At 48.8% G+C, this 57,671-nt stretch carries 45 protein-coding genes and 3 tRNA genes (1 of these 48 running past the window's edge); 26 read left to right on the top strand and 22 right to left on the bottom strand.

The annotated features are described in order from the left end of the window. Positions 1 to 639: the 5' end (the start) of a TonB-dependent receptor gene (locus IY568_RS14340; RefSeq protein ID WP_194867943.1), read on the bottom strand. It extends 1,689 nt beyond the left edge of the window; 639 of the gene's 2,328 nt are visible here — the first part of the coding sequence; it begins with the start codon at positions 637 to 639; its stop codon lies beyond the left edge, outside the window. A 206-nt stretch (positions 640 to 845) separates the two neighbouring features. On the opposite strand from IY568_RS14340, the gene IY568_RS14335 reads away from it, so the two are divergent. The 6 genes from IY568_RS14335 to IY568_RS14310 all read left to right on the top strand — a co-directional run bounded on the left by IY568_RS14335 (position 846) and on the right by IY568_RS14310 (position 8,955). After that, positions 846 to 1,487, top strand: coding sequence for a LysE family translocator (locus tag IY568_RS14335; RefSeq protein WP_194867942.1), 642 nt, complete (start codon positions 846 to 848; stop codon positions 1,485 to 1,487). Between the two features lie 407 nt (positions 1,488 to 1,894). Next, the gene (locus tag IY568_RS14330) at positions 1,895 to 5,194 is read left to right on the top strand and encodes a VPS10 domain-containing protein (RefSeq protein WP_194867941.1); all 3,300 of its coding nucleotides are present in this window, start codon (positions 1,895 to 1,897) and stop codon (positions 5,192 to 5,194) included. Positions 5,195 to 5,396: 202 nt separating this feature from the next. Beyond that, positions 5,397 to 5,852, top strand: a complete 456-nt coding sequence (locus IY568_RS14325; RefSeq protein ID WP_125562804.1) for a GNAT family N-acetyltransferase — start codon at positions 5,397 to 5,399, stop codon at positions 5,850 to 5,852. A 114-nt stretch (positions 5,853 to 5,966) separates the two neighbouring features. Beyond that, the gene (locus IY568_RS14320) at positions 5,967 to 6,614 is read left to right on the top strand and encodes a GNAT family N-acetyltransferase (RefSeq protein WP_228553354.1); all 648 of its coding nucleotides are present in this window, start codon (positions 5,967 to 5,969) and stop codon (positions 6,612 to 6,614) included. A 62-nt stretch (positions 6,615 to 6,676) separates the two neighbouring features. Then, positions 6,677 to 7,054, top strand: a complete 378-nt coding sequence (locus tag IY568_RS14315; protein ID WP_125562802.1) for an MmcQ/YjbR family DNA-binding protein — start codon at positions 6,677 to 6,679, stop codon at positions 7,052 to 7,054. A 62-nt stretch (positions 7,055 to 7,116) separates the two neighbouring features. Next, the gene (locus IY568_RS14310) at positions 7,117 to 8,955 is read left to right on the top strand and encodes a winged helix-turn-helix domain-containing protein (RefSeq protein WP_194867940.1); all 1,839 of its coding nucleotides are present in this window, start codon (positions 7,117 to 7,119) and stop codon (positions 8,953 to 8,955) included. A gap of 222 nt (positions 8,956 to 9,177) precedes the next feature. Here the strand turns inward: IY568_RS14310 and IY568_RS14305 are convergent, their stop codons facing one another. Both IY568_RS14305 and IY568_RS14300 read right to left on the bottom strand, forming a co-directional pair. Further along, positions 9,178 to 9,921 (bottom strand): DUF1295 domain-containing protein, encoded by a 744-nt coding sequence (locus IY568_RS14305; RefSeq protein ID WP_138538610.1) that lies wholly within the window; start codon positions 9,919 to 9,921, stop codon positions 9,178 to 9,180. A 44-nt stretch (positions 9,922 to 9,965) separates the two neighbouring features. Continuing rightward, a complete protein-coding gene (locus IY568_RS14300) occupies positions 9,966 to 11,234 on the bottom strand; it encodes a sterol desaturase family protein (RefSeq protein ID WP_194867939.1) in 1,269 nt (422 codons plus the stop codon). 387 nt (positions 11,235 to 11,621) lie between these two features. Between IY568_RS14300 and IY568_RS14295 the strand changes: the two genes are divergently transcribed. Beyond that, positions 11,622 to 13,157 carry a hypothetical protein gene (locus IY568_RS14295; RefSeq protein WP_194867938.1) on the top strand — a complete coding sequence of 512 codons (1,536 nt, stop codon included), beginning with the start codon at positions 11,622 to 11,624 and terminating at the stop codon, positions 13,155 to 13,157. Between the two features lie 95 nt (positions 13,158 to 13,252). Here IY568_RS14295 and IY568_RS14290 read toward each other — a convergent pair whose 3' ends face one another. The 4 genes from IY568_RS14290 to IY568_RS14275 all read right to left on the bottom strand — a co-directional run bounded on the left by IY568_RS14290 (position 13,253) and on the right by IY568_RS14275 (position 18,295). Next, a complete protein-coding gene (locus IY568_RS14290; RefSeq protein WP_194867937.1) occupies positions 13,253 to 13,624 on the bottom strand; it encodes a hypothetical protein in 372 nt (123 codons plus the stop codon). A 329-nt stretch (positions 13,625 to 13,953) separates the two neighbouring features. After that, positions 13,954 to 15,612 carry an SUMF1/EgtB/PvdO family nonheme iron enzyme gene (locus IY568_RS14285; RefSeq protein ID WP_228553353.1) on the bottom strand — a complete coding sequence of 553 codons (1,659 nt, stop codon included), beginning with the start codon at positions 15,610 to 15,612 and terminating at the stop codon, positions 13,954 to 13,956. Between the two features lie 264 nt (positions 15,613 to 15,876). Continuing rightward, positions 15,877 to 17,469: an ABC-F family ATPase gene (locus tag IY568_RS14280; protein WP_010386910.1), complete on the bottom strand. Its 1,593-nt coding sequence runs from the start codon at positions 17,467 to 17,469 to the stop codon at positions 15,877 to 15,879. A 73-nt stretch (positions 17,470 to 17,542) separates the two neighbouring features. Then, positions 17,543 to 18,295: an HAD-IIB family hydrolase gene (locus IY568_RS14275; protein WP_194867936.1), complete on the bottom strand. Its 753-nt coding sequence runs from the start codon at positions 18,293 to 18,295 to the stop codon at positions 17,543 to 17,545. A 95-nt stretch (positions 18,296 to 18,390) separates the two neighbouring features. Here IY568_RS14275 and IY568_RS14270 point away from each other — a divergent pair, with 95 nt between their 5' ends. Beyond that, entirely contained in the window at positions 18,391 to 19,230 is an 840-nt protein-coding gene (locus IY568_RS14270; RefSeq protein ID WP_194867935.1) for an AraC family transcriptional regulator, read from the top strand. Here the strand turns inward: IY568_RS14270 and IY568_RS14265 are convergent. The 6 genes from IY568_RS14265 to IY568_RS14240 form a co-directional block, all read right to left on the bottom strand. Further along, positions 19,227 to 21,716, bottom strand: a complete 2,490-nt coding sequence (locus IY568_RS14265) for a hypothetical protein (protein ID WP_194867934.1) — start codon at positions 21,714 to 21,716, stop codon at positions 19,227 to 19,229. The two genes, IY568_RS14270 and IY568_RS14265, sit on opposite strands and share 4 nt — an antisense overlap. Before the next feature lie 45 nt (positions 21,717 to 21,761). After that, positions 21,762 to 22,262, bottom strand: coding sequence for a DUF4402 domain-containing protein (locus IY568_RS14260; protein ID WP_194867933.1), 501 nt, complete (start codon positions 22,260 to 22,262; stop codon positions 21,762 to 21,764). Between the two features lie 18 nt (positions 22,263 to 22,280). Further along, positions 22,281 to 22,781: a hypothetical protein gene (locus tag IY568_RS14255; RefSeq protein ID WP_125562784.1), complete on the bottom strand. Its 501-nt coding sequence runs from the start codon at positions 22,779 to 22,781 to the stop codon at positions 22,281 to 22,283. Beyond that, entirely contained in the window at positions 22,781 to 23,545 is a 765-nt protein-coding gene (locus IY568_RS14250) for a hypothetical protein (RefSeq protein ID WP_125562782.1), read from the bottom strand. The genes IY568_RS14255 and IY568_RS14250 overlap by 1 nt, the downstream gene beginning before the upstream one ends. A gap of 135 nt (positions 23,546 to 23,680) precedes the next feature. Further along, positions 23,681 to 25,120: a hypothetical protein gene (locus tag IY568_RS14245; protein ID WP_194867932.1), complete on the bottom strand. Its 1,440-nt coding sequence runs from the start codon at positions 25,118 to 25,120 to the stop codon at positions 23,681 to 23,683. Between the two features lie 223 nt (positions 25,121 to 25,343). Beyond that, positions 25,344 to 25,838 (bottom strand): DUF1993 family protein, encoded by a 495-nt coding sequence (locus IY568_RS14240; protein ID WP_125562778.1) that lies wholly within the window; start codon positions 25,836 to 25,838, stop codon positions 25,344 to 25,346. A gap of 379 nt (positions 25,839 to 26,217) precedes the next feature. Here IY568_RS14240 and IY568_RS14235 point away from each other — a divergent pair, with 379 nt between their 5' ends. The 6 genes from IY568_RS14235 (at position 26,218) to IY568_RS14210 (ending at position 32,696) form a co-directional block, all read left to right on the top strand. Further along, entirely contained in the window at positions 26,218 to 26,907 is a 690-nt protein-coding gene (locus IY568_RS14235; protein ID WP_010386899.1) for an ABC transporter ATP-binding protein, read from the top strand. A gap of 8 nt (positions 26,908 to 26,915) precedes the next feature. Further along, positions 26,916 to 28,247, top strand: a complete 1,332-nt coding sequence (locus IY568_RS14230) for an ABC transporter permease (RefSeq protein ID WP_194867931.1) — start codon at positions 26,916 to 26,918, stop codon at positions 28,245 to 28,247. A 9-nt stretch (positions 28,248 to 28,256) separates the two neighbouring features. Continuing rightward, positions 28,257 to 29,462, top strand: coding sequence for an ABC transporter permease (locus IY568_RS14225; RefSeq protein ID WP_194867930.1), 1,206 nt, complete (start codon positions 28,257 to 28,259; stop codon positions 29,460 to 29,462). Between the two features lie 142 nt (positions 29,463 to 29,604). After that, positions 29,605 to 30,939 carry an ABC transporter permease gene (locus IY568_RS14220; RefSeq protein WP_194867929.1) on the top strand — a complete coding sequence of 445 codons (1,335 nt, stop codon included), beginning with the start codon at positions 29,605 to 29,607 and terminating at the stop codon, positions 30,937 to 30,939. A gap of 10 nt (positions 30,940 to 30,949) precedes the next feature. Continuing rightward, entirely contained in the window at positions 30,950 to 32,158 is a 1,209-nt protein-coding gene (locus IY568_RS14215) for an ABC transporter permease (RefSeq protein WP_194867928.1), read from the top strand. A gap of 163 nt (positions 32,159 to 32,321) precedes the next feature. Next, positions 32,322 to 32,696 (top strand): hypothetical protein, encoded by a 375-nt coding sequence (locus IY568_RS14210; protein WP_010386894.1) that lies wholly within the window; start codon positions 32,322 to 32,324, stop codon positions 32,694 to 32,696. 13 nt (positions 32,697 to 32,709) lie between these two features. Here the strand turns inward: IY568_RS14210 and pbpC are convergent, their stop codons facing one another. After that, entirely contained in the window at positions 32,710 to 34,902 is a 2,193-nt protein-coding gene (gene pbpC / locus IY568_RS14205; RefSeq protein ID WP_323744749.1) for a penicillin-binding protein 1C, read from the bottom strand. Positions 34,903 to 34,922: 20 nt separating this feature from the next. Continuing rightward, positions 34,923 to 39,428 (bottom strand): alpha-2-macroglobulin family protein, encoded by a 4,506-nt coding sequence (locus IY568_RS14200; RefSeq protein ID WP_194867927.1) that lies wholly within the window; start codon positions 39,426 to 39,428, stop codon positions 34,923 to 34,925. Between the two features lie 254 nt (positions 39,429 to 39,682). Here IY568_RS14200 and IY568_RS14195 point away from each other — a divergent pair, with 254 nt between their 5' ends. Both IY568_RS14195 and IY568_RS14190 read left to right on the top strand, forming a co-directional pair. Continuing rightward, entirely contained in the window at positions 39,683 to 41,119 is a 1,437-nt protein-coding gene (locus IY568_RS14195; RefSeq protein WP_194867926.1) for a mannose-1-phosphate guanylyltransferase/mannose-6-phosphate isomerase, read from the top strand. Further along, a complete protein-coding gene (locus IY568_RS14190) occupies positions 41,106 to 42,557 on the top strand; it encodes a phosphomannomutase (RefSeq protein ID WP_194867925.1) in 1,452 nt (483 codons plus the stop codon). Before IY568_RS14195 ends, IY568_RS14190 begins: the two co-directional genes overlap by 14 nt. Here IY568_RS14190 and IY568_RS14185 read toward each other — a convergent pair. Further along, positions 42,535 to 43,410: an AraC family transcriptional regulator gene (locus tag IY568_RS14185; protein WP_138538625.1), complete on the bottom strand. Its 876-nt coding sequence runs from the start codon at positions 43,408 to 43,410 to the stop codon at positions 42,535 to 42,537. The two genes, IY568_RS14190 and IY568_RS14185, sit on opposite strands and share 23 nt — an antisense overlap. Positions 43,411 to 43,609: 199 nt before the next feature. Here IY568_RS14185 and IY568_RS14180 point away from each other — a divergent pair, with 199 nt between their 5' ends. Then, the gene (locus tag IY568_RS14180; protein ID WP_194867924.1) at positions 43,610 to 44,164 is read left to right on the top strand and encodes a zf-TFIIB domain-containing protein; all 555 of its coding nucleotides are present in this window, start codon (positions 43,610 to 43,612) and stop codon (positions 44,162 to 44,164) included. A gap of 23 nt (positions 44,165 to 44,187) precedes the next feature. On the opposite strand, the gene IY568_RS14175 is transcribed toward IY568_RS14180, so the two are convergent. From IY568_RS14175 to IY568_RS14160, 4 genes are all read right to left on the bottom strand, one after another. Continuing rightward, positions 44,188 to 45,258, bottom strand: coding sequence for an acyltransferase family protein (locus IY568_RS14175; RefSeq protein ID WP_194867923.1), 1,071 nt, complete (start codon positions 45,256 to 45,258; stop codon positions 44,188 to 44,190). A 283-nt stretch (positions 45,259 to 45,541) separates the two neighbouring features. Next, positions 45,542 to 46,648: an MBL fold metallo-hydrolase gene (locus IY568_RS14170; RefSeq protein WP_416365168.1), complete on the bottom strand. Its 1,107-nt coding sequence runs from the start codon at positions 46,646 to 46,648 to the stop codon at positions 45,542 to 45,544. Positions 46,649 to 46,755: 107 nt separating this feature from the next. Further along, entirely contained in the window at positions 46,756 to 47,571 is an 816-nt protein-coding gene (locus IY568_RS14165) for a sterol desaturase family protein (protein WP_194867922.1), read from the bottom strand. Continuing rightward, positions 47,558 to 47,992 carry an SRPBCC family protein gene (locus IY568_RS14160; RefSeq protein ID WP_125562753.1) on the bottom strand — a complete coding sequence of 145 codons (435 nt, stop codon included), beginning with the start codon at positions 47,990 to 47,992 and terminating at the stop codon, positions 47,558 to 47,560. The genes IY568_RS14165 and IY568_RS14160 overlap by 14 nt, the downstream gene beginning before the upstream one ends. A gap of 90 nt (positions 47,993 to 48,082) precedes the next feature. Here IY568_RS14160 and IY568_RS14155 point away from each other — a divergent pair, with 90 nt between their 5' ends. Beyond that, the gene (locus tag IY568_RS14155; protein ID WP_194867921.1) at positions 48,083 to 49,081 is read left to right on the top strand and encodes an AraC family transcriptional regulator; all 999 of its coding nucleotides are present in this window, start codon (positions 48,083 to 48,085) and stop codon (positions 49,079 to 49,081) included. Positions 49,082 to 49,144: 63 nt separating this feature from the next. Here the strand turns inward: IY568_RS14155 and IY568_RS14150 are convergent, their stop codons facing one another. Beyond that, the gene (locus IY568_RS14150) at positions 49,145 to 49,318 is read right to left on the bottom strand and encodes a hypothetical protein (RefSeq protein ID WP_156202181.1); all 174 of its coding nucleotides are present in this window, start codon (positions 49,316 to 49,318) and stop codon (positions 49,145 to 49,147) included. A 184-nt stretch (positions 49,319 to 49,502) separates the two neighbouring features. Next, positions 49,503 to 50,024, bottom strand: coding sequence for a flavodoxin FldB (gene fldB / locus IY568_RS14145; RefSeq protein ID WP_125562749.1), 522 nt, complete (start codon positions 50,022 to 50,024; stop codon positions 49,503 to 49,505). A gap of 108 nt (positions 50,025 to 50,132) precedes the next feature. Between fldB and xerD the strand changes: the two genes are divergently transcribed. The 8 genes from xerD to IY568_RS14105 all read left to right on the top strand — a co-directional run bounded on the left by xerD (position 50,133) and on the right by IY568_RS14105 (position 57,432). Beyond that, positions 50,133 to 51,029, top strand: a complete 897-nt coding sequence (gene xerD / locus IY568_RS14140; protein ID WP_125562980.1) for a site-specific tyrosine recombinase XerD — start codon at positions 50,133 to 50,135, stop codon at positions 51,027 to 51,029. Positions 51,030 to 51,090: 61 nt separating this feature from the next. Continuing rightward, on the top strand, positions 51,091 to 51,822 hold the full coding sequence (gene dsbC, locus IY568_RS14135; RefSeq protein WP_125562747.1) for a bifunctional protein-disulfide isomerase/oxidoreductase DsbC: 732 nt from the start codon (positions 51,091 to 51,093) through the stop codon (positions 51,820 to 51,822). A gap of 130 nt (positions 51,823 to 51,952) precedes the next feature. Beyond that, positions 51,953 to 53,677, top strand: a complete 1,725-nt coding sequence (gene recJ, locus IY568_RS14130; RefSeq protein ID WP_194867920.1) for a single-stranded-DNA-specific exonuclease RecJ — start codon at positions 51,953 to 51,955, stop codon at positions 53,675 to 53,677. Positions 53,678 to 53,864: 187 nt separating this feature from the next. Next, a protein-coding gene (gene prfB / locus IY568_RS14125; protein WP_125562743.1) for a peptide chain release factor 2 occupies positions 53,865 to 54,963 on the top strand; the annotation gives its coding sequence in 2 pieces (ribosomal slippage) (positions 53,865 to 53,939 and positions 53,941 to 54,963; 1,098 coding nt in all). Between the two features lie 27 nt (positions 54,964 to 54,990). Continuing rightward, the gene (gene lysS, locus IY568_RS14120) at positions 54,991 to 56,532 is read left to right on the top strand and encodes a lysine--tRNA ligase (RefSeq protein WP_010386862.1); all 1,542 of its coding nucleotides are present in this window, start codon (positions 54,991 to 54,993) and stop codon (positions 56,530 to 56,532) included. 559 nt (positions 56,533 to 57,091) lie between these two features. After that, positions 57,092 to 57,184: transfer RNA gene (locus IY568_RS14115), tRNA-Ser, on the top strand. A gap of 30 nt (positions 57,185 to 57,214) precedes the next feature. Further along, positions 57,215 to 57,291 (top strand) — tRNA-Arg (locus IY568_RS14110). 64 nt (positions 57,292 to 57,355) lie between these two features. After that, a tRNA-Arg gene (locus IY568_RS14105) sits at positions 57,356 to 57,432 on the top strand. Positions 57,433 to 57,671 lie beyond the last annotated feature (239 nt).

Below are 57,671 nucleotides of genomic sequence, written 5' to 3'. Positions count from 1 at the left end.
CCGGGTGATGTTGTCTATGTCACCATCGGTTTGCTTGTCTTCGTAGCTTACTCTGAACGCCAGCATGTCTTCTACCAGACCCATGCCCCCGGCAAAGGCATACTCTTGCTGGCCATGTTGACCCACCGTTGCTTTTAGCTTTGCACTTGGTTCATAAGTTGGGTCTTGTGAGCGCATCATGATAGCACCCGCCAGCGCGTTGCGCCCTTGTAGGGTTGATTGTGGACCACGGAATACTTCAACCTGTGCCAGATCCCACACAGACAAACCGCCGCTTTTTACCATGCGAAACGGCAGTGGTGCACCATCCAGGTACATACTGGTCAAAAAGCTGTTACCCCCACCGGACACTGAGAATGAATCGACGCCACGGATACTGAAACCCTGGTTAAAGTCACCGGCGACATTTGGCATCATTGCAAATACATCATTGATATTCTGCAAGTTATTCTTTTCCATATCTTTGCTGGTAACAACCGCAACACTACTTGGGGTTTCCTGCAAAGTACGGTCAATCTTCTGACCTTGTACTACGATAACATCCAGTTCTTTTGCTTCGTCTGCAATGGCTGAAGTTGATGCCGTGGCGGCAGAGATCAGCGCCAATCCGACAGATTTAGCCAAAATATTCAGTTTCATACGTCACGTTTCCAGAGAGTAAGAGAGTTATAAATAATTTTTCCCGGGAATAATACTGGATTATTCTAAAAATACAAATGATATCCAATATCATTTGCGTATATGGACCCAAATAGGCTTTTTCTTTCTCTGGTTGATATGTAATCGATTGACGCGATGTCCCGATAAGATATAGGCTCAGTAAACACCCACGATAAGGAGCTTGTATGTTTCCTCTTGATGTTATCCTGACCTACACCCTGGCATGCCTGCTATTAGTGATCTCACCGGGACCAGACAATTTATTGGCGATAGCGCGCGGTTTGAGTCAGGGGCGGCTGGCGGCCATTGTGTCCGGGCTATCGTCAGGTGCCGGGATCTTGTTTCATGTTCTGGCTGCAACCTTTGGCCTGACTTTGCTGATCCAAACCTCGGAGATAGCCTTTTATGCGGTCAAGCTGGTTGGCGCGGCTTACCTTATTTGGCTGGGTGTGAAGGTGCTCCGGACCCGCCAGTTGTTTTCGCTGCACGATGCGCCAGCTCAGCCATTACTACGAATTTTCTCATTGGGTTTTTTATCTGCCGCACTAAACCCTAAGCCGGGGATTTTTGTGCTGGCGTTTGTGCCGCAGTTTGTGAACCCTGAATTGGGTTCAGTAACAACTCAGATGCTCGGCTACGGTGTCTGGTTCGCCTTGCTGACAGCGGCTGGGTTTGCACTGATGGGGATTTTTTCATCGCATTTATCGGTGTGGTTACAACAGAAACCTCGTTTTGTGTTGGGCCTGAACGTGGGAGCCGGTGCGACATTTATCGCCTCTGGTCTGGCTGTAGCCTTGATGAAACAAAAGCAGCCAGCTGGTGTTTAGAGTGTGTCCCTACTAATACCTGTATTTGTTCGGGTATGTGGAGTTCAACCATTCAGGCGCTGCTGAGCCATTGCTCGGACTAATTAACAGTAATTTACAAAATCGGTCGCGCCAGGCATTACCGAATCTGAGAGGGGCAGCAAGAAGCTGCTAAGATAGACTTGGCCCAACATAATGCGCACTTTCCCTATAAAAGTTACTTTTCTAGTTAAATCATGCCTATAAATACCATTTTGTTGTATAGAACTAACCTTTAGGTTTCTTGCCTCGGGCTTTTATCGCGTTTTATTTGAGCGCCAACGCACACTTATTGCACCAATCAAGGAAGTAACATACGGTTAATAAGTTTCTCAAAGTGTTATGTTGTAACACTCTGGGTAATCCAAAAATAAAAATAGGGAAAATGTATGCATCAACTAAAACTTGGCCGCACTATGCGTATCGCATTGTTCGGTGCAGCCACTGCGCTCTGTAGCTTACCTGGGCTAGCTGCCAAAGGAGACGAAGGGGTACTCTCTGCAGCCACTTTTAAAGGGTTAGAGCTGAGAAATATTGGCCCTGGCTTTATGTCAGGTCGTATTGCTGATATCGCCATTGATCCCCAAGATACCAGTGTCTGGTATGTAGGGGTTGGCTCCGGCGGAGTATGGAAAACGCATAATGCAGGCGTGACCTGGCAACCCGTTTTTGATGATCAGCCCGTTTACTCAATCGGTGCAGTAGTGTTGGACCCAAATAATAGTAATACCGTTTGGGTAGGCACGGGTGAAAACGTCGGCGGTCGCCATGTCAGCTTTGGTGATGGTATCTATGTTAGCCATGATGGTGGCGCAAACTGGACCAATATGGGGCTGAAAAACTCCGGTCATATTTCTGAGATCATTGTACATCCAACGGACTCAAATACACTCTGGGTTGCTGCACAGGGCCCACTGTGGAGCAAAGGTGGTCAACGTGGTCTGTACAAAACCACCGATGGCGGAAAAACCTGGGATAAAGTGCTGGGTGATAATGACTGGACCGGCGTGACCGATGTGGCCATCGACCCACGTGATCCTAACGTATTGTATGCTGCTACCTGGCAACGGCACCGTACCGTAGCGGCGTATTATGGCGGTGGTCCGGGTTCCGGCTTACATAAATCCACAGATGGTGGCAAAACCTGGCAAAAGTTGGCGCAAGGGTTACCGAAAGGAGAAATGGGCAAGATAGGCCTTGAAGTTTCCCCAATAGACCCGGATGTCGTGTACGCCGCCATTGAATTGAATCGCCGTACAGGCGCCGTGTATCGTTCGGCTGATCGGGGTGCGTCTTGGGTTAAAGGAGCCGATGCCGTTGCTGGTGGTACCGGACCACATTACTATCAGGAACTCTACGCCAGCCCTCACCATTTTGATCATATCTACCTGGCTGGTGTACGTTTGCATGAGTCCAAAGACGGTGGCAAATCTTTTAAACGGATGGAAGAAAAGGATAAGCATGGTGATAACCATGCCATGGAATTTATTGCCGGTGATAAGAACTACATGATGGTGGGGTCCGACGGTGGTTTATATGAAAGCTTCGACAGTGGTGTGCACTGGCGCTACCACGAAAATCTGCCGGTGACTCAGTACTATAAGCTGGCGCTGGATGACGATAAGCCGTTTTACAATATTTACGGTGGGACACAGGACAATAATACTCAGGGTGGCCCGTCTCGTACTCTAAACAGCCACGGTATTCTCAACACTGACTGGAAAGTGGTGTTGTTTGGTGATGGTCACCAGCCAGCCACAGAGCCGGGTAACCCGGATATTGTGTATGCGCAATGGCAGCAGGGCAACCTGACCCGCTACGATCGCACCACAGGTGAGATAGTTTATATTAAGCCTCAGCCGGGTAAGGGTGAAAAGCCTGAACGCTTTAACTGGGATGCCCCCATTCTGGTTAGTCCACACAAACCTTCACGGTTGTACTTTGCCTCACATAGGGTTTGGCAGTCGGAAGACCGTGGTGACAGCTGGACACCTATCTCGGGTGATCTGACTAAGAATCGAGAACGAATTCATCAGCCTATCATGGGTGGTAAGCAGGGCTGGGATGGTGCCTGGGACATGTTTGCGATGTCACAATACAGCACTATTACATCCTTGTCTGAATCTCCCCTGGTGGAAGGTCTGCTGTATGCCGGTACCGACGATGGCCATATTCAGATCACTGAAAATGGGGGTAAGTCCTGGCGTAAAGTGGATGTTAAGCGATTGCCTAAGGTACCAAATACGGCATTTATCAATGACATCAAAGCCGACTTGTTCGATCCTGACACGGTTTATATTGCGCTGGATAACCACAAGTTCGGCGACTATAAGCCTTATTTACTAAAAAGTACTAACCGTGGTAAGTCCTGGAAGTCAATTGCTAGCAATTTACCTGACAAGCACCTGGTTTGGCGTGTAGTACAAGATCATGTCGACCCGGATCTGCTGTTCGCTGGGACTGAATTTGGTTTGTTCTTTACTGTCGATGGCGGTAAGCGTTGGGTGGAGCTGACGGGTAATGTTCCGACGATTTCGTTCCGCGACTTGGCTATCCAGCGTCGTGAAAATGACCTGGTGGGGGCCAGCTTTGGCCGGGGTTTCTTTGTTCTGGATGACTATCGGGCGTTGCGTAACCTGTCAGAAGACAAGCTGGAGCAGGGATCTTTACTATTCCCAACCCGTGATGCGCTATGGTATATCGAGCGCAGCCCGCTCGGTGGTGGTGAAGTGGGCACTCAGGGTGGTAACAAATACCGTGCACCGAATCCGGATTTTGGCGCCACCTTTACCTACTATCTGAAAGACGACATCAAGAGTCTCAAGGCACAGCGCCAGGCAACAGAAAAAGCACTGAAAGAAGACGATAAGTCGGTGGGTGTACCAGCATGGGAAAAACTTGAAGCTGAGGTGCGTCAACAGCAACCTGCCATTTGGTTCACTATTCGTGATGAGCAGGGTAATGTGATCCGTAAGGTACAGGGTAAGGCCAAAAAAGGCCTGCATCGGGTTAACTGGGATCTGCGTTGGCCTGCGCATCAGGCCATAGGCGTACAGGGCAATTATTTCTCACCTGACCCGCAAGGCCCACTTGTGACGCCGGGCACTTACAGCGTTAGCATGAGCAAAGAGGTTGATGGCCAAATCACCCAATTAGAGGCACCACAAACCTTTAAAGTGGTGCAGCTGCACCAGCGTAATGCCCTAAAGGCCATTGATGGCGAAAAAGTGGCCGCGTTCTGGAAAGAGTTGGCTAATGTACAGCGCGTAGCCAGCGCTACTGGTCAGGCATTGGGTAAAGCCGTGAAGCGACTGGATATGCTTGAACAGTCGCTGGATCGTACCTCAGTCGCCCCTGGTGAGTTTGATAGCCAGTTTGCGACTATCCGCAGCCAGTTACTGGCACTGGATAGCCGCCTGAATGGTAACCCTGCTAAAAACCAGGTGGGTGCCTGGAATGACGAGGCCACAGTAGGTGACCGTTTGTTCCACGCACTGATTGGTACCAGTTACTCGACGTACGGTCCGACCCCTGCTATTCGTACTAGTGTGGATCTGGCAACGGAAGAACTCAGAGCGATCCGCAATGAACTGCAGACTATTCTGAGCGAGACTATTCCTGCGTTTGAGCAGCAATTGCAAGCCAAAGGGGCACCTTGGGTCCCAGGTCAGTCATTGCCAAAGATTTAATCTGTCACTACATTTAGAAAACTAAGAAAAGGGCTCAGCTGAGCCCTTTTCTTTTATCACGTGAAGGAATACATCTGTGTACATGTTCAGCTCGAGTTGGTTAAATTAATAGTCGCTCTGTTAAGTAAATCAGAGTCCTGTGGTGCTTTTACTGGCCTGGGACATACGCTTACTGAAATTAAATTAAGGACGAGGTGCAAAAATGACAAACATCCGATTGGCAACACAGCAAGATTTATTCGGTATTGTGAAATTGTATAAAGAGTTACGTGGACATGATCCTCATATGAGCGAGCAGGTGCTTGAGTCGACTTGGGCTGAGATGCTGAATAACCCGGGAGTGAGTATCGTGGTTGCTGAGGTAGACGGCCAGCTGGCATCAACTTGTCAATTGGGTGTGGTACTGACACTTACCAACGGGTGCCGCCCATTTGGCATCATTGAACATGTCATTACCGCGGAGTCGTTTCGTCGTCAGGGGCTTAGTGAGCAGGTGCTCGAAAAGGCGTTGTCGTGTGCCTGGGAGCAGGATTGTTATAAGGTGATGTTGTTGTCTGGCGCGACCAGAACCAGCGCGCATAAGTTGTATGAAAAGGTGGGATTCAAATCGGGTGTAGAAAGTGGGTTTGTTATTAAGAGCCCGGTTCAGACAGCGTAACACTCTGCTACGTTGTTGCTATGTGGCATGGATGTGTCACTCGGTGTGTGGCATAAATTTGTCTGTATGATGTTCGTCTCATAGGTGTTATCCGCCAAAGTTACTATTTTATTTATGAATACCTCAAATTTATGGTCCACCGGACTTGAGCAGGACAAACCCCAGGAAATGGGGGCCGTGCTGGCCGAGTATTTTAACCCTTATTTAAATAAGCAATTTGCACTAAAGCTGATCAGCCCCGATGATTTGCCCCGCTTTTGCCGCTGGATGAATGATCCCCGGATTGCGCATTTCTGGCAACAGGCCTGGAGTGAAGAAAAACAATGGCAGTACTTGAGTGACAAATTAGCCGATGCCCACACTTTGCCTTTGATAGGATACCTTGACGAGCAGCCTTTCGCTTATCTGGAGGTATATTGGGCGGCGAAAGACAAGCTGGCACACTACTATGAAGCCGACACTTATGACCGCGGGATACATTTGTTAGTGGGTGAGCAAAGTTGCCGAGGACCAAATAATTTTCGAGGCTGGATGACCAGCCTCAGTCATCTGATCTATCAAAGTCAGCCACAGACTCAGCGCATTGTGCTGGAACCCAGAGCCGACAATGCGCGCCTGTTGACCCGCATGGCAGAGCTCGGTTATGACAAACAATTCGAGTTTGATTTCCCCCATAAACGTGCTGCATTATTGATGGCTCATAAAGCGCATTTCTATGAACATATCTTCGCGGCATACGGTGCGTGCGAACCTGCTGTTTAGAACATTGGCATACGCTATGTGAATGTGTATGGTGTGCTTATATATCTGTAAAGGAATCGACCATGGACCATACACAAGCCCACACTTACCTGCTCAATAAACCCTTTTCTTCTGTCGGGCAACCCTTTGGACCAGGTGTGGATGTGTTTAAAGTGAAAGACAAAATGTTCGCCACCTTGTCACCGGGCAGATATAACGAAGGTGAAACGTGCCATTGGTGGCTAAATTTGAAGTGTGACCCGGATGAAGCACAGGCATTGCGGGATATTTTTGAGGCTGTGATCCCCGGTTATCATATGAATAAGCGACTTTGGAATACGGTGATCCTGGACGGCTCAGTGCCCCGCGGAGAAATTGAGCGCATGATCGATAACTCATTTCTACTGGTGGTGCAGAAGATGTCCAAAAAACAGCGAGAGGCTGTATTGCTGCACCTTTAGTGTTTTAATCACAATTGGGTTATTCTTGTTTCCGAGTAGGATAATAACAATTACATAACACTATGCGCTACCAGTTCGATGACTTTGAGTTCGACAGTATTGATTTGATATTGCTTCGTGCGGGCACCGCACTTGCTATTCGCCACAATGAAGCAAAATTACTGGCTCTGTTACTGGCAAATACCCACAGAGTGTTGAGTAAAGAGGAAATTCTGGATCAGGTCTGGCAAGGCAAAGTCGTCTCTGAACAGGCGGTGTTTCAGAATATCAGTCATTTACGCGCCTTATTTGGCAACGATGCGATCAAAACCTTTGCTAAGCGCGGTTACCAGTGGCAGCGCCAGATAACAGCCGTGAACACCGCGTCGGTAACGCACTCACTCACCACTCAGGACACTGTTCATACACCTGTGACCGCGACACCCACTGACGCTCCAGCACGCCACAGGGTCAGCAACTGGCTGGCAGTTTCGCTTATCTCCTTATTGGTGTTGCTGGCGGTTATCTTTGTGATGCAGCGCGATGAAGTGCAACCGACACATTTTGCGATAACTTATTTGCCATTTGAAGGTACAGGGCCTGAACAGTGGCAACTACAAGACACCACGCAGCTGAATTTTACGTCCCTGGCTACGCTTTCTGCGGCGCATTTCAGAACATCGCAGGAATTGTTGTACCCAGAGGTGGCAACGCAGCATCCGGTGATCCTCACAGCCAGTGCGCGTCAGATTGACGCGCTTTGGTATCTGACTTTCTGGCTCAAAGGCCCGGCGGGTCAGTGGCAGGGGGTGTTGCATGGCGCAACTCCACAAGCCGTGCAGCAGAAGCTCTATCAACATCTCAGTCAGCCGGTCGTTGCATCTTTGTTGCAGCATGCCCACTCACCTGACCTTAAGCTAGCCATGCTGACGCAGGCCCATCAGCGGACACCAAAAGATTTGATCCTGCTGGGAGCATTGGTTAATGCGTATCTGGATGTGCAGGAATTAGAGAAAGCGATGGCCATGGCTGAAAAACTGGCCGTGCTGGCCAAAGCGCAGACAAACTCACAGCAAGAGGGGCGCGCTCTGGCGTATCAGGGTGAGATTTTGTTACGCAAAAACCTCGTCGACCTCAGTCTGATAAGACTGGACGCCGCATTGCAGGCGCTGGGGATCAGCCAGGATCTGAGAGCTCAGTCAGACGTCTTGCACAGTCGTTCCTGGTTGCATCATTTGCAGGGGGATTATGAGCAGGTTAAAGCGAGCCTGCTGCATTCCGCACAGCTGGCCCGACAGACACAGGACATTGCCAGGGAGTTAGATGCGCTGACTTACTTGTCGATAATGGCGAGCAAAAATCAGCAGGATGATGACAAGTATCATTATTTAAGGCTGGCAGAGGAGAAAATGCGGGACTATGAGCTGCCGGTTTACCACTTTGCTAAAGTGCCTTTCCACTATGCTATTTTTGCAGATAAACCCGCTGACAAAGAACCACACTATCGGCGCGTGCTGGAATATACGGCACTGACACCGAATCATTGGGTGGCTCAGTCCAGCCGTAAATTTTTGGTTCGTTATTATTTGCGTGAAGCGCGTTTTGAGGAGGCTGAATCACTGATCTCCAGTGTACGTCAGGATAATGCAGAAAATGCTTATCTGTCAGTCATGTACGCGGCTGCCGTGCAAACTGAGAGTGAACTTTTGCCCCTGGCGTTGCGTGCCTTTGAGCTGGCTCAGCTGTCAGGAGAGCGCCGGATTGGTCTTGATGTGGCGTTGCTGTTATGTCAGATGCCAGTTGAGTCAGGCGTGAACAGTGATTTCTATGCGCAGTATATCAGTGAGCATGCGACGTCAGACTGGCGAACGCAGAATGAAGCACAGTTGCTGGCACTCAATTTAATGGCTGCGGGCAGATAGGTAGGGTATTACCCGTCAGACTCAGAGGCGATGAGGGCCGCTGAGCCTGACACGCAAGGTTATACCAATTTCACTTAATACCTAGTCTATTTGAAGGAGCAAATAGGACGCTAACAGTGTTAAAAATTTCTCATTTAGAACAACTAAATAGCAAAGTTTTTGCCTTGTTATCGACCCTATTTTCTCGCCTCAAAATAGATCACTTAATTAAGCAAATTGGTATTAGTAGACAAAGGGAATCAGCTTTTTGGTTTTGGCTGCGTATTGGTCGAATTTCTCGCCATAACGCTCAGACAAGTAGCCATCAAGTGCCGGAATATGGAAACTGATAAACGAGTACGCCATAAAAAAGGGCAGCAACAGCGTCCAGAAGTTATAGCTGAGTAAGCACCAGCCCGTGAACAGCACGACATCACCAAAGTAGTTGATGTGCATTGAATACTTGAACAGACCCTCTGTGTAGCATTGGCCTTTGTTTGCTGGATTTTGTTTCCACCATTTTCGTTGGATCTCAGAACCACTGTTCAGATATGAGCCAACGGCCAGCAGAACCAGCGCCACTATGTCCAGAGTACCAAATGGGATCACTTCGCTTCTGAATGCACCACCGCCGACCAGTAACAGGCCTATTTCGAAAAAGGCCATGAAGCACAGCAAACCCAAAGCTTCTCCCCAGTCAATTCTGCGTTGCAGCAGGTAGAGTACTGTAATGGCATGGCGCAACCAGTAGACAAACACACAGGCCAGCATGAGCAGGGCTCTGTCGTTATCTACCAGCGTCCATTGTTGGCCAAATACTTGGCCAATCAGCGTCCAGCCGTCAGCTACTGCCAGCCAGGCGCAAAAGAGTACTAAGCCAAAGTGCAGGCCGACAAAGGTCCACCTTTGCGCTATGGTTCGGCCATGCTCGCGATTGACCCCACCACCGGCACTTTGACTGTCCGAGTTCTGATTTATTGTTTCCATATTTTTTCCTTCAATCATATTAACTTAGCTTTAGTCGATATCATCTACTGGAGCTCTGCGCTGAGTTCCACTGGCGCAGCTGGACGGGTGCGGTAGATGACATAGTTACACAGAGATATTAGTGCCAGTGTGGCAGTCCCCAGGGTGATCCAGGCCGCTTGACCGGTCTCGATGGCCCAGTACAAAATGAGGCCATATAACACTTGTGTGACGGCCTCCATAGGCAGGCCTAGCTTGGCGCCATCGAACACTAAGCCGTTAAAGTGACAGAGCCAGAAAAACAGCAGGGACAGGCTCACTAAAGGCAATGTGGGTAGCTCGCCAAAATAACTCATCAGATAGGTAAACAGCACCACAATACTGCTAAAGCGCACGAAGGCAGTCCATTTGGTGCGTTTACAGATGTAAGGGTCTTTTGGCTTAAAGTCTTTGGACTTTACTTTGGCGGTGAGCGAGTAGAAATCGGCTTTATTGGCGTTTTTAGGAAGCCAGGCTGGTGGCGCAAAAATAGAGCACAACACCTCAAACACAGAACGTGAGCATTTAATTTTTTGCCAAATGGTTTTGAGGTAATAAGAGTTGATCACCAGTGGACTAAAGCTTGGGTATGATTCACGCACACCGTACACCACCGGGTCGCTCTCCAATTCTCGCTGATAGGTGCCAAACAGGCGATCCCAGATGATTAAGATGCCCCCATAGTTTTTGTCGATATACTGACGGTTACGCGCATGATGGACGCGGTGCAAAGAGGGGGTATTAAAAATTTTGTCTGCGCGAGGGGTCTTTTTCAGATATTTGGTGTGAATGCAAAATGCCCAGATAATTTGGGTATAGCTGGCGGCCAGAAATACTTCCAGCGAAATGCCCATAAATGCCATAGGGATAAAGGTCATCCACATGGTCAGTTCGGTGAAATAGCTGATCCGGATGGATACGCCAAAATTAAAATTCTCCGCCGTATGGTGTACCAGATGGTCGGCCCAGAATAGCCCTATCATATGATGGAAGCGGTGGTTCCAGTAATACAAAAAGTCATAAACTAAGAATGCGAGTAAATAAATCAGCGGGTTGCTCTGATCCAGTTCGACCAGTCTGTACTCGTTGTAGACCAGGGTGTACAGGGCAACCACGGCGAGCAAAAAGATAAACGACAAGCCCAGATTGCCCAGTGCAATGGTGGCATTGGTCAGGGTGTCATTGAGGCGGTAGTTTTTTTGCTTTCGCAAAAAATTGATGGTTGCCAGAATAAAAAGCGGGCCCAGATAAAAGGGCAGGGTATACATTACTTCTTCGGTAAAGTTGAGATCCATGTTAATCCCTTAGTGTGTTGTCTTAATTAGTTGAGGGCAGCAGCCAACAGGCTTGCTGTCTTTTTATGATGCATATGTCATAAGCATCGACATATGGAATAAAATAACTTTGTAAATTTATATTAACATTGTTTTATCCTTAATTTCACTAATTTTGTTTGCTGTTCCTTGCCATTACACCTTACCCCCTTTGTATACAGGGGTTGTAGGCGAATGCCCAATAGAAAATGGTGGTTAACATTGTGTTTTTTAAATGTGAATGGAAAATGGATGTGGAATAAAGATTCCCTGCTGTTTTATGCTCAGGAATAAAAATAGAGTGTTTGCTCAATGTTTTTCAGTTCAGGCCGATACGGTGTGCGGGATATAAAAAAGGAAATGAAAACAATGACTAAATATGTATTACCTCTGCTAGGGTTGATGGCGTCTGCCGCAGCGGTTCAGGCTTCAGACACAACAACACTGGTCAGTCAGAATTTTGATGATGGCTATGTCGGTTTGTTTGTAGCAGACGGCGCATTGAGCCAGTTTGCAGCAACTCCGCTGTCACCCATCAGCGGCGCAAAGAGTCTGGCGATGACCAGCGAAGGCCATTATCGGGTCGGTACTGAGGCGCTGATCATGCGAACGCTCCCCGAGGTGAGTCGTTTGAATGCGTCGTTTGATATTGCGATGCCACTATCCGATAGTGAAAGCCGCAACCCCTACACCCTAGTGCAGTGTGTGTTTGAGATAGAATATGCCGATGGCAATGTGTACGAGTCTTATGTTTCACGTAATGATGAAGTACCCACGTATCAGGACAGTATTTATTCTCATGACTGCCAGGTAACCTTGCCAGCGGGCAAAGCCATTCACAAAGTTACCTGGTTTCTTGACAGCTACGCTTTACCCAATGAAACCGTCTACCTGGACAATCTTGAGATAACACTCGAAGAGGGGAGCCATCAAAGCAATGCCGAAGTGGAATTGTTCTCACCAGGGCAAGACTTCTCGACGCTCACCGAGGCGCAGGTTGACGCCTTTTTTAGTCATGCTCCCACTTTGACGCATGCTAATGGGGTGGCAAGTTTGCGTTTAAACCAGACTGCATCCGGCAGTTATGCTACGCGCTTTCACCTTGCTGCGCCTGACTTCTCTCATACTCACCCTGAGTATATGATCTATCAGGCTAGCATTACCAACCCAGGTTCGCAGCCGGTAAATGCGCAGCTTTATAGCAGTGCCAGTTATCAAAAGCAGTTCCGCAATGTTGATCACAGTGCTGCCTTTGCGCCTAGTTATTACATTGCACCAAATAGTACCACCGTGGTGCCGATTATTGTTGACCTGGGTAGTGATGGCTTGACCACAGAGATTACCTCTACTGAGCTGCGTATTACCGCGGACGGAGCTGTGTCCTTAAATAGTCTGACGCTGCTTTCCGGTACCAGCTTGTCGGATGGTTTGGTGACGATCTCGACGTCAGGGTTTGAAACTGATACCGGCGGATTTACAACACGTTCGCCGCAAGACGTTACCCTGAGCAATCAGAATCTTCAGGTCATCAGTGGTGAGCAAAGCCTGGGGTTTGAGATGAGTCCGTGGCGCCAGGCTAGCTTTACACATTACTTTGGCTGGGGCGAAAAATATTATGCGGATAAAGTCTATACCCAGTTGGCTGTACAGCTGATGGAAGCGCAAAAAGACACGCCCGTCAGAGTGTGTACAGACGTATATTACATGAATGGTGCACAAGATAGCCATTGTGAAGAGCGCATGCTGGGGGTGGGCAGTTTTCAACTGCATGAAGTTTACCCGGTCGACTCTTCGCGGCCGCTTTATCGCATGATTGTCCGGGTTCGGTCCTATGGTAGCGTTAGTATTAAAGGGGAAATGGATAATTTTGTGCTTGGATACTGGCCTGCAATCCCACCGCAGTAATCGTGGATCCTGTAAACGGGCACAGGTAAGTGTGTGCCCTTTTACCTACAGCATGGTTATCACAACGCCCTGCTGAGCGCGAGCCTGGTTACCCTTCACTGAATTTTATGGTAGATACCATAAAACAGCGTTTCCCAGGACTTGCCCTCATTGCCTGAGGACTGCCAGTGCTGGTGTACTGTGTTATTCTTTTTGGGTTGCCAGGTGATGCGGTGTAAAACAGGCTTGCCTTCACTGTCCAGCCCCGGGCCTTGCAATACCATGCCGTCATTGTAGCGGTTGCCATTGAGTTGCAGCAGCAAACCGGCATTGTCAGTCCAGCTTTGATGCCAGTGTTGCTGTTGTTTATCGAAGATATTTAAACTCTTACCTCTATACCCGGAAACTGCCTGATATTCCTCTAAAATGACACAGCCGTTGAGTATTTTGGTGATTTTACTATTGCCTGCAAACTGCCCCTTTGACATGACTCGCCATTCCCCTATCCAGAAATCAAAAGCATGATACTGAGGACTGTCACAGAGCGAGCGTGCACCTATGCTTGATGAACAGAGAAAGAGGGTGAGTAAGAGGCAATATTTGATTAGCATGTTAAGTCATAGTCCATACAGTCTGCTGGTTAATCAAAGTTAGAAACGCTTTTTCAGGCCTATGTTAAAAAGTAGCGCTTATTTCAATGAATGGGCAAACTTATGGGGCGCGTTTTCGTTATGTTATTGCAATTTGTGGAGGAATACTGACCTTAACAGAGCAGATTGCAAGTGCGGGGGAAACTTAGTTTCCCCCGCTTTAATGGTTAGTCGCGATTCAGCGCTAGCCAGTTGAGTTTCCAGTTGGTGTCGTGGGACTGAAGTTTCAGCGTATGCTCGCCTGCACTCAGGTAAACACGCTCTCCTTGTTGGGTTTGCCAGTCATGATAGCCACCGGTGCCCCTGACCGCGTGTTTTGAGACCGTTTTCCCGTTGATTTTGACAGAAAAGCCTTTGCCATCGCGTGGTCCGGCAATCCGATAACTCAGACGATAGTGACCACTTTGATTGACTGTGATCTGGTAGTCAATCTCAGCACCTTCGGCAATGCCACCGCCACCGGTCAGATTGAATCTCCCCTCCGTATCTGAGGTTCTGTCGGTATTCGCGCCAGTGACGGTGTGCGCATATTCAGCTTCGATGCGGCCCGGAACTGTAAGCGCTTTACCTTGGGTTTTGACCAGATTACTGTAGTTGCTTTGCAGGTTGCGACGTACGGCTACCACAGCATATTCGTAAATATTGGGCGAGGCATTGGCATCGATAAACTGCGTGTCGATGACGTTGTCGGCAATCAGTTCAAACATAGAGCCTGCGCTGTAATTACGATAAACCCGGTAGCCAAAAATATCTGTTTCTTTGCTACTATCCCAGCTGAGCATCGCTTTACCATCGATTTGGGAAAGTGTCAGGTTAGTGACAGGCTGGGGATAAGCAAACTGCTGATCCCGGCGTTTTTGTTCCTGCTGTTGCGCAAAGGCAAGCTGCCGCTCGAATTGACGAGTTGCTTTGCCGGGCTTGGGGGCCTGGCCATCCAATGCGATGCGAAAGCCCTCGGCGGCACCCGCAAAGTCTTCAGGCATCCCACCGCGTTGTGTTACAGGCCAGATATTCCAGTGCCAGCTGCTGCCGCGTGTAGAGCGGGTTTCACACTGCTCTGACTGGAATGTTCGACCATCAGAGTGGGCATTATTGTAGTTGTTTTGATAGCAGTCACCCATAAACTCTGCGACATTGCTCAGCATGTCATGCAGACCATATGGGTTGGGTTTGTACATACCGACGACGCTGGCATAGGTCGCATGATCAACACAATCGGCAAAGCCATCAACGAAGTTGACATAAGAGCTGTTAGTGGAGCGTTGTAGCTCATTTTCTCCGCTCAGGTCGGCGGTGTTCTCATATTGACAAACAGAAGGGTGTTTCGGGTCATTGCCAAAATAAAATCGGCTTGTGACAGCGCCGCGAGCTGCATATTCCCACTCTGCTTCACTGGGCAAACGGTAGGGTTTCCCGGTCGTTTTTGCTAACCAGTCAACATAGGCTTTTGCACCTGCCCAGCTTACGCAGATAGCAGGCTGAAATTCATTGTGGGTCAAGCTGTTATTATCCCAGCTACCGGGCGTATTGCCGATGAACCAGTTGTCCAGTTGGTGATAACAGGCCTGTGGAGCCTCAAAGCCGGTGGCCTTTATAAAGCGTCGATACTCTCTGACGGTGACCTCGTATTTCCCCAGGCTGAACTCGGGCAGGGTAACAGTACGGACGGGTTGACTGTTTTCGTTTTCTTTACTGCCCATGTCAAAGCTGCCCGCCGGGACAGTCACCATGATGGGTTCAATGGGCGTAAGGGGTTTGCCAGCTAGTGCGGGTGCACTGGCCAGTAGCACTAAGCAGGTAGAATAGGGAAGAGTCGCTTTCATCATTATTTTTCCTGTAAAAAAGACGGCTTCACCATGCCTAACCTGAACGGGAGAAATCCTAGCGAATTTTTACAAAGTGAGGAAAATAGAAATATTCTAGAACGATTTGGCGATAAGGCTGGGTTTAAGTTTTTGACTTTTATTCTTATTTTTATTTAACACACATGGTGAAAACGAAATGGAAAGTGGGACGGAAATAGCAGGAGTGCAATTGAAAAGTTATTTGTGTGGAGAGTCTGGCCGCAGGGCGCGGCCAGACAATCCTCTTTATTGCTCTGCGGCCTGTTTTGCCAGGTACTCGTCGTAGGTGCCCTGGAAGTCAATGATCTGACCGTCTTTGATTTCCCAGATACGAGTCGCCAAAGAGGAGACGAACTGACGGTCGTGCGATACGAAGAACAAGGTGCCTTCGTATTGCTCCAGTGCCATATTCAGTGATTCGATAGATTCCATGTCCATGTGGTTAGTTGGCTCATCCATCAGCAGAATGTTTGGCTTGTGCATCATCAGTTTGCCAAACAGCATTCGGCCCTGCTCACCTCCGGAAATCACTTTCACTGATTTCTTAATGTCGTTCTGCGAGAACAACATTCGACCGAGGAAACCGCGAACCACCTGCTCGTCGTCACCTTCCTGTTGCCATTGCTCCATCCACTGGAACAGGTCCAGGTCTTTCTCGAACTCGTCCGCGTGATCCTGAGCATAGTAACCAATGTTGGCATTTTCTGACCATTTAAACGCCCCCGATTTTGGCGCCATGCGGCCAGCCAGGGTATTCAGCAGGGTGGTTTTACCCACGCCGTTTTCACCGATGATCGCGACTTTTTCACCCACCTCAACCAGGCCATTGAGGCCGCTGAACAGCACGTCTTCATAGCCTTGTGACAGGGTTTCCAGCTCCAGTGCATTCCGGAATAGCTGCTTGGATTGTTCGAAGCGAATAAACGGATTCTGACGGCTCGACGCTTTAACTTCTTCCAGCTGGATCTTGTCAATTTGCTTGGCACGCGATGTAGCCTGCTTCGCTTTTGAAGCGTTTGCCGAGAAGCGTGATACAAACTGTTGAAGTTCAGTTATCTGGGCTTTTTTCTTAGCGTTGTCAGCTAGCAGACGTTCCCGCGCCTGAGTGGCTGCAAGCATATATTCGTCGTAGTTGCCCGGATAAATGCGTAACTCGCCGTAGTCGATATCAGCCATATGCGTACACACAGAATTCAGGAAGTGACGGTCGTGCGAGATGATGATCATGGTGCAGTCGCGCTGGTTTAGTACATCTTCCAGCCACTTGATGGTATAGATGTCGAGGTTGTTGGTTGGTTCGTCGAGCAGCATGATGTCCGGTTCGGCAAACAGTACTTGTGCCAGCAGCACTCGCAGTTTCCAGCCCGGTGCCACTTCTGACATAGGTCCGTAATGTTGTTCTGTCGGAATGCCCACGCCTAACAGCAGCTCACCCGCTTTGGCTTCAGCCGCATACCCATCCATTTCGGCAAATTGGGTTTCCAGATCCGCCACTTTCATGCCGTCTTCTTCACTCATCTCCGGCAAAGCATAAATGCGATCACGTTCTTGTTTGATTTCCCACAGCTCTTTGTGGCCCATGATAACGGTATCGACCACTGAGAATTCTTCGTAGGCAAACTGATCCTGGTTCAGCTTGGCAATGCGCTCATTCGGGTCATAAGACACGTTACCTGCGCTGGCTTCAAGCTCTTTGCTGAGGATCTTCATAAAGGTTGATTTACCACAGCCATTGGCGCCGATCAGACCATAGCGATTACCGTCGCCAAATTTAACCGAGATATTTTCAAACAGTGGCTTAGCGCCAAACTGCATGGTGATGTTGTTACAAGACAGCATAAGGGGTGCTCATTAAATTCAATTGCCGCGATTTTAGCATTAAATCGCGGCAGGGGGGGAGCAAGGTGCGGGTTTATACACAAAGATTATTTGCTAACTGGTGTAGGGTCAACGCGACTGTTTGCTCGGTTAATTGAACGTACTCACAATTCGGTGTGATCTGTTCACCGACAACATAAGCTTGCTGGGCGGCTTCCAGCATTGCAATGTCGTTGACATCGTTACCAAAACACACGGTTTGCTGCATATCCAGGCCAAGCTCTAGCAGCGCTGTGAGCTTGTTGCTGCGTGCGGGCACCAGATCAAAACAATGGTGGCCATTATGATGATAGATTTCAAAGCTGTTCAGGGTCTGCTTACACATGTGCTTGACCTGATCATGATGCGCATCTTCCAGGATCAGGAGTTTGACTATGGGCTCATGTCTTAGGGTCTGATTGCAGCCTGGCGGGATACCGAGCTCGGCCACATGCTGATGAAAATGATGAGGCTTATCGGAGATGGCATACTGCCAGTGACCATCAAATAAATACGCTATCTGGTGGTTGTCGAGCCAAGCAAGTAAGGCTCCCACCTGAGCCGGGTCGAAGCTGTGTGCTTTGACCACCGCTTTGTTTTGACTGAACATAGCGCCATTGCAGCCAATAATAGGGTGGTGCCAGAAGCACTCAGGCAAGACGGGGAGCGTATCTCTTAGTGGTCGGGCTGTGGCGAAGTATACGTTGCCACCACTGCGCTCAAGTGCTAACAGGCCATCCCTTATGTCGTCAAGCATGCGTTGGGCTTGGAATACGGTCGTGCCATCTAAATCAAAAACAAAATTCATCGTTACATCCAGGTACAAAAGAGAGCGTTTACTTTGCCAAACTAACCACTTAATATTTTAGTTATTAGCTCATTATTTATAAATATTAGCTCCATTTGACTGTTAATACCGGAAAGCCTGCACCGATCCGATTTGCACTGAATCAATCTGTACAGGTTAAATACATCGAAAAACAAAAAGTCATGTTTGAATGGCATCAGCATGATTGTTTCGAACTGATCCTGACAATCGGGGCACAGGGCAGTGGATTTATCGGTAATGCCATTCATGAATTTGATGACATTGACCTGGCGTTGGTTGCACCCGGAGTGCCCCATACCTGGGACAGTCAGGCACCCAATGATACGGCTGAGCTGGTTGTGGTCGTGTTATGGCCTAAGGCACTATTGAACTGCGCCATTGAGGAGCTGGCAGACTTGCAAGGCTGGCTTGAGCGTATTGAGAGTGGGCTGGTTTTCAGTCGGGATGCTGCTGAGCAGGTACGTGAACAGTGTCTGGCGCTTCACACGAAAAGTCCGGTTGGTCGGTTGGCTTTGCTATGTGAGATACTGACGGAGCTGCGCGCCTGTCCTGCCAAAGGGATCCGGCTTGCTCATTCGCGTATCTCAGAGCGGCTAGCGCGTGTTCAGGCCTTCATTGCCAGTCAGGTTGACAATCCTCCCAGTCAGGCTCAGTGTGCAGCGCATATCAATGTCAGCACCGCGACGCTAAAACGGTGGTTTCAGCAAGAACTTGGCTGCTCTTTTTCTCAATATTGCGCGCTACTGCGCTGTCAGCGTGCCCAGCATTTACTGGCAACTGAGCATCGGCCTATTGGGGTGGTGGCACAACAATGCGGCTTTGTCAGTGCAGCCTACTTTAATCAGTTTTTTAAAGCACAAACAGGTATGACACCCAGTGCCTATCGGCGTCAGTTTAGCTGGCGCAAGCGTTAGCTTTTGGGTTGCGTTGGGGGAATTGGAAACAGTGTCAAATCATCCAGTATGACCAGCTGTTCGCTGTTTTCATCCAGCGTAAAGCGTAACTGGCAAGGGTCACAGGTAAGCGTCTTTTGGGCCAAGTAGTGTGGAGAGACTTCTAGGTGATATTTTCCCTGCTTTAACTTGTCAAAAAAGAAAAAGCCATCTGATTCTGTGTAGATGATGGTTTGTTCACCGCTGGTTTCTCGGGTCAGTTGCAGCGCCACCCGGCCAGTGAGGTCTGCAAGTTTGCCGTCATCATTACGCAGGGAAATGATGCCCTCAGCTTCGAATTGCAGGTGAAAAGGGACGTCAACAATGGGCTGAGCACCTGGATGCAGGTCGGCTTCTATGAGTCCAAACTGAGGTTGTAAGTACAGGACGTCCAACTCATTGTGTTCTACTTCCAGTGTCACAGGACGATTTGCGGGTAGGTGAAGCACTGTTCTGGCTTGTGGATGAGAAACAGTGTCAACCTTGTTGCCATGCATCATCACGGCAATATCAGGTAAATACTGGTCTTGCTCATCAAATCGTTGATTGTTATTACGATCGTAAAACGCGCGCAGCTTGACGGAACTGCTTTGTCGACCACTTTGGCTGCTGATGGTGCTGAGCGGCCTTGATCCGTAAAACGAAAATGAGCAAGATAAGCCAAATTGCCAGCCATTGCTTTCATGGTAGGTGGCACTGGCATTGACAGCCATCGCATCGAAGGTTTTCGACAATGTAAAAGACGTGGCATTACGGCGCTGAGTGAAGGAGCGGCGCAGTTGCAAAGAGCCGTGATAGCCGTTGAACTGATTGGCGTAACTGAGCGCCAGTGAATGTTGTTCAAACAAGCCGGTTGACTTGTTCCAATTAAACCTCGCTCTGCCCCAATTGCCAAACAGGCTACCAATCATAGAGTATTGCTGCTCATGCGCGTCATCTCCCCTAATTTGACTGACGTTTGTGCTGACACTGCCTGAGTCGGCTTGGTAGCTGAGGTAGCCATCAACAGATTTATAATGTAATTCATTTATCTGGCTGAGGCCTAAAGTTGAACTAAGCTGCCAGCGATTGAATGTCTGCTCATAATTCAGCGTATTGATATTTTCCTTACCAAACTGACCATAACCACGCTGGGACGCAAGGCTTAAAGTTTGTGTGGTACTCAGTGGGGTCAGCCATTTCAGATCATAGTGGAACTGCTCATGTCCGCCCGCTTTGAGGCTCCATTTGGCATCGCTTGATCTATTTGCCCGCTCCCAGCCCAGATACCATAAGAATGTTTTCTGGCGGGTGTTTTCCAGCCATTCACCACCAAGGTTTATTTCGTCCCGGGCACTGACAACATAGTTCAATTGCGAGTTGAGGTATTTTTCCTGAGGGTTAAAACGCCTTTTTTTGAGTATGGATGCTTTGGTTGTGTAGGCCGTTAAGTTGGTATACCACTGTCCGGGTTTATAGCCAGAATGCGCCTGGTGGGTGACTGCCCGGCGAACGCGTTTTCCGTCTGGCGACTGGATCATCAAGTGATAACTGTGATTCGAGTTAAACACCTGGAGCGGCCGAAAGCGGTACTGACCATTGGCTGTTACCCGCACCAGGTCAAACAGCACATCATTGCGATAGAGCTCGACGTCACTGCCAGGTTCCGCATAGCCCTGGATGATGAGAGGTTTACTCGCGCTGCTGTGCGTCGCCCCATATTGCACGCCCAGACCGCTTCCGCCGGTTTGCAGCAGTGCGCCTGTGATACCCTGCAAATCGCCAAACTGATATTCGCTCAGCTCAGTGAGACTGCGGGAGAGCTGAAAACGCCCATTGCGTTTATCGTTGTTAGAGTCAGTGAATATGATTTGTGCCTGATGGTGCGCTAAATCCTGATTAACAGAAACATAGGCTGAAGCGCTGGAATTGTGTTTGCTATCCGATGCAGACAGTTGCACATCGACATAAGGTGCTGTGTACCATTGATACTGGTCGTTCAAAACAAGCTGGTTGGCGCGTTTTCGCTGCATTGCAGCAAGGATATTTTTTCGCGCCTCGCGTTTTTTTTCCTGTGAACTGGGGTGTCTTTCCCGGGTGTCAAAAACCAGCACCTGAGTGCGCGTATTAAACTCTGAATCAATGCCGAGTGCCGCCAGCATGTCAAGCCGGATATGAGGCTCTCCATCTAACGTAACCCAGTGTGTTTCATCCAGTTCAATATCGATTTTCTCACCCCAAAGTTCACCGGACAAGCGTTTGCCTGGAGGGTCAATAAAGAGGTGGCTAACGAGCAAGGCATTGAGATTATTCTGGGATAAATAATAATCTTCGTAGTTGTCGGTGAGTAACTCTGCCCCTTCGGGAAAGTTTTGCTGGTCGACATACAGATCAGCAAATACAAAGTCGGCAATATCGCCTACTTCCCGGGCTGAAGTGTGCGAGCAATAAAATGACAATAGAAAGAATAAAACGTATAGATACTGCATGGTAAAGGCCCGGCTGGGCCGGGCCTTTAAGGGAACTTGGTGATATTACTGGTAAGCTGCAACAAAGTCATAGCTAAATGATTTGGTACCAGGTGCATTGATTGCGACATCTTTATCGTCCAGTACAATGCTGGCTGCGAATGAGACGCTGGCTTCACCTGTGTTATCAAGCTGAGCACCTGCTGTCATGTCTGTCATGGTAAAGCGAAGTCCATCCTGCGTCTGATCTGGCGCGGAAAATGTGTAGACAACTTGTGCGTGAGGCGTGCCTGATACGGTAAAAGTGGCGCGTTTACCGCCAACGTTGGCATCGTTACACAGGGCGGATGCGATTGGGTTTGGCATTGGTGTTTCTATGGCGTAACAAGAGTCACCGTTTTTCGACGCTTCGTTCACCAAAAGCTCAGGAAAGCTCATAGCGGTTGTTTGTGCAATTTGTAGTGGTGCGCGCTCAACCACCAGGTTAACATCAACCTGATAAGTCGCTGCGGCTGAACCAAAACTCATAACTAACAGTGCAAGTGTGCTGGAGGCTTTTTTAAACATTGTTTATTTCCTTAATTATTATTGATATAGCGCAGTAACTGTGTAGCTGAAAGCGTATTCTCCGCTGCCTGTTTCATGAGCGTTACTGAGCGTTATAATACCTCCTGCACTAAATGTGCCAACTCCACTTTTTTTTATTCTTACGCGCTTACTAAAGCCTCCTGATTTATTCTGTACGGTAAAGGTAAGACCTTGTTTGGTTTCATTGCCAAAAACGTGTATGTCCACGTAGCTTCTGGGCTCACCGCTAATTTCAAACTCTGCTTTGTAGCCTCTTAATCCCGGACAAAGTGACTTTTTTACGGCTTTTTTATTTTTTTTGCCATTGGCCTTACAAAAAGCCCCATCCCAGGTTGCGGGTGTCTGTTTTAGCTGGGGAAACGTCATGGGCGCCAATAAATTGATACTGACCCCATTAAATTGACCGGCCTGGCGTTGCTGCTGCTTCAGATATGTCAATGTATCGACACTTTGCGCAGACGCGACTAACCACACTCCAGTCAATAAGCCGACAGCCATTACTTCAGCAGGTCCTCTGTGATGGTGACGTCGAGTGATTTTAGCGGTTCTTTAGATTCCACATCTTCCAGCTGAATTGTCAATTTTTTGCTGGCAACCTCTTTATATTCAATCGGTAGTGTCATATCTCGTTGACTGAGCTCTGGGTATAAGCTGAATTGATTCACCCGAAAAAGCTCTTCTTCAGCCTCTTTGACGACCAGGTTTGCACTGGTATGCCCCGGACCTTGTTTGTTCAGTCTGACTATCAGGTTGCTGGCATCTTTACTGAATGTAATGTCGCCAATCGACAGCTCAGTGACTGAGGAAGTGTTTTTGATGAAAACGGGAATGACAACCTTGTAATTGGCTTTAACTTGAATAGCGCCACTTTGCTCCGTCGGGTCATCACCACTAAGTGCTTCAACCATGAGGTGTGCACGAAACTCTCCTTCCGGGATTTTGCCTTTTTTCATTAGTCGAACTTTCTGAAATTGTTTGGGCAAAACATCTTTGGCAACACGCGGCCCGACTCGCAAGTAAGGCTTGGCAGAAAACTCATATTGCTGTGCAAACTTCAATATGCCTTCTTTATCCATTTGCATGTCGATAAGCGATATCCGGTAGCTTTGCAGGCTATCAGAGGTGTTATAAATGCGCAGTTCGCCACGGCGCATGTCCTGATCCAGAACTACCCTATGTCTGTCGAGTTTAAAGGTTGAGGCCCATGCCTGGGAAACGAATACCGTTACTAGCAGTACCAGTGTGAAAAATCTTTTGGTCATACATCGTGCTCTGTGAGTTATTAGTGTAATGAGCTTGGCTAAGTGTTCGGTATCATATCCTAATTAGATTTGGCTGCAACCTTTGCACAGTGCGCCCGACAAACAACAAACAAAGGCGCATTCCCTGTGTTCGTTTTACTCTTCAACAGAGTGGTTATTGTTGACGGCACTATTCTGTGTGGACTGGTTCGTATCAACGGACGAGATAGTCGCTTGGCGCATACTGCCAAAGTAAGTGAGGTTACCCAGGTAATCAGGTACTTCGCGTTCACTGTTAAATTCGCGAATGCGCTCAATCTGTTGATCATGAAATGCATGTAAAATTGGAGTGATTGCCTGATTGGCCCAGTTTTCTAACGCATCTGAGCGGATAAACTGATCTTCAAATTGCGCTGCATCATCCAGTAGCTGACTCCACAGTTGTCGTTGAATTTGTGGCGGCGTATCTGCCACATGTTCCAGTGCATCATTGATCCACCCCAGTCCATATTCATCATAAGCGGTCAAAATATCAGAATAGAGACGTCCACGATCAGAGTCACTTGGCGGCAGGTCTTGTTGCACCACCATGTCGTTGTTTTCGCTCTGGTAGTACTGACGGTGGGCAGACAGGTCGACTTGCTGACTCAGGTAAGCAAAGATATTCGGCTCGCTGTCTTTGTCAGCTTCATCCAGCATCTCGAGCATGCTGTGCTTCTCAAAAGGTTTAATGACTGTGGCCATATCCAGTACGCCCCGACTTTGCTCAAAGGTACTTTGTTGCAGGTGGGTATTCAGCGTACTGAGATCTTCGCCTTTGAACTTACCGCTGATTAGTAAATCACTGAAGGTGTGCAGCAGCTCAACCTCTTCCACGGGTTGACTGAATTTGTGTTTCCAGAACTTATCGCGGTCATATGAGGCCATCAGCAAATGCTCCTGACCATGCTCATCAAGACTCACTGGTGAATTTGGGGCCTGATAGCTTGCACCTTGTTCGCGCAGACTGGCAAGGGTTGCAATGGTATCTCCCAGCACGTCATCAGACAAAGCTGCGAGTGCGTCGACGAGTTGGTCTGGCACCTGGTTTCGTCTTTGTTCAGAAAAAATAGGGGTACTGCCAGCGTCTATTAATATATCTGCAAGTTGAGACAGCGCTTCATCATCTAGCCGTTCAGCGATGGACAGCAGAGATTTACTGGGTTTAATGTGCTCGAGTTTATTCCTTTGCTCGGGTGACAGACGGTCAAGTTGGGCGAGAAACGCATTGATGTCTTCTGTGTCGCTCAGGTCGCCATAAGCATACTCTTTACTCAGCTGACCATGTTCCGTGTCTGCACTATGCTGGCTGACAATATGAAAACGCTTAAAGCCAACATAGTCAGACCGCTCAGCACTGGGTCTTGGATAAGTGAAAGGCGAGGCAGGACGGTTCGGGGTTTCCGGGAGCAATGTTTTTAAGTGCTCGTCTGTGATAGGTGTTCCTGAGTCGGCAATCTCTGCGTGATCTGTAGCCTGTACTTCCTGAGCACTGCGGGTTTGCCGGTCAAAGAGGTGGTCTGTCCGATTGGAGTAAGTGTGAAAGTGTAGCTTCATAAATAACTTTATCCTTGTTACTTAAAGTTGGACATACTATCGGCAAACAAGCTCATAACTTTAGGAAGGTTGAGGGCCGTTAGGGGTTATCCGGGAGTCTTTAGGTGTGCTGTTCGTTCACTCGATTGGTTGCGTGAACTACGTCAGAACAGTAAAGCCAACTCCGAGGGACAAAGAGGCACCTTTGTCATCATCCCTGGGTTTGTTGGCTTGCCAGGCCTGTTCAGGAAGGAAATGAAAATCCGGCGGGGTAGCGATGAAAGCCATCAAAGTCGCCTTTGCCCAGGGGAATGCCTGCGGCGCGCAGTATTGCGTATGCCATTGAGAAGTGAAATAAAAAGTTGGGCCAGGCATAAAGCTGAAAGTACTTCTCAGGCTCCAGAGTATGGTTGGTAAATCCCGCCACAAAAGTAATACTTGTGGGCATCTCATCCAATGAGACGTCTTGTAATTGCGTTAGATAGTCCAGAGTGTCGTCGATTTCTTCTTGTAAATCTGCGACGCTCACAACGGGTCGCTTGAAGTTCGCGACTTCTCTATTAAATAAAGGACAGCAGCATCGTAACGAGAGTGCGGCGGCGGTTGAAACTTGCTGGTGAAATGGAAACATGTCAGGGCTTAGACGACGCATTAGTAGCTCATCTTTAATGTCGTCGCGTGCCAGTATTGCTTGCAATTGATTCAGATAATGTACGAATGGCTCAATAATATCGGTCATGTTTCCCTCGTTTAGACAAGTCAAATAAGCGAAAAACTATGTGCGCGACAAGCTGGTAAGCAGCACTTTGTTTTGTTAACAAATCTAAGCGCCTAAAAATACGCTTAATTATTACTTTCAAATACCTACAACAAATGTAGTAGATAAAATCAGAGACAGTTTTAGTTTAACGGAACGTTTAAAAAACGTGACTTTAAATGTTTTTTTGTGTACCTTCTTGAGTTCGCTGGCGGATAGCTTATGTGCTTAATTTTAGACACAAGCTTCTCAAGCTGCCAGCGCGTTGTCCTGAGGGCAGGCATGTCTTGTGTGCCTGTCGCTGTAGGAGTGAACGAGCTCCAGAATTACAAGAATAAAGACAATCCATAAGGAAATTTTAATGCTTAAAATGTCAAAACTGGCGAAGGCTTATTACACGGATACGGTAAAAACTCAAGCGCTGCAACCATTTGACCTAGAAGTTCAGCAGGGCGAGTTTGTTGCTGTTATTGGTCCTTCAGGGTCAGGTAAAACAACCTTCCTGAACATTGCTGGATTGCTGGAAGAATATTGCGAAGGGCAGTATTTGCTCGATGGTAACGATGTCACAGGTCTGTCCGATAAGCAAAAGTCGCGCTTACGAAATGAGAAAATCGGTTTTATCTTTCAGGGATTTAATCTGATCCCTGAACTGAATTTATTCGACAATGTTGAAATGCCACTGCGCTATCGCAGCTTTAGCGCCAGTGAGCGCAAGCAACGTGTTATGGATGCCTTGCAGCAGGTCGGTCTGGCAAGTCGAAAAGATCATTACCCACAACAACTCTCTGGTGGCCAACAGCAGCGTGTTGCAATCGCACGTGCGTTGGCGGGCAGCCCGGCATTTTTGCTGGCAGATGAACCCACTGGTAACCTGGATTCAAAAATGGCTGATGGCATCATGTCTCTGCTTAAGGATATCAACGCCAAAGGCACGAGTATTTTGATGGTGACACACGACACGGAGCAGGCCAGTCAGGCACAGAGGATCATAGAGATTAAAGACGGTGTACTGAGTGAGCGTCTTGCCCCAGAGCAGGCGATTGCTTAGGAACACATATGTTAAGTTATTATTTTAAGCTGGCATGGCTCAGCTTACGCAAAACGCCATTGCTGAGTGTGCTTATGGTGAGCACTATTGCTTTGGGTATTGCTGCAGCTATGGTGACATATACTGTGAGTTATATGATGACCAAAGATCCGCTGCCAGAGAAAAGTGATAGGGTGTTTACCGTGCAGTTAAGCTCCTGGGGTCCTGATCAGCCATATTTGATGGTCGATGGCCAAGAAGAGATACCCGCAATGGTTTCTTACCGGGATGCCCAGAGTCTCAAAGCAGCCGCCAAGGCGAAACAGGAAACAGCTATCGGATTGTTTAAAATAATGAGCCGGGCTGAGGAGCAAAACCGCCGGGATGCGCAGATGCGCATGATACGTACCACTCACAACGATTTCTTTTCAATGTTTCAGGTGCCATTTTTATACGGTAATGCCTGGTCTGAACAGGATGACAGCTCGGGTAATCCGGTGGTTGTGATCACCAAAGCTCTGAACGATGAGTTGTTTGGAGGAGCCAATTCGGTGGGCCGCCATATTGTGATGGGCGAGTCGCTGATGCAAATTGTGGGCGTTATGGACGACTGGTTTCCCATCCCGAGGTTCTATTATTTATCTTCACAGGCATATCAGGACCCAGAGGCGCTGTTTGTGCCGCTTGAATACCAGATTAATCAACAGATTTTTTCTCATAACGACGTAACCTGGTCCTGTTGGCAGGACGTTGAAGATGTCGATTTTAGTGTCTTTATTGCGTCTGATTGTATTTGGCTGTTTTATTGGGCTGAGCTGGAGTCTGCCGAAGACAGAGCTGATTACATGGATTTTATCAATGCTTATGTTGATGAGCAGAAATCGACAGGTCGTTTTGCCAGGGAGAATCTTAGCCGGTTATTCACCATTGATGACTATCTGCGCTGGGCTGAGGTCCTCAGTAACGAAAACGACATGGCAGTGTGGCTGGCGTTTGCCTTTTTATTGGCCTGTTTGCTCAACTGTATGAGCCTGATGATGACAAAGTTTTACGGTAAGGGCAGTGAAATCGGACTGCGACGAGCAGTAGGAGCCAGTCGTAACGACATCTGTTGGCAATTTCTCTGTGAGGCATTTCTGATTGGTATCTTAGGAGGGGTATTGGGGTTGATATTTGCGCAGCTTGGATTGCAGCTAATCCAGCAAATATTCACTTATCTCAATGTCACCGTTATGCAAATGGACCTGAATATCATGCTGATGACTTTGATTCTGTCTGTCGTGACCAGCGTGTTATTTGGCTTGTGGCCAATTTATCGTGCAGCGCAGATCCAGCCATCCAGTCAGCTTAAGAGTTTGTAGGAGGAAGTCATGAAGGATTTTACCGTCATTCTTAAATCTCTTTGGCACAGTAAAACGTCTCCTTTGCTGTTGGTGTTACAGATAGCCGTGACATTTACCATTTTTGTCAATGCCGTTTATATGGTGATGCAAAAGCACGAAAAAGTGACAGCACCCAGTGGTGTCAATGAACAGCAGGTGTTTTCCTTATTTATTAACTTACAGGAAACCGGTGAGGCTCGTGTTGCTGAGTTTGAGCAAGTAGTACGCGATATTAAGAGCCTGGACAGTGTTGATAATGCTATCCCTGTGACCTCTGTGCCCCTGAGTGGGTTTGGTCGTTCCGTCGATATTGGCTATGGCCCGGCTGATGAAGATAAGCTCACCTCAAGCGGATATTACGGCAGTAACTATGACAGCCTCGATACCCTGGGTTTGCAACTAGTTGCAGGTCAATGGTTTGAAAGAAGTGACGTCTCGCACTCTTTTTTTGGTGCACGATCAGGCGGAAAGGTTCTAATCTCCAAAGCACTCGCACAAACATTACACCCGGATAACTGGCGCGAAGTGCTGGGCAAGACGCTGTATGTGCACAATGAACCACAGCAGGTGATCGGTGTTGTGGACGACCTCAAGGCGGTCTGGAGCTTTTGGCGACTCTTTGATCATGCTGTACTGTCCCCCACATTTGAAGTTCGGGACAAAGTGGGCATTATGGTAAAAGCACAGGCGGACACGCTTGATCAGGCAATACTGGATGTTAAAGATCTGCTGCTCATGACGCCTGGCAGGCAAATTGATAAGCTGAAGCCGTTCACTCAGACCCGAGAGGAAAGCTACCGAACAGACGTTGCTGAATTGCAAACGTTGCAGCTTGTTCTGGTGGGGTTATTGATCCTGACTATGCTGGCCATTTTCGGTCAGGCCCGGTTTGCCATTCTGAAGCGCCGTAAACAAATTGGCACCCGTCGCGCGCTGGGGGCGAATCAGTTTCAGGTGTTGCGTTACTATATGTTAGAGAATTTTATAGTGACTTTGATTGGTGTGGTCCTTGGTATGATCTGTGCTGTGTTGGTCAATACGCAGCTGGTGAGCTATTTCGGTCTCATGCCGGTACCAGCTGATTATTTGACGGCGGGCGCAGTGATAATTCTGCTTGCTGGTCAATGTGCTGTGTTTCAGCCTGCATGGCAGGCTGCGCGTGTTTCGCCAGCGCTGGCGACACGCAGTGTTTAAAGTTCAGGTCACATGATGTGACCTGAATTGAAAGGAAATACAATTAAAATAATAAAGGAATAAGTATGCTGCCCAATTCAACTCGGTCAAACTTGTTTGTACCTATTTCAACCACTTTTCAATCTGTCCCTTGGGGGTGGGTATGTTAATCGGTTACTACTTTAAACTTGCCTGGCTTAGTCTCAAAAAGACGCCTTTGTTAAGCATTCTGATGATTGGCACGATAGCGATGGGGATTGCAGCCACCATGATCACCTCGACCGTCAGCATCATGATGGCACAAGATCCCTTACCCGAAAAAAGTGATCGGGTTTTCTCCGTACGCCTTAGTAGCTGGAGCCCGGATAAAGCGTATCAATTGGCAAAAGGAGAGGAAGTGATCCCACCTATGCTGACCTATATGGATACCATGAATTTGTTAGGGGACAGCAAAGGCCTGCGACAAAGTGCGGCGGTGATGTACAAAAGTATGGTGCGCAGCGAAAGTCAGACTGACAAAGAGGCCAAAATGTTGCGCTTCAACTCCGTCAACAATGACTTTTTTGCCATGTTTAACGTGCCGTTTTTATATGGTGCCCCCTGGTCAGATCAGGAAGACCGAGATGGGGCTGCATTGGTGATCCTGGACAAGCAAACAAACGACCGGTTGTTCTCAGGTGCTAATTCAGTCGGGCAGCACCTGTATATCGGAAATCATCTGGCAAGAATAGTTGGAGTCATTGACAGCTGGTCTCCGCTTCCGCAGGTATTTCATGGGCCACATCATGCGCATAATTTGCCTTTCCCTTTGTTCACCCCCTTTCAGTTTCAGATCAACAATAACCTGTTGTCGAAAGGTGAAATGGGCTGGCAATGCTGGGCGCCATTGGGTGATGGCACACTGGAAACTTTCCTGGCATCTGAGTGCGTATGGATCCGCTACTGGGTTGAACTGGAAGCGGCTACGCAACGCGGCGACTACATGGATTATATTAATGCCTATGTGGAAGAGCAAAAAAGTGGTGGGCGATTTGCGCGGGAGAATCTGAGTAAGATTTTCAATATTACTGAGTCGCTGATTGAAGATCAGGTGGTGGAAGACGACGACTTTATTGCTGTCTGGCTAGCCGCTGCATTTCTTGTGGCTTGTCTGCTTAATTGTATGGGCCTGATGTTGATAAAGTTTTACGGCAAAGGCGCAGAGGTGGGTTTACGCAGAGCTGTGGGGGCCAGTAAGCAACACATCGCACTGCAGTTCGGTTGTGAAACTGTGTTGATTGGCATTTTAGGGGGATTCCTGGGGCTGGCCTTGGCACAACTGGGTCTGCGCATAACTGCAGATATATTTGCACATTTGCCCGCGGGTCTAATGCAGATGAGTTTGCCACTGGTGGTGATGACCGTTGTTCTGGCGGTGCTGAGTAGCACTTTGTTTGGCTTGTGGCCAATCTATCGGGCGGCGCAAACGCAGCCTTCAGCTCAGTTAAAGAGTTTATAGGAGCCAGACAATGAATGACTTAAAACCGATACTGACCACATTGTGGCGTGCTAAATCCGCGCCGCTCTTATTGATATTGCAAATTGCCGTAACTTTTACGATTTTGGTGAATGCGGTATATCTGATCATCCAAAAGGAAGCACTGCTGATTGAGCCAAGTGGACTGGATGAAGATGTGATTTTCACATTCCAGACCAACGTACAAAGCAGTGAACCGGAAGAAATGATCGCGCTGGTTAAACAGGATTTACGGGATATTCGTAGCTTATCCAGTGTTGAAAATGTGACTGTCATGAATGCATTTCCTTTGAGCGACTGGGGTAGCTATGCACTGACCGGGTTAGGTCCAACTGATGAAGACATGAATATCTACACGGGTTACTACACCGGAGATGAGCATGCCATCGACACGATGGGGCTGGAGTTAATTGCAGGTGAGGCACCGACAGAAGGTGAGGTACAAGACTCGATAGATTTTAGTGCAAATGTCACACAAGCGATTGTTTCTAAAGGGTTTGCTGAGCGCTTTTACCCGGATGGCTGGCGTGCGATATTGGGCACTACTGTGTATTTGAATTATGAGCCTTATATTGTGAAGGGCGTGGTCAAAGAGTTGAAATCTGTCTGGCCTGGCTGGTACTCTCATGCCAATACGGTATTGGTTCCGTTACGACACATCAGCAACAATTATAAGGTCCTGGTGCGCGCCCGGGCAGGGGATCTTGAGCAGGCAAAACTACAAGTCGTAGAGCAGCTAATGAAGACACCGGGTCGCCATTTGGATAAACTGATGGACTATCAGCAGATGCGTGAAGATAAGTTCAAATCCGAGACTGCGGCAATCAAGACTCTGTACTGGGTCATTGTGGGGCTGGTGCTTCTGACATTGCTGGGCATTTTTGGTCAGGCGCGTTTTACCATTGTAAAGCGTCGCAAACAAATAGGTACGCGTAGGGCACTGGGCGCCAGTCGGGGAGACATTTTACGTTACTGTATGGCAGAGAATGCGATTGTGACCTTTATCGGCATTGTGCTAGGTGTGATCTGCGCGCTGCTTGCGAATGTTCAGCTGGTTAATCACTTTGATATGGCGCCAGTACCCGTTATTTATTTACTTCAAGTCGCAGGGGTTATTCTGATTGTTGGTCAACTGGCAGTGTGTCAGCCTGCCTGGATGGCGGCCAGAGTGTCTCCGGCGCTGGCAACTCGCAGTGTCTAACAGACTCAGGCAACACACTTAATGTAGTAGCCTCACAGCCAGGTTAAACTTTCCCCAAAAGGGGGCTTATGCACTCTTTTGGGGTTTTATTAATGTCATTTTATAGTCATTTTGTAATTTTGTTCTAACATTATATGAAACTAATGTTATCAGGAACGGGATTATGCATCAGCCAGACTTACTTCCAGTCGCAGATATCTTCTCTGAATCAATAAATAACAGTGGCTGTTACGGTGTTGTTAAGTACATAAAGGGAAGTCAAAGTGTTTATGTTAAACAGGTGTTTATTAATCGGCTTGGTAGCGGGGTAAAACCGGAGCTCAGCGCCGACGACATCGAATTCTTCCGCTATCTGGATTCCATTTTGCGTTATTGCTACGTACTGGTGTACGTTAAAAACGCCACAACGGGTGATTATGACAGTGCCATCTTCCTTGATGATTATGAAGCCATCCAGGGAATAAGCAAAGAAGAAGCACAACAACGCCTGGTTGATTTACACACTGTGGTGGGCTATCTAAAAACCGCAATGCAATAATGTGGTACCTATCTTAGGGATGTATGACGATGTTTTGTTGGTCACAGTGCTCAGCAAAGCAAGCCGTGATCACCACATTGCCCTGATAATCAGACAAAGGCAGCGTGGTTGAGGCATGTGGTTCATGATTGATATACCAGCGAACTGCATTATTTTGCGGATCACCTCCCCCCGATACCGTTAACTCTATTTTTGATACTTGCTGACGATAATAATGCTGACCAGTGCGTGGCTGGACGATACGTATCTGGTCGTTGCCAGCCTGTTGAGTGGGGGTATTATTCCGTGCTAGCCAGCTGGCAAGGTCGTCAGGCCAGCCTGGTTCTGTAACAAAATGTCCCTGGCTGTGCATTGTGGGTGGTGTCATGCCATTGAGGGTGTAGGCTGATAATTGTGTATGGCAAGCCTTGTCAGGGGTATTTTGATGTGCCAGACCACCCGGCCAGCAGATCTGTACTGGCTTGACCTGATCAGGTAAAGCCAGGCGATGTACATCTGCTGGAAGTAAGTCGAATACGTCAAACATCAAAGGCGCAGCGCGTGTTGCTCCCAAATATCCGACTATCGGGCTGGCATCAGGGCGACCGACCCAGACTGCCACCGTGTAGTCTGCGCTGACACCAACTGCCCAGAAATCCCGGTAACCATAGCTGGTGCCGGTTTTCCAGGCGATTTTGCGACGATTGCTGGGGACGACCCGATCCGGTGCCGACAACTGACTAAGCATCTCAAATGTGATCCAGCTGGCAGCAGGGGAAAGCAAAGCATATCCCGAACGCGGATAACGGGGGTTGTGTGCGATAAGAGATAAGTCCCTGACTTTGCCTTGACTTGCCAGAGCGCGATACAAGCGCGCCAGTTCGATTAATTCAATCCCGGTGCCACCCAGTCCGACCGCGAGGTTAGCATGCTGATGATGCAGCTTAACCTGGGCATTGGTCAGCTGCTGTTCAAAGCGCTCGGCACCGATCCTATGAAGCAACTGAATAGCCGGTACATTGAGAGAGTGCTGCAAAGCTTTGCTGGCGCTCACTGGCCCACTAAATTGTCCGGTGAGGTTTTGTGGCTTATAGCCGTCAAAATTGCTGGGGATATCGCTCATCAGGCTTTGACTGTGGATCAGGCCCAGATCCAATCCCAGCCCATAAATAAACGGTTTTAATGTTGAACCCGGGGAACGCACCGCGCGGATCATGTCGACATGAGCGAACCGACTGTCATCGTGAAAATCAACAGAACCTTGGTATGCCAATACTTCAGCACGCTGATTATGCACTATCAGAACGGCTGCTGAACTTTTGCCGGTTAACCTGTGCTTTGTATTCGCCAGTAACTTGCGGAGGCGCTGCTGTAGCGTATGATCCAAGGTGGTACGGATCACATGTTGCCGTGGGTATTGACGTTTTAGCTGACGGCTTAACAACGGGGCCAGAGGTGGTTGAGCGTCATAGGATAAGCTTACTGGCTCCCGGCTCAATAGCGCTAGCTGTTCGGTATCTACCAGTTGGCTGTCGACTAGTCGTCGGAGTACTTTATTACGCATTGCTCTTGCGCGTTCGGGGTAACGATCCGGGCGGTTGTAGGACGGTTTTTGAGGTAATACGACTAATAAGGCAGATTGGTTAATCGATAGGTGCCTGGCGGGTTTGTTAAAGTAACGTCGCGATGCAGCTTCTACGCCCTCGATATTTCCACCAAATGGCGCCAGGTTGAGATATAAAGTCAGGATCTCAGTTTTGCTATAGTGCCATTCCAGTTGTAAGGCTCTGGCAATTTGCTTTAGTTTGCCCGGGATCGAACGTTCATGTGGGTCAAGCAGCCGGGCTACTTGCATGGTCAGGGTTGAACCGCCAGAAATAATCCGGCCATTGGCCAGCCATTGCCACAGTGCTCTGCACAGTGCCAGTGGGTTGACGCCGGGGTGATAGTAAAACCAGCGATCTTCGTAATCCAGCAGGGCAGTCACATAAAATGGATCAACCTGCTCCAGGGTGATTCGATAGCGATGCACGCCCCGGTTGTCGCTGAAGGCGCGTAATTGTTGCCCATCACGTGCCGTCACCACAGTAGCCGGACCATCCGGATAGGGCCGGGGTAATGGGTATCGCCAGTCCAGCCAACTTAGTAGCAGCAGACCCAGCCCCCCAATCGCCAGAATAATTCGAGCGGGGTGGCCAGGAGGTCGTATTGGCCTAGCAGATATCACGTTGGTGCCTCTGTGACATATCAGCGCTCAACCTTTAATTGATACGGATACTGCCAATAAATGACATGTTTATGAGGTCGATACATAGATTCCAGGTAACTTGGCGGTACCTGGTAAATACCGGGCACCTCTGCTCGCAGTACATAAGCAAACTGGTATTTTTGGGTCGTGAGCTTGAGTGCCGCAACATATCGATCATTACGGTACTCAGTGTGCTCTGTGGAGGTCAATGTGACGTGCTCAGGCAGTAATTGTGAGACCGGAAACCCTTGCATGAGTGCCGGGTTCTCAAGTACAAATCCAGCGGGGATGCGCTCAATTAAGAGTGCATCCGGCACCGGCTCTTTGAGCTGTACATCAAGCACCACGACCACACGCTCGCCGACTTGGAAACGGGCCTTATCCAAAGGTTGCCCATTCAAATCAAACAGGCGTCTGACCATACGCTTGGTTTCCAGGGTGTTAAACGGACTAATCTCATTAGCGATACTGGGATCCAGTTTGAGGCGGCCTTTAGCCATCAATTGGACATAAACTGGCTCGTCATGTGGGTTGCGTAGTGTCATCGTTTGCGTAAGTGTATGACTGATCACCGCAGGGTGCTGTAATTGCAGGTCATTTATTTCCAGTCGCACCGGGTGGTCTGGGTCGGCCTTATTGACGTGTACGGCAGTACGCAGCAAAGCGGCACGCTCTTGCGTGCTGAGCCAGGTTTTCAGGGCTTGATCTGGCAGTCGTTCCAGCAAGCTTGTCTGAAGCGCACGTGACTGAGTGCGCAATGCGGTATGCTTTGCCAGTCTCGTTAGTATCAGGGCAGACTGGGCGTCGTCACGCAGCTCCGAGCCGTAATCGGCAATATAGGTGTCAGTACGATTAAGTGTGCTGGCTTGTCTGAGCAGTAACGCTGCCTGTTGGGTAGCACCGACATTGGCCAGTGCCGACGCCATATGCAGTATGCTTAACCTGGACGGATAGTCGGTGATCCGCAAAGACTCTAAGTCGCTGTAGCTCACCTGACCGCGCTGACTGGCAAGATAAGCTGCGAAGCTTTTTGCCGCGGTTGCTTCATACGCATCCTGGCTGAGGTCATCGACCAGGTTATCCCGGGTATATCTGAGCATGCGGTAGTGTGCTCGGTTGAGCATACTTTGCGGGACTGTGCCCGGAAAACGGCTTTGCGCCTGGGTTAAAAACTCTGTGACATAAGCGCTTAACCAGGGATGCTCTGCGCCCTGGCTATCCCACAGAGCAAAACCACCACTGGGCTTTTGCATGGTTTTGAGCCGTTGTACAGCCTGACTGACCAGTGTGCGGGGGTCGTTTAGTTGTTCTGCCTCGGCCTGTTTGCTCTGCAGCGCTTGCTGTAAAGCACCATCAAGTTGCGGGTGCCTGAGCAGAAACGGCCAGGCTTTGCTGGTGGTCTGCTCTGCGCAGCCATAAGGGTAGGCACGCAAAGCGGTGGCATATTCCCGAATAGGTAATCTGGGCGTATGACTAGCGTGAAGGGTACCTGCATCCGCCTTGTCGACGTGCAACCCCTGCCAAAGTGCTGGACTGATTTGATGGCTCTGTCCGGGAGAGAGCATCAGGCTGGTGGCTTGTATTATCTCAGGCTCAATGGCTTTGATGGGCACAGACCAGCTGCGTGTTTGTGTGATGTCTGTACTCTGCAACTCAATTTGTACGGTTGCGGTGCGTGACAAGGGAGCGTTGGCAACCACCAGACGCAGGGTCTTGCTCCAATGTGCTTGGTCGTCCAGTGTCATTGTAAAAGTGGTGTCTTCGGTAAACTGAACAGGGCCAGAAGGCTGGAGGCTGACGGACAAGGTCTGCTTTCGGCCACTGACGTTATGCAAGTCCAGTGTGACGGAAGTTTCATCGCCCGGGACTAAAAAGCGCGGAACGCTGAGCTCTGAAATAACAGGGGCGCTGACCGGTCGGGAGTCGACGTAGTGACCTACCTGAGATTGATTGAAAGCGGTCGCGACGATTTGAACTTCGCCGTTGTAGTCTGGCATATCGAGCGTGATGCTCGCTTTGCCGTCAATCAGTTGCACCGGTTGAGTCATCAGGATCACGGTTTTGCTTTCGACCAGGTTATCATTTCGGTTATCACTGCGTTCATTGCTGTCACTGCCAAAGCGGGACTGTGCAAACGGGTCGGGGCGGTTATCATAGCGTCGAGAGTACAAATCAACCACATCACCTCCGTAACGACGTTGATTAAACAGGTAATGATGCGGGTCTACCGGGTAATAGCGGCTCAGGTTCAGGATCCCTTTATCAACGATGGACAAAGTTACCCAGCTATTGCTGGCCTCAGTTTCCGCCATATTGCTAGCCTGGATCTCGACTGTGAGCGGTTTGAGAGGCTCTATCTTGTCTGGTAAAGTCAGGCCAAGTACCAGCTCGCGATCTTTGCGCGCTAGCTTAACAGGGACAATCCCAAAATGACGCTGCAGCGCGCTGGATTGGCCACTGAGCAAGGTCGCACTGAGGTACAGGTCGTGACGAGCCAACGTTTGATCTAAAGGCACGCGCAGCGTCGTCTTTCCTTTGCGTACGGTGTGACTTTGTGACCACAGCACTTTATCGGTCTCCAGCGTCAATTGCAGTTGCCCATCAGCCGGGGCCTCCAATTCGACCGTTACGACTTCGCCGGCCTGATAATGGGTTTTATCCAGTTGCACAGTGAGATGTTGTGGTTTGGCCTTAAGTTGCTGATAACCCCGATACCAGCCAGCGTAAAAGTCATAAACGGTTTTAATCTGACTGTTTACGTCAGTGACGGTTAGCCTATAGTTGCCCCAGTTGACAGGGAAGCGCACTGTGTGAGTGTTCTGGTTTAGCTTGACGGTTTGTCTGGCTTCACTGCGCCACTGTGGCTGAGACTGACGACGCCAGCCTATGCCTTCCTCATAAAACCAGAAGTAACGACCCTGGTCGTAACTGAGTTCGACTTCCAGCTGACCACTTGTTAGCTGCTGACCATCTGGACTCAACAGCGCGAGTTCAAACTCTGCGTCCGTGGCGTATTTAAACTCCGCCTGTGCGGGTTTCACCGCTGGTAGCGGGTGGGATTTCCAGCTGGTGTAACTTAGCTGGCGTTGCACCGCTGCACCGCCGGACTCTAGCAGGCTTAAATTGACTTGGGTTTTTACTGGACTTTTGAGCGCCCCGGCAGGCACTGTGGGGAGGGTCAGTGCCAGTGTTCCCTGCTCGGATAAGTGCTGATCAGGCAGGGTCTGAAACCGATTGCTCAGGTAAAAATCTTCGCCCACAAAAAAATCGGCATAGGGACCCGTATAATGACGCACGGCACGATGAACCAAACTGGCTTTTAAGGTGTTGCCTGCGGCTGGGCTGCCAAACAAGTAACGCCCATGTACTGAGACCGCCATAGAGGAGCCTGCATTGACAAATGGCTGTTGTCCGCTGAAGGTTAAATCCATGCGCTCAGGCACAAACTCTTCCAATTGAAACTCAAAATGACCGATTGCGGACTGAGCAGTGGGGTCGAGCATTACCGACACTTTATAGCGTCCGGTAGGCCAGCTTTTTCCTGTATGCAGGCGCTTACTAAAGAAGCCGCCCTGTTGAGGGCTCAGTTGCTCGCGAAGCATTTCCTCTTGTAAGGGGTTGGTTACGCTTAGCGTAACGGGTTGATCGACAATTGCGACGCCATCGGCATCTCGCAAAAGAATGTTCACGGGTAAAGTCTCACCCGGTTTAACTAAATCTCGGTTGCTGTATATGTAGGCTTCCTGCTCCTGATAGGGTCGACCACCAATCTGGTATTCGGATAAATCCAGCGGGACTTCCTTGATGGGCAACAGTGCCAGATCAGGTTTGTCCTGCTCACCGTACTCAGCAACGATGATGTCATCACGGTTTAGTGTGATGTCAAAATGTACGGCGCCCTGGGTATCGGTTTTGGCCTCGCGCAGTAGTTCATGCTTGCGATAGGCTTTAACCCTGGCGCCTGCGACTGGCAGCCCATTGGATAGCCGATTGACCTGAAAGCTGGCATGGCGTTTAAACACTTTGGCCTGTATACCCAAATCAGTCAGTAACAGGTGCTTTGCCTGTAAATCATTAAACATGCCAGGGGCTTTTAATACGATGATATACCAGCCGCTGGGCAGGGATTTGGGAATGGGTAATCGGGCTGACTGAGTACCTTTTTTGGTACTGGTGGGCAATGTAAATCGGTCAGCAAAGACACTGTCGTAGGCGTATTGCAGTCTATCCAGAGAGCTGGGATAGAGCTTGTCTGTCAGGTAGTAACGGCTAAGAAAGTCGTGCGCACTGTTGAGCCGCAGCAATTCTACATCCACAGCATCGATGTGTTGATAGGTGATGGGAATAGACTGGTTGGATCCTTTGGCGACCACAGGTCCCGAACCAACAATGGCCAGTTTAGGTTGCTGCATGACTTTGGCGTGAGCTTGAATGCCCGCTTGTAATAAGAAGACAAAAAAGAAAACAAACACAGCGATGGAATGAAAGGGGGTCTTACCCGACATGTTAAAGCTCCTTGGGCCTGCACAGGGTGCAGCTGGGTTTTGGATAGTTCCTTGGTTGCCAGTAACGGCGTCGTAAGATCATATCATACATCGGATTATCAATCTGGGGGTCAGTAACGCGATAACAGAGTGTAGTACATCAGCGTGAACCGTGAGTGAAGCACGAAGCATTGCCCCGGCAGATACACTGAGAGTAAAATGGTGAATTGGTACAGTTGAACAGTGATATGTGTAGTATGTCTGGGGGAGTAAATATGATATTACCGGTTATTTTGTGTGGCGGCTCCGGAACCCGGCTATGGCCCATGTCGCGCGAACGCTACCCCAAACAGTTTTTACAGCTGGGTTCTGAGCATACGCTTTTACAGGACACCTTGCTGAGGCTTGAACCAGGCAGCGATCAGCCAGCATTGGTGATTTGCAATGAAGTACACCGGTTTATTTGTGCTGAGCAAATGCGCGCCATAGGCTATCAGGCTGGTGGGATTATACTAGAACCAGAAGGGCGCAACACGGCACCGGCCATTGCACTGGCAGCGCTCAAAGCCTGCAAAAATGGTGACGATCCAATATTGCTTGTACTGGCGTCAGATCATTACATTGGTGATGTTTCGGCATTCCGCCAGAGTATTGAACGGGGTTTGGCTTTGGTGCAGGGAGGCAAATTGGTGACCTTTGGTATTGCGCCCGACAGCCCGCATACAGGGTACGGATACATTAAATGTGGCTCGCCCCTTACTCATGATGCCGGCGATGATATAGGCGCTGAGGTAGCTGCGTTTATCGAAAAGCCTGACGAGCAAACAGCACAGGGTTATCTTGAGCAAGGCGGTTATCTCTGGAACAGTGGCTTATTTTTATTTCGAGCAAGTGATTACTTAAAAGAGTTGGCGCAGTACAGACCTGATATTTTGCAGGCTTGTGAGCAGGCGATGGCAGAGCCGCAAGTTGATCTGGATTTTACCCGAGTCAATCGTGAGGCGTTTTTAGCCGCTCCTTCTGAATCAATAGACTATGCCGTAATGGAGCATACCGAGCATGCTGCAGTCGTTCCCCTAAATGCGCAGTGGAACGACATCGGGAGCTTCGAAGCGCTTTGGCAAACTCTGAGCAAAGACTCCCAGAACAATGCCCATATCGGGAATGTCATGGCGCTGAATACGCGGGATAACCTCGTCCTCGCACAGGATCGCTTGGTGGCGACAGTAGGAGTGCAGGATCTGGTGGTCGTTGATACCAAAGATGCGTTGTTGGTGGCCCACCGCAATCAGAGTCAGACGATTAAGTCATTGGTGGATGAGCTGAAAGATCGTGAATTAGCGCAAGTAACAGACCACAGAGAAGTTTACCGACCCTGGGGCAAGTATGACATTGTTGATCAGGATCAGCGCTTTTTGGTCAAGCGGATCACGGTCAGGCCCGGACACAGCTTGTCGCGACAATTGCACTATCACCGGGCGGAACATTGGGTGGTTGTGTCAGGCACTGCTGAAGTGGAGATCGGTGAAGAGCGTCGCTTATTATGCGAGGATCAGTCGGTGTTTATTCCTGCAACTGTGGTACATCGGCTCAGCAATCCCGGTAAAGTTGATTTACAACTGATAGAGGTGCAATCGGGCAGTTATTTGGAGGAAGATGACATTATCCGGTTTGAGGATGATTATACCAGAGGGCCGCATGACAACAGCTAATTGCACAGAGATCATTGCGCAAAGTGGTATTCAGTTTGGTACCAGTGGTGCCAGAGGGCTTAATGACGGGTTTACGGCTCAGGTGTGTCAGGCTTTTATGGTTGCTATGATTGCACAACTAAAACCACGTTATGGCTTTAGTGGTGTTGTGGTGGGGATGGATAACCGTCCTTCCAGCCCGAAGATAGCGCAATATTGTGTCAGTGCGTTACATGCTTTAGGGGTGACAGTGCAGTTTGCCGGGGTGTTGCCAACGCCTGCATTGGCCTTGTGTGCACAACGAAGTAAGAGGGCTGCGGTCATGGTGACTGGCAGTCATATCCCCTTTGATCGCAATGGACTTAAGTTTTATCACCCCTATGGTGAAATAGACAAAGCCGATGAAGCGGCTATTGTGGCTTGTCAGGCTGTCCCAAGCCCAATAAACATACAACCTCTGCCAGACCCTGATCATAAGATAAGTGCGCCGTATTTATCTCGTATGCTGGATGTTTTTCCGGCTGACTTATGCGTCGGAAAGACCATTGGTGTGTATCAGCACACCAGTGCCGGACGTGATTTATACGTTGCTGTGCTAGAGGCACTGGGCGCGAAGGTAATTTGCCTGGGGCGCAGTAGTGAGTTTGTCCCGATTGATACTGAAGCTGTCAGCGAGCAGGATAAATCCCTTGCCCTGCAATGGACCAGGGAGCATCATTTAGATTTGTTATTCAGTACGGATGGCGACGGTGACAGACCTATGATAGCCGACCATTCAGGGCATTGGCTCAGAGGCGATATACTGGGCCTGTTGTGTGCTAAAGCACTGGATATTGAGGCGCTGAGTGTGCCGCTGAACTGTAACACCTCACTGGAGCTGTGTGGAGAGTTTAAGCAGGTTAGGCGCACACGAATAGGCTCTCCATATGTGATTGAGCAACTGATTCATTTAGCTGACATATACCCCACAGTTGCCGGGTTTGAAGCCAATGGAGGGTTTTTGCTGGGCACAGATATTATGATTAACGGTAAAGTCATTGAACGTTTGCCGACCCGGGATGCATTACTCCCGCTACTGGCCATCTTGTATCTGGTCAAGCAACGAGGCACTACCTTGGCACAGCTAACGCGTCAATATGCGATGCGTTATACTGCCAGCGATCGTTTGCAAGGGGTTACACGGGCCAGCTCAGACTCGTTGTTAGCCACATTGCAGACACAACCGCAGAGGCTTGCCGATGTGCTTAAGTGTGATTGTGTGCCCTCCGTTGCGAGCACTCTGGATGGTGTACGTTTTTTGCTCGATGATGACTGTGTTGTACACCTGAGGCAATCGGGCAATGCGCCTGAGCTGCGCTGTTATACCGAAGCATCATCGCAGCAGCAGGCAGGTGAATTGGTCAGGACACTGTTGGGGGCGTTGGCGCAGCAGTTGTCTACGCCTGCACCAGGCAGTTGATCCGGGTTAGCAAGTCCTGCGGTGCAGTATCACGAGTATCATTCAGGTACTCCTCAAATGGAGGGTAATCAACCAGCTCCAGCCCACTTTGCGGTAGCCATTGGCCAAACAGCCAGTTGTAGGGTTGCTCCAGCTCACTGTAATCCCCTTTAAAAATCAGTGAGACCAAATTACCCGCAGGAATGGTGACGGCCTCAAAGGTGTCTTGATCGAACTCAGTGCCTGGGGGCAAAGTGATACAGGCCATGGCCCGGAGATTGTCCTGCACTACTGTTTGTGGATCGTCATAGTAAATGCCAAAGTAACGGGTCTGCTCATTAATTAGGCCTTTACTGCCTGCCATCATCCCGAGTTTTTCGAAGGTTTTTCCTATTTGCATATAGTCTCCCTGATGAGCGAGGCCAATAAGGGTTAATGCGTTTTGTTGCGTTTTTTCTACCTGGTACATGGTGTTGTACTCCTGTGGTTGAGCTGGATAAAACGCAGCGCTTTGCAGAGTATCGCTTAGCTGTTGCTGGCGAAATTGATTGGGGGTCATACCATAATGACGGCTGAATGCGCGGTTAAAGGCTTCAACGCTGCCATAGTTTACCCGTTTTGCTATCTGCTGCTGAGTGAGTGTGCTGCGAACTAAGTAGGATGCCGCTTTCAACATGCGCATACGTCTTACTGTGGCGTTCACCGGTTCACCCATAAACTCGCGAAATATGCGATGGAAGTGGTAACACGACATACAGGCTACGTCAGCCAGTGTGTTTACGTCCAAATCCTGATCAACATGATCATACATATAATCAATCACCCGCAGCAGACGCTGTTGATAGTGGTTGAGTGTGGCGATACGTGTTGTCATGATGCTTTCTCGCTTCGGTTATAGGCTAGTCAGTTTAGCACTTCAAGATGCACACCAGGGTTGTTGGCGACGAAACTCAGCGTATATCAGACAGGATTGATAATGTTTGCGCACTTGTCGAAATTCGCAAATTGAGGCTACAGGTCAATTGCTTTACACTGTTCTGGCTTATTAAATGGAAAACACATTGGGAGACATCATGAAGTGCACTAGTTGTGGCGAAGGCCAGCTGCGCCCAGGGTTCATTGAAGGCTTATTTCGGGCGCATAGCTGCGACCACTGTCAGGGGGATTGGATCCTGATAGAAGATTATGTTGCCTGGAAAGAGCGCAATCCTAACTATCAATTTGCGGAACATATTGAGTTTGGCGATGAGGCAGAAGATAGCAAACGCGCGCTGATTTGCCCTGTGTCCGGTACTTTGATGCGTAAATTCAGAATTAGTGCAAATAGCGCACATCGGGTTGATTACAGCGTAGCCACTGGCGGCATCTGGCTAGATAAAGGAGAATGGGACTTGCTGAAAGCTGAGGGGCTGGCTGGCGCACTAAATCAACTGGTTACTCAGCAGTGGCAACAGCAAATCCGCGAAGACACCAGCCAGCAGAACTTCGCCGATATCTATCAGGATAAGTTTGGTGACGAAACCTACCAGCGATTGCGCGAGACCCGTACGTGGTTGAATAATCATCCTCAGAAAGCCGACCTGAGAGCTTATCTGATGGCAGAAGATCCCTATTCTGCCGAGCGTTAGGCACATTGTGTTAATTAAGGTGGCTACAGTGAAGCTTGGTTAGCCACTTGTTCAGGCTGAACACTGCTTTTGGTGCGCTGTGTTAGCCAGCGTGCCATGGGCTTTTCAATCCCATAATGGAGTAATCCTGCCAGTACTATCATGCCAAGTGTGGTGAACACAACCAGACTGGCAATGTTGTGTTCGTTGCCAAAGCGGTTAAACAGCATGTAACCCAGATGCTGATGGAGTAGGTACAAAGGATAGGTGAGTATACCCAGGTAATACCAGCGACGAAATCTGAACGGGTGACGTTTTGCCAGGGCGGTCAGGCACAGCAGCGCAAAGAATATCCCATTGATGAAGGCGATAGTGGGTCCGTTAAAGGGAATATTAAACCAGCTTTGCATCAGCGCACCAAACAACACCGACTGTGTCAGCATAAATGCCAGCGAGAGTACCAGCAGACCTGCACCTTGCCAGTTCAATCCATCACGGCGTACAAGATAAAACACGCAACCACAGGCAAAGTAGCCACTCCAGTGCGGAAACATCGCCACAAACATATTGATGTTACTACTCCAGGGCAAAAACAGCGCAAGCAAACTGACGCTCAGGATCAGGGCCAGTATGGCTTTTAGATAGGGCATAAGCCCGCATGCGACAAGCAAGACCATACACAGATAAAACTTGAGCTCGATGTACAGTGTCCAGTAAGCGCTATCCAGCGATGCAACGGAAAATAGTTCCTGTGCCATGGTCAGGTTGGTCAGGTACTGCCCAAGCGAGATGTTAAACACATCTTTGCCCCAGAGCAAAGTGGCCAGCGCAGTGATGGTCAATGCTGCCCAGTAGGCAGGGTAAAGCCTGATAAAACGCGCGGTTAAGAACTCCCTGAGTGTGCGCCCTTGCAGGCTCATCAAGATCACAAATCCGCTGATGACAAAGAAAAAGTTAATACCCATATTGGTATAGCGAGTGACTTCACGGACTGCCTCAAAGTCGGCGATTGGGGCAAACCCTTCCATATGCCCGGTATAGGTGTAGTGAAAGATCACCACACCCAGCGCACAAATAAAACGCAGCAGGTCCAGTTCATAGACGCGTTGTGTCATAACAGCTTTCCTTATTGTTTTTATAGTGGCAGTTATGATGAGAGAGAGGATGGTTGTTTGTCTATAAATTAGCCACAAATGCGCGTGAAACATTTTCATGCTCGTCGCAGGCTAGGGGATTAATGCTGAGTGTGGTCAGTCATTGCTGTAAAGGGGGCGATATCTGTGATGCAAATACGCTCAAGTTATCGTCACTGTTTTTGTTAAAAGGTGAAACCCTCGCCAATTGTCTAAGCACGACGCAGAATATATAAGTGCCAGTGACGAGGGTCTCAGGTTGGTTTTAGCGGTTCACTTGCGCCATTAGTGATTGCCACCAGGTTTGGTTTAAATAGGCCTGATTAATGGTGATGATTTCTCCGGGCGTCGGTGTGTTGAGCACAACACCTTGCTGCTGCGCTGCGCTATGTACACGCTCCAGAGGGTCATACCAGCTATGAAAGGCCAGGTCAAAGGTTCCGTTGTGGATAGGGATCATAATTTTGCCGCGTAGATCCAGATGCGCTTGTACGCTTTGCTCCGGAGTCATATGAATATCGGCCCAGTCGGCATCATAGGCTCCCGTTTCTATCAGTGTGTAATCAAAGGGACCATAGCGCTCGCCAATATCTTTGAAACCGGGGAAGTAGCCAGAGTCGCCGCTAAAATAAAGACGTTCATGGTCGGTTTTTATGACCCAGGAGCCCCACAATGTGCGGTTTGCATCACTCAGGCCACGCCCGGAAAAGTGTTGGGTAGGGGTAAATGCCACCATCACGTCCTGATCATGCAGCTCTTGCCACCAGTCAAATGAATGAATTTTTTCAGCCTCGATACCCCAGCGGATCAAATCCCCTTCAACGCCAAGTGGCACTAAAAACTGAGTCGTTTTTGCATTGAGTTGTTTGACCGCCTGTTTATCCAGGTGATCATAATGATTGTGAGAGATCAGCACTTTATCAATGGGAGGCAATTCATCAAGCGAGATAGGTGGTTGATGAAAGCGGCTTGGCCCTATGAATGAAAAGGGAGAAGCACGTTCGGAGAAAACCGGGTCCAACAGCCAGTAAGCCCCATTCACTTTCAGTAGTACCGAAGAATGTCCGAGTTTAATGATATGCACGCCAACATCTGGTAAAGCGTTTAACTCCGCGCGGGTTAACTTTGAGACAGGCAATCTTTGCTCAGGCTCAGCGGCAACTTTGGCCTCGGTAAAAAACCGCCAGGTGATAGCCAACGTTTTGCTCAGGCTGGCAGGCATAGTCGGGTGTAGGTTTTTAAACCGGCCTTGTTGAAAATGCTCAGACTGGTAACCCTGAGATGGCACTTGTGCATTAAGATTAGAGATCATAGAACAGCCCCCTGTAATAGCGCCAAACATGATGGCAAAAATAACCAACCACTTTTTCATTGTGTGATCCAAAAGTAAACTACACTGTGCAGTTTACTTTTTTGGGTGGAAAAGTAAACTATTAAGTGTCTTTTTTTGGATGAACTATGTGGGCTGGCTGCTGTTGCCTACTCAAAATGCCGTGGTGAAGACAACAGTTGATTTAGCCTCTCTTTGAATCCGTTCGCTTTTTTAAGTTTGCAGAGCAATATCCGACACTCATGGAAATTGATAGATAGCAGCGTATCTTGTGGTGCACTACCGACAATACCATAACGGATCCGTTCATGAGGTTGCACATCCGTGTAGGTGCCAAACAGTTTGTCCCAGATGATCAACACGCCTGCAAAGTTTTTGTCGAGATAGCAGGCGTTGCTGGCGTGATGAATACGGTGATGTGTGGGGGTATTAAATACTCGCTCCAGCCAGCCCAGTTGACCAACCAGCTGAGTATGAACAAAAAACTGAAAAGCGAGGTTAATGGCCACGACGGCAAGAACCAGCTCAGGCACAAAGCCGAGTATGATCATCGGGGTCCAGAATAGCCACATGCCAACAAAGGGATAGAGTAAACTTTGGCGAAAGGCCGTTGAAAAGTTCATGTGTTCAGAGCTATGGTGGACCACATGTGCTAACCACAGCCAGTGTACTTTGTGTGAGGCACGATGAAACCAGTAGTATAGAAAATCTTGCAGTAAGAAAGCGCCAGCTACAGTCAGAACTGTGAGGGGAACTTCAAATAGCGCGAATTGATGCAACCAATAGAACAGCGGCATCAGCACACTCAATGCCAACAGATCAGCGCCCTGATGGAGTAAGGCGAGTATCACGTTGTGCAGACTGTCTTTGAGGCGATAGTGTCCGGGAGCGATGCGATATTCCAGCACTATGGCAATCACAAAGACTGGACTGAGTAGTAGCAAGATCCACTCAACGGACAGCATAACTGGCCTCCAGCCGCGTCAGTGCGAGGTTGATGTCACGGGTGATCAGGTGGCGAATAATAAAGCCTGGCAGGTACCAGGGTGGAGCAAAGCGCACATGGTAATCAATCCGGGTTGAGGTGTTATTGTCGATTTGACGCAGCCGGATCTCACCCTGGTGTTTTTTCACTGGGAAATCACCGACGATTTGATAGCGAATTGAACCTGGGTCGGCATGCTGGATCTGTTCATAGAATCTGAGCCCCAGCATACGTACTTCGCGAATACAGCCACTGCCACCCCGAATGGCTGGATGTACAGCACTGTGCACGACTTTGAACTGGGCATTAAAAAAGCGATCTAACCTTGGGTGATCAAGCAGAGTTTCCATTACCTCATGCGGCGTGGCGGCGATGTCTCTGTGGCAGCGAACATTGACCATGGCTTTTCCTTATTCACAGTTTTGTCTAGTGTAAGTGAGGTTTATCTGGCAATCTTGCGAATAGGCGACGTAATTTTGTCCAAATGCGACATGGAAAACACTTTAGATAAAAACTATTTCACCAGTGTGCAGCTCTATCTGGAGCAATTAGGCTGGCTGTACGAAAACAGCAATCAGTACGCAAGTAACACGGAGGCTGAACTGGGGGCGAGGATCCCTTTGGCTGAATATGAGCAGATATTGCAAGTAGGGGTTGAGCTGACTAAAGATCCTTTGTTTGGTTTTCACCTGGGCCAGCAGATCCAGTCTGCAGATTATGGCGTGTTGGGCTACCTGGTTGAAAGCTGCGAAAACTTGCATCAGGCGCTGATGGCGCTACTCAGATATGACCAGCTTGTGGCCAGCATCGGAAAAGCACAATTTCATCAACAGCATGATTGGGCCGTACTTGACTGGGTACCAAATTCACGGACCTCTCGTCATGTGATCTTGCGCAATATGACCGCCTGGGTTGCCTTAGTGCGTGCCTTGTTAACCCAAAAGGTCGCGCCTGAGCGCGTTTACTTAACCTGCTCTTTGAACAACACAGAGTGTTCAGAGCTGGCGCTGTGGTTCGGTTGCCCTGTGATTGGTAGTCAGCATTGCAATCAGATTGTATTTCAGCGCGCTTATCTGTCCTTGCCCTTCAGACGGGCGAATTGCGTTATGCATGAGGCGTTACAGCGTCTGTCAGACAAAGCACTGGCACAACTTCAGCAGCATCATACCGTGGCAACACAGCTTCGTATTATGCTGGTTGCCCGTCGCGATCTCAGTGATTGTCAGCTGGACAGGCTGGCTGGTGAATTAAATAAATCGGTGCGTCAGGTACAAAGGCAGCTTAAGCAATGTAATACCAGTTACTCACAGTTACTGACCGAAGAGCGGCTCAGGCGGACTCGAGACTTACTGGGCACCATGCCACTGGCCGAGCTGGCAAGAGAGTTAGGGTTTAACGAACAGGCGGCTTTTAACAAGGCGTTTAAGCGCTGGTTTGGATGTTCTCCGGGAAAGTTCAGCAAACAAAAGCAGAACACTGAGGATTCCTGAGTAGGATTGGATACGGAGTATGACATAAAGCGGGACGTTTACAGTCCCGTTATCTTGCCTGTTTTACCAAGTGATACAGACAGAGCCACCACCTTCTATTTGTTTGTCCATATGACAGGCTGCACCGCCTGAACATGCACCCTGACCACCGCCGATACGTGGCGTCATTTTGTTGTTGATTGATTGTGGTTGCTGAGACAAGTTCTTATAGTTCTTTTTGTTTAGGTTAAGCTTCATGATTAGTCCTTTTATAATTGAGTTAATGAACGACAGCTGCTGCGACTAAGGCAAAATTGCAGTTGCTGTACAAAATCCATACTGAACTATAAAGAGATATTTGTATATATTTTTTGTTAATGGCTGTAAGGGAGATGAGTTTGATCTGCCAACAATGCGTATGGCAGATCTGAGAGGGGATAAATTACAATGACTCGCTGTATTGAGTCATGATTTGTTCAATCCATGCCGCAATACGTTCATCGCTTTTTTCGTACTGGCTATCTTCATCCAGTGCCAGGCCCACAAACTGGCTTTTGTCTTCAGTCAGTGCTTTGGACGCTTCAAACTCATAGTCGCTGCTATTGGGCCAGTACCCAAGAAAATTGACACCCTGTGGCGCAATTTTATCGTGTAGCATCCCCAGAGCGTCCTGGAACCATTGCCCATAGCCCTGTTGATCACCCATACCAAATAATGCGATGGTTTTCCCGGCGAGGTTGACCTGGTCGATGTCGTCCCAGTGAGACTCCCAGTCTTCTTGTAACTCGCCAAAGTCCCACGTTGAGATACCGAAGATCACAAAGTCGAACTGCTCTGCATTTTTCAGAGGCTCGTCTTTGATATTGTGGAGCGACAGGATGTCTTTACCCATGATCTCTTGCATCTTTTCTGCTGCCATTTCTGTGTAGCAGGTAGTTGAACCATAAAATAACCCGATCTGCATAGTAGTCTTCGCTCAATTGGCTGTTATTATATGGCGCGAAGTCTACCTTATGGTGTAACTAATTGATACAGGCGGCCCGTGACCGATATAGAATTATCTGACTCAGCCATGCACAGTAACAGTGAGCTGATTGAATCTTTCCTGGATGCGCTTTTTCTTGAGCAGGGACTCAGTGACAACACCCTGGCTGCCTATCGGGCTGACCTGGATAAGTTTGTCCGTTATGTTGTGGCGCATCTCGATGATAAACCATTGTTGGCCATCAATAACGCAGATGTGGAGGCCTATCTGGCCTATCGGGTCGACCAGGGGTTGAAACCGCGCAGTACCGCGCGGGCAATGAGTGCCCTCAAGCGCTTTTATGCCTATTGGGTGAGCAAACAGGTGCTTCCTGCCAGCCCTTTGACACATATCGCGCAGCCCAAGTTGTCGCAATCGTTGCCTAAAACCCTCAGTGAGCAGGAAGTTGAAGCTCTGCTCAGTGCACCTGATGTGGAAGATCCTATGGGCCTTAGAGACAAAGCGATGCTGGAATTGTTGTATGCGACGGGATTAAGGGTCACAGAACTGGTGGGGCTGCGGATGGAGCAAATTAATCTGCGTCAGGCTGTTTTGCTGGTTCGTGGTAAAGGTGGCAAAGAAAGACTGGTTCCGATGGGTGAGGAAGCGTTGCACTGGGTCGAACAATTTCTAAAGGTTGGACGAGCTCAAATGGTGAAACATGCGAATGACTTTGTCTTCGTCTCTAAGCGTGGTATCGGCATGACCCGGCAAACTTTTTGGCATCGCATCAAACACTATGCTATGTTGGCAGACGTTAAGTCACCGTTATCGCCACACACGTTGCGTCATGCGTTTGCAACACATTTGCTCAATCATGGGGCGGATCTCCGCGTTGTACAAATGATGTTAGGCCATAGCGATTTGTCGACAACCCAGATTTATACGCATGTTGCCAGTGAGCGACTGAAATCGCTTCATCAGCAACATCATCCTAGGTCGTGATGGAATTTATTTGCAGTAATCCGGTCCTAGTGATTAACAAGAGCAATTTTACGAGAAAAACATGAAAAAGTTACTTTTAGCAGCATCGCTCGCTTTTAGTGTCGGTACCTTTGCCGAGACAATCAAAGAAGTTTCACCAATGGCGGTTAGCCCCATCGCATCTCAATTTGCGGATCTGGGCTTAACAGTCAAGAGTGTATCAGACAGCCCTATTTCGGGCCTTAAGACTGTGATCACAGATAAAGGGGTATTCTATGCAAGCCCTAATGGTCAGTATCTGGTTCAGGGGACCATGATTGATGTGACAAACCGTCGTAATATCACTGAGGATGCACTCAGTGGTGTACGTAAAAGTGGTGTCGCTGAGTACCAGGATTCGATGATTGTGTACAAGGCGGAAAATGAGAAACACCAAATCACGGTCTTTACTGACATTACCTGTGGCTATTGCCGTAAACTTCACCGTGAGCTGGATGATTATCTGGCGGCGGGCATCACCGTTAAGTATCTTGCGTTCCCCCGTGGCGGCCTGAGTGGTAACGGTTACAAGAGCCTGATGAACGTTTGGTGTGCTGACGATGCTGCATCTGCCATGACTGAAGCGAAAGCAGGTAACACCATTGCGGATGCAAAGAATTGTCAGGCACCGGTTGCTGAGCATTATCAGCTAGGTCAGAGTTTTGGTATTTCCGGTACTCCGGCTATTGTGCTTGAAGACGGCAGTATGATCCCGGGTTATCAACCGGCAGACGCGTTGGCAAAAATGTTAGACCAAGCGAGCAAAAAATCTTAAATCTGAGGTATACTCTCAGCGTTTCTAAAAAGGCCTGCGGGCCTTTTTTGCTTTGTGGAGGTTTATTCCAATTTCACTTAATTAAGCAAATTGGTATTACTTCACGTCATCAGGTAGTTCAGAGAGTGTTATGCAAACAGAGATCCGACCCAGATTACGTGTCGATGACAGTCATTTACCCACCCATCTTCACCCTGTAATTAAACAAATTTATGCCGCCAGGGGTGTAAAAGAGGCCCAAGAGCTTGATAACAGTGCCGCCACTTTGCTGGATTTTCGTTTGTTCCGGGACATGGATAAAGCCTGTGCCTTACTAGAAACAGCATTACAGCAACAGCAAAGTATACTCATTGTGGGCGACTTTGATGCCGATGGCGCAACTAGCACAGCTGTGCTGATGGAGGGGCTGCGCCTGTTTGGTCTGCAACAAGTCGACTACCTGGTTCCTGACCGTTTTAGTCTGGGTTATGGCCTAAGTCCGGCACTAGCGGAGCAAATAGTTCAACTTGCTCCACAACTGGTGATCACCGTTGATAATGGTATCTCTTGCCTGGCAGGCATAGACATCGTAAAACAGGCTGGCATTGCTGTTCTGGTCACCGATCATCATTTGCAGGGTGAGCAACTGCCCAATGCCGACGCCATCGTTAATCCTAATCGGCACGACTGCCAATTTCCCTCGAAATCGATTGCGGGTGTTGGTGTGGCGTTTTACTTGCTGGTGGCATTTCGTCATCATTTGCGCTCTTCGGGCTATTTTGAGCGTCAGGGCCTGACTCAGCCTAACCTGGCATCCTTGCTGGACATAGTTGCTTTGGGGACGGTCGCGGATGTCGTTGCCCTGGATGCCAACAACCGTACTTTAGTACATCAGGGACTGGCGCGTATTCGCAAAGGGCAAACCCGGCCTGGGATCCGTGCTCTGATTGAAGTGGCAAATCGCACCGCAGCCCGGCTTAACGCCAGTGATTTTGGTTTTGCACTGGCACCGAGATTGAATGCTGCAGGGCGACTGGACGATATGAGTCTGGGTATCGCTTGCTTACTGTCTAAAGAAGAGCATCAGGCACGGCGCATTGCCGCACAATTGGATAGCCTAAACCAGGAGCGACGAGAGATAGAGCAGGGCATGCAGCAAGAAGCGCAGGCGGTGCTTGAGCGTTTGGTTGCTGCGCAGCAGAGTATTCCGGATGCGGTATGTTTATATCAGGATGACTGGCATCAGGGGGTGATTGGGATCCTGGCGGGCAGACTCAAAGAAAAATACCATCGCCCGGCGATTATTTTTGCTCAGGGCGACAATGACGAAATTAAAGGGTCGTGCCGCTCAATTGAAGGCTTGCATATGCGTGATTTGCTGGAGCAGATAAATACACGCCATCCGGACTTAATCGTGAAATTCGGTGGCCATGCGATGGCGGCCGGCTTGACCATCAGAGAAGCCGACTTTAGCGACTTTAAACGCACCTTTGAGGCCCTGGTCAGCGAAACCCTCAGCGAAGAGCATAAGCAGTCGGTATTACTGACAGATGGTGAGTTACCAGCTGAGTGTTTTAATATGGACTTTGCCATGTTACTGCAACAGGCAGGGCCCTGGGGTCAGCATTTCCCTGAGCCGGTATTCAGCGGCGTGTTCGAGTTAGTGCAGCAGCGCATTGTCGGAGAGAAACATCTCAAGCTGGTGCTTAAACACCCCAGCGGTAAATTGGTTGATGCGATTGCGTTTAACATAGATGTGCGGGCCTGGCCAAACACCGCGGCACAGATGGCGGAGTTAGCTTATCAACTGGATATCAATGAGTTTAGAGGCAAGTTTACCTTGCAGTTGATAGTTCGGGAGATCCGTGCCTGCTAACATTTGCGAGAAAGGTATAAAATGTTCTCTTTAAGGGCTGATATCTGAGCCCATTATTTGTTAGTATTGGCCGTTTAGACCGCTTACATAATGTGTTGATACACAGTGGTCGCAAAATTTTCAGTCCGGTGGTCACTTTAGGTGGGCCATTGGCTGCGTCACCATCACGTAAATTGGAGTAATGTGAATGTTTGAAGTGAATCCTGTGATTAATCAAATCAAGGAAATTCGCGAGCGTACTGAACTTCTTCGGGGGTATCTTTGACTATGCTCTGAAACAAGAGCGGTTGGAAGAAGTTAATGCGGAACTGGAAGATCCAGCAGTCTGGAATGAGCCTGAGAAGGCACAGGCATTGGGTCGCGAAAAATCCAGTCTGGAAACCATCGTTGAAACCATAGACAACCTGGTGAGCGGTGCAGATGATGCAGAAGGCCTGGTTGAGCTGGCTGTAGAAGCCGAAGACGAAGAGACTTTTGCTGAAGCTGAGCAAGAAGTGCAAGGCCTGAATGCCCAGCTCGAAAAGCTGGAGTTCCGCCGTATGTTCTCTGGCGCACAAGACAGCAATGATGCCTATCTCGATCTGCAAGCCGGTTCCGGTGGTACAGAAGCCCAGGACTGGTGCAACATGTTGTTGCGTATGTATCTGCGCTGGGCAGAAGCCAAAGGGTTCAAAACTGAGATTGTCGAAGCAACAGATGGTGACGTGGCAGGTATCAAAGGCGCAACACTGCGTGTCAGCGGCGAGTATGCTTATGGCTGGCTGCGCACAGAAACCGGTGTACACCGCCTGGTCCGCAAGAGCCCGTTCGACTCAGGCGGTCGTCGTCACACCTCGTTCGCCTCTGCATTCGTATACCCGGAAATTGATGACAACATTGAGATTGACATCAACCCGGCAGATTTGCGTATCGACGTATATCGTGCCTCGGGCGCGGGTGGTCAGCACGTTAACCGGACAGAGTCTGCGGTGCGTATTACGCACTTGCCAACGAACACTGTGGTGCAGTGCCAGAACGACCGTTCACAGCACAAAAACAAAGATCAGGCAATGAAACAGTTAAAAGCAAAACTGTTTGAACTTGAGCTGCAAAAGCAAAATGCGGAAAAGCAGGCTCAGGAAGATGCCAAATCTGACATCGGTTGGGGCAGCCAGATCCGTTCTTACGTACTGGACGACTCGCGTATTAAAGACCTGCGCACCGGTGTTGAGAACCGTAATACCCAGGCGGTATTGGACGGTGATCTAGACAAATTTATCGAAGCCAGCCTGAAATCAGGCCTATAATCAACAAGCTAAACTAAGAGCTAAAAAATGACAGAGCAAATCCAAGACGAGAATAAACTCATTGCTGAGCGTCGTGCTAAATTGGATGCAATTCGTGATAATTGCAGTGCCAATGGCCATCCGAACACCTTCCGCCGTGAAGACTATACGGCTGATCTACAGGCTAAGTTTGGTGATAAGTCTAAAGAAGAGCTGGTTGAGTTAGATCATCAGGTCTCTGTGGCTGGCCGTATCCTTGCTAAACGTGGGCCATTTTTGGTTCTGCAAGACATGAAAGGCCGTATCCAGGCTTACGCCTCTAAAGATGTACAAAAAGAGCTGAAAGCCAAATATGGTCAGCTCGACATTGGTGACATCATTGGTGTGTCTGGTCCGTTGCACAAATCAGGTAAAGGCGACTTGTATGTTGATATGGTTCAGTATGAACTACTGACTAAATCGCTGCGTCCGCTACCAGAGAAATTCCATGGTTTAACGGATCAGGAAGCCAAGTATCGTCAACGTTACGTTGATCTGATCACTAACATGGAAACGCGTGAGACCTTCCGTATTCGCTCTAAAGTGATTGAAGGCATTCGTCGTTTCCTGGCTGAACGTGACTTTATGGAAGTTGAAACGCCAATGCTACAAGTGATCCCTGGCGGTGCGACTGCACGTCCGTTTGTGACACACCACAATGCGCTGGACATCGACATGTATCTGCGTATCGCACCTGAGCTTTACCTGAAGCGCCTGGTGGTTGGTGGCTTTGACCGCGTCTTCGAGATCAACCGTAACTTCCGTAACGAAGGTCTGTCGACTCGTCACAACCCGGAATTCACTATGATTGAATTCTATCAGGCATACGCAGATTACAAAGATCTGATGAACCTGACAGAAGACATGCTGCGTACCGTTGCACAGGATGTACTGGGCACGACCATTGTGACTAATACAGTCAAGAACGCAGAAGGCGAAGTCCTTGAGACCATCGAGTACGACTTTGGTAAAGCGTTTGAGCGCCTGTCTATGGCTGATGCGATCATCAAATATGGTCCTGACGCTGAAGCCTCTGCGCACATCTTTAAAGATCCAGAAAACCACTTTGACGAGTTGGTGGCATACGCGAAGAAAGTACACGTGAAGATCCCTGAAAAATGTGTATGGGGTGCCGGTAAGTTCTTATGTGAAATCTTTGAAGAAACCGCTGAGCATAAACTGATCCAGCCAACTTTCATCACGGAATACCCGTGGGAAGTATCACCGTTGGCACGTCGTAATGATGAAAACCCATTTATCACTGATCGCTTTGAATTCTTCGTAGGTGGACGTGAACTGGCAAATGGCTTCTCGGAGCTCAATGATGCAGAAGATCAGGCTGCGCGTTTTGCGCGTCAGGTTGAAGAGAAAGACGCCGGTGACGACGAAGCAATGCACTTTGATGATGACTACATCCGCGCGCTGGAGTATGGCTTGCCGCCAACGGCTGGTGAGGGGATTGGTATCGACCGCTTGGTGATGCTATTTACCGACTCTCCGACTATCAAAGACGTTATCCTGTTCCCGCACATGCGACCTCAGGCTGACTAGTCCGGTTACATTGAATGTACAATTGAGAAAAGCGCCTTAGGCGCTTTTCTTTTATCTATGTAAGACATCTCTGCTAAACGCCAGTTGAACTCTCAATATATTTATAAAACTTTTGTAAGATCAGAGGTTAGATACATAGAAAGTGTGCAGGAGTACAATCGGCGAATGGTTGCTAGTTGGGTACGACTGGCATATCAGACTTTTTAGCCTATACTGCTTTGGTTATGAAAGGATGCAAATGAACTCAGACCATGTCGCAACAAAAATCAAAATCACAGCACGAACAAGCCAGGATGAATTATTGTCGTAGCTGTATCAGCGAATTTCAGCGTTTAGGCTATGTAGATGCCTTTATTGCTGAAGAAAGCACGCGTAAGCAAACTCTTTTGGACCACTATAATATACAGTCAGGCCCTAAAAGTGACTAATTTATGACAAAATAATCGACAAAGTGCCTTAAAACAGACCAAGCTGAACAATCTATCACCATACAGTGCTTTTTTACAAGAAAAGTATTTGACATATTTTCACGGTTCTATATTATACGCCCCACAAAGACGGAGAGGTGGCCGAGTGGCTGAAGGCGCTCCCCTGCTAAGGGAGTATAGGGTTTGTAGCCCTATCGAGGGTTCGAATCCCTCCTTCTCCGCCATTTATTAAAATGGTGTCTTTGTAGTAAAACGGACGCGTAGCTCAGCTGGATAGAGTACCTGGCTACGAACCAGGCGGTCGGAGGTTCGAATCCTCCCGCGTCCGCCACTTCTCTTAAGTGGTTAAATAAAAAGACTACACTAATTCAGGTAGTAAAATTGAATTGAACAACGGACGCGTAGCTCAGCTGGATAGAGTACCTGGCTACGAACCAGGCGGTCGGAGGTTCGAATCCTCCCGCGTCCGCCACTTCTACTTTGAGAAGTGAGCAATCAACCGACGAAAGTCGGTTTTTTTGTTTCTGAAATTAGGTGTGAGTTATTTCAGCTGGATAGAGTACCTGACTACGAACCAGGCGGTCGGAGGGTCACTCTCCACAAAAGACGTCCCGAGCTCGCCACTTCTTATTCAGGAAGTGAGCAATCAACCGACGAAAGTCGGTTTTTTTGTGTCTGTATTTTGGGATAAAGGTTTCAGCAGGGTAGAGT

Origin of the sequence: Pseudoalteromonas sp. PPB1 (assembly GCF_015356275.1) — a bacterium.
GTDB classification, from domain to species: Bacteria; Pseudomonadota; Gammaproteobacteria; order Enterobacterales; family Alteromonadaceae; genus Pseudoalteromonas; species Pseudoalteromonas rubra_D.
This window is presented reverse-complemented; position numbering and strand designations above follow the sequence as displayed.

Coding starts and splice junctions, on each gene's coding strand:
- dsbC (WP_125562747.1), top strand. CDS start 51,091: ATGAAAAAGTTACTTTTAGCAGCATCGCTCGCTTTTAGTGTCGGTACC.
- IY568_RS14220 (WP_194867929.1), top strand. CDS start 29,605: ATGTTAATCGGTTACTACTTTAAACTTGCCTGGCTTAGTCTCAAAAAG.
- IY568_RS14305 (WP_138538610.1), bottom strand. CDS start 9,921: ATGGAAACAATAAATCAGAACTCGGACAGTCAAAGTGCCGGTGGTGGG.
- IY568_RS14170 (WP_416365168.1), bottom strand. CDS start 46,648: ATGAAAAAGTGGTTGGTTATTTTTGCCATCATGTTTGGCGCTATTACA.
- IY568_RS14260 (WP_194867933.1), bottom strand. CDS start 22,262: ATGTTTAAAAAAGCCTCCAGCACACTTGCACTGTTAGTTATGAGTTTT.
- lysS (WP_010386862.1), top strand. CDS start 54,991: ATGACAGAGCAAATCCAAGACGAGAATAAACTCATTGCTGAGCGTCGT.
- IY568_RS14295 (WP_194867938.1), top strand. CDS start 11,622: ATGACTAAATATGTATTACCTCTGCTAGGGTTGATGGCGTCTGCCGCA.
- IY568_RS14180 (WP_194867924.1), top strand. CDS start 43,610: ATGAAGTGCACTAGTTGTGGCGAAGGCCAGCTGCGCCCAGGGTTCATT.
- IY568_RS14315 (WP_125562802.1), top strand. CDS start 6,677: ATGGACCATACACAAGCCCACACTTACCTGCTCAATAAACCCTTTTCT.
- IY568_RS14225 (WP_194867930.1), top strand. CDS start 28,257: ATGAAGGATTTTACCGTCATTCTTAAATCTCTTTGGCACAGTAAAACG.
- IY568_RS14290 (WP_194867937.1), bottom strand. CDS start 13,624: ATGTCAAAGGGGCAGTTTGCAGGCAATAGTAAAATCACCAAAATACTC.
- IY568_RS14185 (WP_138538625.1), bottom strand. CDS start 43,410: ATGACAACACGTATCGCCACACTCAACCACTATCAACAGCGTCTGCTG.
- IY568_RS14155 (WP_194867921.1), top strand. CDS start 48,083: ATGGAAAACACTTTAGATAAAAACTATTTCACCAGTGTGCAGCTCTAT.
- IY568_RS14195 (WP_194867926.1), top strand. CDS start 39,683: ATGATATTACCGGTTATTTTGTGTGGCGGCTCCGGAACCCGGCTATGG.
- IY568_RS14240 (WP_125562778.1), bottom strand. CDS start 25,838: ATGACCGATATTATTGAGCCATTCGTACATTATCTGAATCAATTGCAA.
- IY568_RS14330 (WP_194867941.1), top strand. CDS start 1,895: ATGCATCAACTAAAACTTGGCCGCACTATGCGTATCGCATTGTTCGGT.
- IY568_RS14285 (WP_228553353.1), bottom strand. CDS start 15,612: ATGATGAAAGCGACTCTTCCCTATTCTACCTGCTTAGTGCTACTGGCC.
- fldB (WP_125562749.1), bottom strand. CDS start 50,024: ATGCAGATCGGGTTATTTTATGGTTCAACTACCTGCTACACAGAAATG.
- IY568_RS14200 (WP_194867927.1), bottom strand. CDS start 39,428: ATGTCGGGTAAGACCCCCTTTCATTCCATCGCTGTGTTTGTTTTCTTT.
- IY568_RS14325 (WP_125562804.1), top strand. CDS start 5,397: ATGACAAACATCCGATTGGCAACACAGCAAGATTTATTCGGTATTGTG.
- IY568_RS14215 (WP_194867928.1), top strand. CDS start 30,950: ATGAATGACTTAAAACCGATACTGACCACATTGTGGCGTGCTAAATCC.
- IY568_RS14160 (WP_125562753.1), bottom strand. CDS start 47,992: ATGGTCAATGTTCGCTGCCACAGAGACATCGCCGCCACGCCGCATGAG.
- recJ (WP_194867920.1), top strand. CDS start 51,953: ATGCAAACAGAGATCCGACCCAGATTACGTGTCGATGACAGTCATTTA.
- IY568_RS14150 (WP_156202181.1), bottom strand. CDS start 49,318: ATGAAGCTTAACCTAAACAAAAAGAACTATAAGAACTTGTCTCAGCAA.
- IY568_RS14175 (WP_194867923.1), bottom strand. CDS start 45,258: ATGACACAACGCGTCTATGAACTGGACCTGCTGCGTTTTATTTGTGCG.
- IY568_RS14320 (WP_228553354.1), top strand. CDS start 5,967: ATGAATACCTCAAATTTATGGTCCACCGGACTTGAGCAGGACAAACCC.
- IY568_RS14230 (WP_194867931.1), top strand. CDS start 26,916: ATGTTAAGTTATTATTTTAAGCTGGCATGGCTCAGCTTACGCAAAACG.
- IY568_RS14265 (WP_194867934.1), bottom strand. CDS start 21,716: ATGCAGTATCTATACGTTTTATTCTTTCTATTGTCATTTTATTGCTCG.
- IY568_RS14165 (WP_194867922.1), bottom strand. CDS start 47,571: ATGCTGTCCGTTGAGTGGATCTTGCTACTACTCAGTCCAGTCTTTGTG.
- IY568_RS14335 (WP_194867942.1), top strand. CDS start 846: ATGTTTCCTCTTGATGTTATCCTGACCTACACCCTGGCATGCCTGCTA.
- IY568_RS14245 (WP_194867932.1), bottom strand. CDS start 25,120: ATGAAGCTACACTTTCACACTTACTCCAATCGGACAGACCACCTCTTT.
- IY568_RS14235 (WP_010386899.1), top strand. CDS start 26,218: ATGCTTAAAATGTCAAAACTGGCGAAGGCTTATTACACGGATACGGTA.
- IY568_RS14250 (WP_125562782.1), bottom strand. CDS start 23,545: ATGACCAAAAGATTTTTCACACTGGTACTGCTAGTAACGGTATTCGTT.
- IY568_RS14300 (WP_194867939.1), bottom strand. CDS start 11,234: ATGGATCTCAACTTTACCGAAGAAGTAATGTATACCCTGCCCTTTTAT.
- IY568_RS14275 (WP_194867936.1), bottom strand. CDS start 18,295: ATGAATTTTGTTTTTGATTTAGATGGCACGACCGTATTCCAAGCCCAA.
- IY568_RS14255 (WP_125562784.1), bottom strand. CDS start 22,781: ATGGCTGTCGGCTTATTGACTGGAGTGTGGTTAGTCGCGTCTGCGCAA.
- IY568_RS14280 (WP_010386910.1), bottom strand. CDS start 17,469: ATGCTGTCTTGTAACAACATCACCATGCAGTTTGGCGCTAAGCCACTG.
- IY568_RS14190 (WP_194867925.1), top strand. CDS start 41,106: ATGACAACAGCTAATTGCACAGAGATCATTGCGCAAAGTGGTATTCAG.
- IY568_RS14310 (WP_194867940.1), top strand. CDS start 7,117: ATGCGCTACCAGTTCGATGACTTTGAGTTCGACAGTATTGATTTGATA.
- xerD (WP_125562980.1), top strand. CDS start 50,133: ATGCACAGTAACAGTGAGCTGATTGAATCTTTCCTGGATGCGCTTTTT.
- IY568_RS14210 (WP_010386894.1), top strand. CDS start 32,322: ATGCATCAGCCAGACTTACTTCCAGTCGCAGATATCTTCTCTGAATCA.